This is a genomic window from Aquabacter albus (assembly GCF_040049275.1).
Classification (GTDB): domain Bacteria; phylum Pseudomonadota; class Alphaproteobacteria; order Rhizobiales; family Xanthobacteraceae; genus Aquabacter.
Genome location: NZ_JBDZDT010000008.1, coordinates 56338 through 114008 on the forward strand (window position 1 = coordinate 56338; position 57671 = coordinate 114008).

The 57671-nt window shown below is 65.3% G+C and carries 45 protein-coding genes and 1 pseudogene (2 of these 46 only partly in view); 16 read left to right on the plus strand and 30 right to left on the minus strand.

Annotation, left to right across the window (positions count from 1 at the left end):
* The 5 genes from ABLE91_RS20545 to ABLE91_RS20565 form a co-directional block, all read left to right on the plus strand.
* Positions 1 to 1630 carry the 3' portion of a UGSC family (seleno)protein gene (locus ABLE91_RS20545; protein ID WP_348933845.1) on the plus strand. It extends 47 nt beyond the left edge of the window, so only the last 1630 of its 1677 coding nucleotides appear in the window; its start codon lies off the left edge, out of view; its stop codon occupies positions 1628 to 1630.
* 12 nt (positions 1631 to 1642) lie between these two features.
* Entirely contained in the window at positions 1643 to 1897 is a 255-nt protein-coding gene (locus tag ABLE91_RS20550; protein ID WP_348933846.1) for a hypothetical protein, read from the plus strand.
* 52 nt (positions 1898 to 1949) lie between these two features.
* On the plus strand, positions 1950 to 2930 hold the full coding sequence (locus ABLE91_RS20555; RefSeq protein ID WP_348933847.1) for a Bug family tripartite tricarboxylate transporter substrate binding protein: 981 nt from the start codon (positions 1950 to 1952) through the stop codon (positions 2928 to 2930).
* Positions 2931 to 3065: 135 nt separating this feature from the next.
* Positions 3066 to 4046 carry a Bug family tripartite tricarboxylate transporter substrate binding protein gene (locus ABLE91_RS20560; protein ID WP_348933848.1) on the plus strand — a complete coding sequence of 327 codons (981 nt, stop codon included), beginning with the start codon at positions 3066 to 3068 and terminating at the stop codon, positions 4044 to 4046.
* A gap of 22 nt (positions 4047 to 4068) precedes the next feature.
* A complete protein-coding gene (locus ABLE91_RS20565; protein ID WP_348933850.1) occupies positions 4069 to 4983 on the plus strand; it encodes a DUF1932 domain-containing protein in 915 nt (304 codons plus the stop codon).
* A gap of 287 nt (positions 4984 to 5270) precedes the next feature.
* Here the strand turns inward: ABLE91_RS20565 and ABLE91_RS20570 are convergent, their stop codons facing one another.
* From ABLE91_RS20570 to tssH, 21 genes are all read right to left on the minus strand, one after another.
* A complete protein-coding gene (locus tag ABLE91_RS20570; protein ID WP_348933851.1) occupies positions 5271 to 6065 on the minus strand; it encodes a hypothetical protein in 795 nt (264 codons plus the stop codon).
* A gap of 145 nt (positions 6066 to 6210) precedes the next feature.
* Positions 6211 to 7770: a methyltransferase regulatory domain-containing protein gene (locus ABLE91_RS20575; protein ID WP_348933853.1), complete on the minus strand. Its 1560-nt coding sequence runs from the start codon at positions 7768 to 7770 to the stop codon at positions 6211 to 6213.
* Between the two features lie 35 nt (positions 7771 to 7805).
* Positions 7806 to 8867, minus strand: coding sequence for a type VI secretion system baseplate subunit TssG (tssG, locus tag ABLE91_RS20580; RefSeq protein WP_348933855.1), 1062 nt, complete (start codon positions 8865 to 8867; stop codon positions 7806 to 7808).
* Positions 8864 to 10687 (minus strand): type VI secretion system baseplate subunit TssF, encoded by a 1824-nt coding sequence (gene tssF, locus ABLE91_RS20585; protein ID WP_348933857.1) that lies wholly within the window; start codon positions 10685 to 10687, stop codon positions 8864 to 8866. Before tssF ends, tssG begins: the two co-directional genes overlap by 4 nt.
* A complete protein-coding gene (tssE, locus tag ABLE91_RS20590) occupies positions 10687 to 11133 on the minus strand; it encodes a type VI secretion system baseplate subunit TssE (RefSeq protein WP_348933859.1) in 447 nt (148 codons plus the stop codon). Before tssE ends, tssF begins: the two co-directional genes overlap by 1 nt.
* Positions 11130 to 11930: a type VI secretion system accessory protein TagJ gene (locus ABLE91_RS20595; protein WP_348933860.1), complete on the minus strand. Its 801-nt coding sequence runs from the start codon at positions 11928 to 11930 to the stop codon at positions 11130 to 11132. Before ABLE91_RS20595 ends, tssE begins: the two co-directional genes overlap by 4 nt.
* 22 nt (positions 11931 to 11952) lie before the next feature.
* Positions 11953 to 13512 carry a type VI secretion system contractile sheath large subunit gene (gene tssC, locus ABLE91_RS20600; protein WP_348933861.1) on the minus strand — a complete coding sequence of 520 codons (1560 nt, stop codon included), beginning with the start codon at positions 13510 to 13512 and terminating at the stop codon, positions 11953 to 11955.
* A gap of 36 nt (positions 13513 to 13548) precedes the next feature.
* Positions 13549 to 15039 (minus strand): type VI secretion system contractile sheath large subunit, encoded by a 1491-nt coding sequence (gene tssC / locus ABLE91_RS20605; protein WP_348933863.1) that lies wholly within the window; start codon positions 15037 to 15039, stop codon positions 13549 to 13551.
* Positions 15040 to 15042: 3 nt separating this feature from the next.
* The gene (gene tssB / locus ABLE91_RS20610; protein WP_348933864.1) at positions 15043 to 15555 is read right to left on the minus strand and encodes a type VI secretion system contractile sheath small subunit; all 513 of its coding nucleotides are present in this window, start codon (positions 15553 to 15555) and stop codon (positions 15043 to 15045) included.
* Between the two features lie 91 nt (positions 15556 to 15646).
* Positions 15647 to 16795 carry a type VI secretion system protein TssA gene (tssA, locus tag ABLE91_RS20615; RefSeq protein WP_348933866.1) on the minus strand — a complete coding sequence of 383 codons (1149 nt, stop codon included), beginning with the start codon at positions 16793 to 16795 and terminating at the stop codon, positions 15647 to 15649.
* Between the two features lie 84 nt (positions 16796 to 16879).
* A complete protein-coding gene (gene tssM / locus ABLE91_RS20620) occupies positions 16880 to 20401 on the minus strand; it encodes a type VI secretion system membrane subunit TssM (RefSeq protein WP_348933867.1) in 3522 nt (1173 codons plus the stop codon).
* A gap of 20 nt (positions 20402 to 20421) precedes the next feature.
* Positions 20422 to 21738, minus strand: coding sequence for a type IVB secretion system protein IcmH/DotU (icmH, locus tag ABLE91_RS20625; protein WP_348933869.1), 1317 nt, complete (start codon positions 21736 to 21738; stop codon positions 20422 to 20424).
* 323 nt (positions 21739 to 22061) lie between these two features.
* A complete protein-coding gene (tssK, locus tag ABLE91_RS20630; RefSeq protein ID WP_348933871.1) occupies positions 22062 to 23393 on the minus strand; it encodes a type VI secretion system baseplate subunit TssK in 1332 nt (443 codons plus the stop codon).
* On the minus strand, positions 23390 to 24364 hold the full coding sequence (locus tag ABLE91_RS20635; protein WP_348933872.1) for a type VI secretion system-associated FHA domain protein: 975 nt from the start codon (positions 24362 to 24364) through the stop codon (positions 23390 to 23392). The genes tssK and ABLE91_RS20635 overlap by 4 nt, the downstream gene beginning before the upstream one ends.
* The gene (locus ABLE91_RS20640) at positions 24361 to 24963 is read right to left on the minus strand and encodes a DUF6931 family protein (RefSeq protein ID WP_348933874.1); all 603 of its coding nucleotides are present in this window, start codon (positions 24961 to 24963) and stop codon (positions 24361 to 24363) included. The genes ABLE91_RS20635 and ABLE91_RS20640 overlap by 4 nt, the downstream gene beginning before the upstream one ends.
* Positions 24964 to 24978: 15 nt before the next feature.
* Positions 24979 to 27015 carry a type VI secretion system Vgr family protein gene (locus ABLE91_RS20645; RefSeq protein WP_348933876.1) on the minus strand — a complete coding sequence of 679 codons (2037 nt, stop codon included), beginning with the start codon at positions 27013 to 27015 and terminating at the stop codon, positions 24979 to 24981.
* Between the two features lie 149 nt (positions 27016 to 27164).
* Positions 27165 to 27641 carry an Hcp family type VI secretion system effector gene (locus ABLE91_RS20650; protein ID WP_348933878.1) on the minus strand — a complete coding sequence of 159 codons (477 nt, stop codon included), beginning with the start codon at positions 27639 to 27641 and terminating at the stop codon, positions 27165 to 27167.
* Positions 27642 to 27964: 323 nt separating this feature from the next.
* Positions 27965 to 28441 carry an Hcp family type VI secretion system effector gene (locus tag ABLE91_RS20655; RefSeq protein WP_348933879.1) on the minus strand — a complete coding sequence of 159 codons (477 nt, stop codon included), beginning with the start codon at positions 28439 to 28441 and terminating at the stop codon, positions 27965 to 27967.
* 211 nt (positions 28442 to 28652) lie between these two features.
* Positions 28653 to 29735 (minus strand): methyltransferase domain-containing protein, encoded by a 1083-nt coding sequence (locus tag ABLE91_RS20660; protein WP_348933881.1) that lies wholly within the window; start codon positions 29733 to 29735, stop codon positions 28653 to 28655.
* Positions 29736 to 29737: 2 nt separating this feature from the next.
* Positions 29738 to 30091 carry a PAAR domain-containing protein gene (locus tag ABLE91_RS20665; RefSeq protein ID WP_348933883.1) on the minus strand — a complete coding sequence of 118 codons (354 nt, stop codon included), beginning with the start codon at positions 30089 to 30091 and terminating at the stop codon, positions 29738 to 29740.
* A gap of 50 nt (positions 30092 to 30141) precedes the next feature.
* Entirely contained in the window at positions 30142 to 32781 is a 2640-nt protein-coding gene (gene tssH, locus ABLE91_RS20670; RefSeq protein WP_348933885.1) for a type VI secretion system ATPase TssH, read from the minus strand.
* Between the two features lie 279 nt (positions 32782 to 33060).
* Between tssH and tssJ the strand changes: the two genes are divergently transcribed.
* Positions 33061 to 33600 (plus strand): type VI secretion system lipoprotein TssJ, encoded by a 540-nt coding sequence (gene tssJ, locus ABLE91_RS20675; protein WP_348933887.1) that lies wholly within the window; start codon positions 33061 to 33063, stop codon positions 33598 to 33600.
* A gap of 117 nt (positions 33601 to 33717) precedes the next feature.
* On the opposite strand, the gene ABLE91_RS20680 is transcribed toward tssJ, so the two are convergent.
* Together ABLE91_RS20680 and ABLE91_RS28980 are read right to left on the minus strand one after the other, a co-directional pair.
* On the minus strand, positions 33718 to 34404 hold the full coding sequence (locus ABLE91_RS20680; protein WP_348933889.1) for a hypothetical protein: 687 nt from the start codon (positions 34402 to 34404) through the stop codon (positions 33718 to 33720).
* 329 nt (positions 34405 to 34733) lie between these two features.
* A pseudogene (locus ABLE91_RS28980) lies at positions 34734 to 34946 on the minus strand (LysR substrate-binding domain-containing protein); the annotation flags it as partial.
* Positions 34947 to 35063: 117 nt separating this feature from the next.
* Between ABLE91_RS28980 and ABLE91_RS20685 the strand changes: the two are divergent.
* A complete protein-coding gene (locus ABLE91_RS20685; RefSeq protein ID WP_348933891.1) occupies positions 35064 to 37097 on the plus strand; it encodes a YgiQ family radical SAM protein in 2034 nt (677 codons plus the stop codon).
* 33 nt (positions 37098 to 37130) lie between these two features.
* Here ABLE91_RS20685 and ABLE91_RS20690 read toward each other — a convergent pair whose 3' ends face one another.
* Both ABLE91_RS20690 and ABLE91_RS20695 read right to left on the minus strand, forming a co-directional pair.
* On the minus strand, positions 37131 to 38417 hold the full coding sequence (locus ABLE91_RS20690) for an RsmB/NOP family class I SAM-dependent RNA methyltransferase (protein ID WP_348933893.1): 1287 nt from the start codon (positions 38415 to 38417) through the stop codon (positions 37131 to 37133).
* 205 nt (positions 38418 to 38622) lie between these two features.
* On the minus strand, positions 38623 to 40431 hold the full coding sequence (locus tag ABLE91_RS20695; protein ID WP_348933894.1) for a hypothetical protein: 1809 nt from the start codon (positions 40429 to 40431) through the stop codon (positions 38623 to 38625).
* A 639-nt stretch (positions 40432 to 41070) separates the two neighbouring features.
* Here ABLE91_RS20695 and ABLE91_RS20700 point away from each other — a divergent pair.
* The 6 genes from ABLE91_RS20700 to ABLE91_RS20725 all read left to right on the plus strand — a co-directional run bounded on the left by ABLE91_RS20700 (position 41071) and on the right by ABLE91_RS20725 (position 48963).
* The gene (locus ABLE91_RS20700; protein ID WP_348933896.1) at positions 41071 to 41763 is read left to right on the plus strand and encodes a hypothetical protein; all 693 of its coding nucleotides are present in this window, start codon (positions 41071 to 41073) and stop codon (positions 41761 to 41763) included.
* Complete coding sequence (locus ABLE91_RS20705; RefSeq protein WP_348933897.1) at positions 41744 to 42451, plus strand: hypothetical protein; 708 nt, start codon at positions 41744 to 41746, stop codon at positions 42449 to 42451. The genes ABLE91_RS20700 and ABLE91_RS20705 overlap by 20 nt, the downstream gene beginning before the upstream one ends.
* Before the next feature lie 12 nt (positions 42452 to 42463).
* Entirely contained in the window at positions 42464 to 43768 is a 1305-nt protein-coding gene (locus ABLE91_RS20710) for a hypothetical protein (protein ID WP_348933898.1), read from the plus strand.
* 30 nt (positions 43769 to 43798) lie between these two features.
* Positions 43799 to 45859 carry a hypothetical protein gene (locus ABLE91_RS20715; RefSeq protein ID WP_348933899.1) on the plus strand — a complete coding sequence of 687 codons (2061 nt, stop codon included), beginning with the start codon at positions 43799 to 43801 and terminating at the stop codon, positions 45857 to 45859.
* Between the two features lie 124 nt (positions 45860 to 45983).
* A complete protein-coding gene (locus ABLE91_RS20720) occupies positions 45984 to 48089 on the plus strand; it encodes a peptidoglycan-binding protein (protein ID WP_348933900.1) in 2106 nt (701 codons plus the stop codon).
* 55 nt (positions 48090 to 48144) lie between these two features.
* Positions 48145 to 48963, plus strand: a complete 819-nt coding sequence (locus tag ABLE91_RS20725) for an amidohydrolase family protein (protein WP_348933902.1) — start codon at positions 48145 to 48147, stop codon at positions 48961 to 48963.
* Here ABLE91_RS20725 and ABLE91_RS20730 read toward each other — a convergent pair.
* The gene (locus tag ABLE91_RS20730) at positions 48907 to 50280 is read right to left on the minus strand and encodes a sigma-54-dependent transcriptional regulator (RefSeq protein WP_348933904.1); all 1374 of its coding nucleotides are present in this window, start codon (positions 50278 to 50280) and stop codon (positions 48907 to 48909) included. The genes ABLE91_RS20725 and ABLE91_RS20730 overlap by 57 nt on opposite strands.
* Positions 50281 to 50796: 516 nt before the next feature.
* Here ABLE91_RS20730 and ABLE91_RS20735 point away from each other — a divergent pair.
* Together ABLE91_RS20735 and ABLE91_RS20740 are read left to right on the plus strand one after the other, a co-directional pair.
* On the plus strand, positions 50797 to 51558 hold the full coding sequence (locus tag ABLE91_RS20735) for an SDR family NAD(P)-dependent oxidoreductase (protein WP_348933906.1): 762 nt from the start codon (positions 50797 to 50799) through the stop codon (positions 51556 to 51558).
* 307 nt (positions 51559 to 51865) lie between these two features.
* Positions 51866 to 53398: an aldehyde dehydrogenase gene (locus ABLE91_RS20740; RefSeq protein WP_348933907.1), complete on the plus strand. Its 1533-nt coding sequence runs from the start codon at positions 51866 to 51868 to the stop codon at positions 53396 to 53398.
* Positions 53399 to 53480: 82 nt separating this feature from the next.
* Here the strand turns inward: ABLE91_RS20740 and ABLE91_RS20745 are convergent, their stop codons facing one another.
* From ABLE91_RS20745 to ABLE91_RS20760, 4 genes are all read right to left on the minus strand, one after another.
* Positions 53481 to 54464 carry a Bug family tripartite tricarboxylate transporter substrate binding protein gene (locus ABLE91_RS20745; protein WP_348933908.1) on the minus strand — a complete coding sequence of 328 codons (984 nt, stop codon included), beginning with the start codon at positions 54462 to 54464 and terminating at the stop codon, positions 53481 to 53483.
* 209 nt (positions 54465 to 54673) lie between these two features.
* Complete coding sequence (locus ABLE91_RS20750; RefSeq protein ID WP_348933910.1) at positions 54674 to 55534, minus strand: amidohydrolase family protein; 861 nt, start codon at positions 55532 to 55534, stop codon at positions 54674 to 54676.
* 29 nt (positions 55535 to 55563) lie between these two features.
* Entirely contained in the window at positions 55564 to 56247 is a 684-nt protein-coding gene (locus tag ABLE91_RS20755; RefSeq protein ID WP_348933911.1) for an RraA family protein, read from the minus strand.
* Between the two features lie 131 nt (positions 56248 to 56378).
* Positions 56379 to 57296, minus strand: a complete 918-nt coding sequence (locus ABLE91_RS20760; RefSeq protein ID WP_348933913.1) for a LysR family transcriptional regulator — start codon at positions 57294 to 57296, stop codon at positions 56379 to 56381.
* Positions 57297 to 57571: 275 nt separating this feature from the next.
* Here ABLE91_RS20760 and ABLE91_RS20765 point away from each other — a divergent pair, with 275 nt between their 5' ends.
* Positions 57572 to 57671: the 5' end (the start) of an Ldh family oxidoreductase gene (locus tag ABLE91_RS20765; protein ID WP_348933914.1), read on the plus strand. Its footprint extends 980 nt past the window's final position; the window shows 100 of its 1080 coding nt (coding positions 1-100); its start codon is at positions 57572 to 57574; its stop codon lies off the right edge, out of view.

The following is a 57671-nucleotide window of genomic DNA, read 5'->3' on the forward strand; positions in this document are numbered from 1 at the left end:
GCCCATCGACCCGGCCCGGCGCGTGCCCGATCTCTCGGGCAAGCGCATTGGTTTGTACTGGAACATGAAGGCCGGCGGCGATGTCGCTCTTGACCGCGTCGCGGAATTGCTGCGCGCGCGCTTCCCGGGCACCACATTCAAGCAGTATCGCGGCTCGGTGGGTTGGGTGATGCGGCACGCGACGCCGGCGGACGTCCGCCTCATCGCCAAGGAATGCGATGCGGTCGTCGGCACCACCGCCGATTGCGGCTCATGTACCTCCTGGCTCATTCGGGACCTGATCGAGTTCGAGAAGGTGGGCGTGCCCGCTGTCGGTATCACCGCATCCCATTTCGTCGCCGACGCGCACCGCAGCGCCGATGGCTTCGGCCTCGCGAACCTCGCGCTCGCAGTCATCCCCGAGCCGCTCACCAACCAGACCCCGGACGAGGTGCGCGCCATCGTCGATGCGCATATCGAGGACATCATCGCCGGCCTTACGCAGGTGCAGGATGCGCCCCAGCTCGAGTCCGAGATCACCTTCCTGCCTGATACCTGGCTGACCTTCGACGGCGAGGACGAACTCGGCGCGCTGGAGCGGATGAACAGCGAATTCCTCCACTATGCCTGGAGCGACGGCCTGCCCCTGCTTCCTCCCACCGAGGAGCGCCTCGCCCGGATGCTGAAGGGCACCACCCGCGATCCGGAGGAAGTGGTCGCGGTGATGGAGCCCGGCTTCGGCAAGGCCACCATCGCCAAGATCGCGGCGAACGCGGTCATGGCCGGCTGCCGGCCGGAATTCCTGCCCATCGTGATAACGGCGGTCGAGTGCATGACCGAGCCGCAGATCAACCTGCGCAACAAGTCCATGTCCACCTGCCCACATGCGCCTATCGTGTGGGTGAACGGGCCGATCCGCAACCGCATCGGCCTCAACAGCGGCACCTGCGCCCTTGGTCCGGGCTCGCCCTCCTTCGCCAACTCGGTGATCGGCCGCGCCGTTCGGCTGTGCATGATGAATATCGGCCACACCTATGCCGGCGTATCCGACATGGACACCATCGGCTCGCCCACCAAATACTCCATGTGCGTCGCCGAGAACGAAGAGCGCAGCCCCTGGGCGCCCTACCACGTCGATGCCGGCTTCGGTGCCGAAGAGGACGTGGTCTCGGTGCTGTTCAATTGCGGCATCTGCGAGCTTCACGACTTCACCAACTACGACCCAGAGCGCCTCACTGACGTATTCGCCGGCGCCGCCATGAACACGGCGAACATCTCCACCGGCATGTGGCTCACCGGCCGCCGCGCCGATCCCCGCTCGGGAACGCAGGAGAAGGAGCACCACATGATGCTCATCTGCCCCGACCATGCGGACCAGTTCGCCAAGCACGGCTGGAGCAAGAAGGACATCCAGGAATCCATGTACAAGAAGGCGCGCCTCCGGTTCGACCAGATGATCATGGCCAAGGAGCCGAAGGCCTTCGAGACCAGCCACCCCGAGCTTGCCTGGCTCTACCAGAGCCCGGAGACCATGCTTCCCGTACTCGAAAGCCCGGAATGCTTCGAGATCGTGGTGCTGGGTGGCTCCGCGGGCCGAGGCGCCCTGCTCTATGGCGGCGGCCAGTCCCAGACCAAGCGCATCCAGGCATAGGGAGGCACCACCATGGCAAAGGACGTGCTGGCAAAATTCGCCCTCGACAAGGCCCAGAGCGTCGTCTCCCCGGACGGCGAGCTGGAGCTGAAGGATGTCCGCGATAACGTCGCCTACGTGCTCTATCGGGTGCACAAAGGGCAGGATCATTGCGAGACCTGCGTCGTCGGGCCCGACGACCTCCGGTTCTTCCTGGAGGACATGTTCCGCTCGAGCGCCCCGCACATTACCGGCTTCGACATCGAGGTGGAGGAAATCCCCGGCTGAGGCAAAGCCGGCGTATTGAAAACAACAAACAAAGAATACAGGGGAGGAATGAATGCTTGCACGTTTCCTGATGAGCATGGCGTTGCCTGCGCTCATCGCGGGGCTTCCCGCGGCAGCGCAGGCGCAGGCCGGCACCTATCCGGACCGCCCGGTGAAAGTCATCGTCGCCTATGCTCCCGGTGGGGGCGCCGACATCGTCGCCCGCATCATGTGCCAGAGGCTGTCCGAAAAGCTCGGGCAGCAATTCGTGGTGGTGAACCAGCCCGGCGCCAGCGGTGCCATGGGCGCAGCAACGGCGGCGCGCTCCGATCCGGATGGATACACGCTGATCGTCGGCCAGACCGCCGAGATGGCGATCCTGCCCAATGTCTCCGGCAACCTGCGCTACAAGCCGCTTGAGGACTTCGTCCCGATCTCCCAGGTCACCGCCTATCCCTATGTGATCGCGGTGAATCCCAAGGTTCCGGCGAAGACGCTCCAGGAACTCATCGCCTATGCCAAGGCCCATCCCAAGGAGCTGAACTACGGCACGCCGGGCTACGGCAGTTCCGCCCATCTTGCAGTCGAGCTGTTCATGCGCGTTGCCGACGTGCAGTTCACCCACGTGCCCTATCGCGGTTCGGGACCGGCAGCGCAAGCCACCGCCTCCGGCGAGCTGCAGCTCATCTTCGGCGATGCGGCGAGCACCACGCCGCTCGCGGAAGCCGGCCTCGTGCGGCCCCTGGCGGTGACCTCCGACAAGCGCTCTCCGAAGCTACCGAACGTCCCAACCGTGGTGGAGGCGGGCGTGAAGGACTACGTGGTCGTTGCCTGGCACGGGTTCTTCGCCCCGAAGGGCACGCCGCCGGCCATCGTCGGCAAGCTCGCCGACACCATCAAAGGGATCCTCCAGGACCCGGAACTGCGCAAGCGGTTCGAGCAGGACGCCATCGAGCCGGTAGGCAATTCGCCCAGCGAGTTCACCGCATTTGTGAAGAGCGAACTGGAGCGGTGGGGCGCCGTGGCGCGAGAAGCCAGCATCAAGCTCGACTGACCGGGCAAGAGGGGAAACGGAGGCATGGGGCGGCACGTCCGGCCCATGCCGAAGCACCCGGAACGGGCGTCCTCCGTGTAAGCGGAGAACCGCAATGAAAATAGAAAACCGAGGTTCAACCGGAGGGAAACATCCATGCGCAGGACGCTCATCACGCGCTGTGCCGGCCTTGTGGTCTGCCTCACCCTTTTTGCCACCTCCATCGGCCTCGCGGCCTCGGACACCTATCCCAGCAAGCCCATCCGGTTCGTGGTGCCGTTCACGGCGGGGAGTGCCACCGATACGCTGGCCCGGATCATCGGCCAGAACGTGTCGCAGACCTTGGGCCAGCCCGTCATTGTCGAGAACGTGCCGGGCGCGAACGGCCAGATCGGCGCTTCCATGGTCGCCCGCGCGGCGCCGGACGGCTACACCATCCTCATCGGCACCAACTCCACCCACGCCTTCAACCAGGCGCTCTACAAGAAGCTCACCTACGACCATGTGAAGGATTTCGAGCCGATCTCGAAGCTCGGGTCCATCGCCCTTGCTTTGGTCATCAACCCCCAGGTGCCGGCGAAGACGACACAGGAGCTGATCGCGTATGCCAAGGCCAATCCCGGCAAGCTGAGCTACGGGTCGGGCGCAGCTTCCGCGCGCCTCGCCATGGAGATGTTCAAGCTCTCCGCAGACGTGGACATCCTCTACGTCCCCTACAAGTCCAACCCCCAGGCGGTGGCCGACCTCCTTGGCGACCAGGTGCAGGTGATGCTGGCGGACATGTCCACCACCCTACCCTCCGCCCGCGCCGGAAAGCTGAGGGCGCTCGGCGTCTCCAGCGCCGGACGTTCGCGTCTCGCACCCGACCTGCCGACCATGCAGGAGGCGGGACTGAAGGGATACGATCTCTACGCTTGGTTCGGCGCCTTTGCGCCCGCAAAGACGCCGGAGGCCATCGTCGATGCCCTCGACAGGGCCTTCATCAAAGCCATGAATGACAAGGCCGTTCAGGAGGCGCTGCTCGGCGCGGGCATCGAGCCCTCTTCCTCTACGCCTGAGGAACTCGCGGCCTTCGTCGCCAGCGAGACCAAGAAGCTCGCCGAGAGCACCAAAGCCGCCGGCATCGAACCGGAATGAGCTGCCTGCAGGGGACCATCACATGACCATGCGACGTCAGACGAGGCTCGGCCTCATAGGACTGGGCGAGGTGGGAAACGGCCTCGCAAGAGGATTACGCGCGGAGGGGCTCGCACACATGTGCGCCTATGATCCCGGCGCCATGAATGGCCCGTTCGCGGAGCTGATCCAGAGCAACGCCCGCGCGGCGGGCATCGACCTCGTCCCATCCTTGGCGGCGCTCGCGGCACGCTCCGACACCATCATCAGCTCCACCCCTGGCCGGCAGAGCATCCCGAGCGCGGAGGCGATCGCGCCCTATCTCAATTCCGGCCACCTCTATGTGGACCTCGCCTCGGCCACCCCCAAGATCAAGACCGCAGCGCTGGAGCTGGCCGCGGCGGCGGGCGCGCGGATCGCCGACGGGGCCATCGGTGGCAGCCCCCTCATCGACGGGCACCGCATTGAGATCCTCGTGTGCGGACCGGACGGGGAGGACGTCCGCGACATCCTGGTGCCGTGGGGCATGAATATCACCCATGTAGGCCCGAAGCTCGGCACCGCCTCCGGCATCAAGATTTTCCGCTCGGTAATCGCCAAGGGGCTGGAGGCGGTGATCGTCGAGTGCATCATGGCGGCCGAACAACACGGCATCTCGGAGGAGGTGCTGGCCTCCTACACCCGCTTTTTCTCCCGGCCATTCGGGGAGATGGCGAAATACATGCTCACAACCAACGTCATCCACGCTCAACGACGGGCCGAAGAAGCCGAAATGTCCGCGGAGGCGCTGCGCGACACGGGCATCGAACCAATCATGACGGAAGCGACCGTCGCACGACTTCAATCCATTGCCGACCTGGGGCTCAAAACTGTATTCGCGGGAAAACCGCCCACGTCGTACGACGCAGCGGTCGCTGCCATTGTCACGCGCCTCTATCCGGATGCGGCTGTGCAATGAGCGCCATCTGACAGGTAATACAGCTCTGAGCCCCAGGTCGCCAACGGGATCACGGCGGGCGCTTCTTGAACCGGATCAGGCAATTGCGCGGCGTCGCCACGCGCCACGCCCGACACCGGATAACTTTCTCGCCGCCATCCCTATATGGATCAACGCGTTATGAGTCCGGAGACTTAGGGCAAAGGCGCAACGTCACCGCTTTTTAAGGTGGAAGGAATCGAACCTGCGCAATATAACTGCCCTAGACAGCAGCGGAGACGATCATCCTTCTCACCTTCAGGGAAAAACTACCAATTATCCTTGAATTTATCCCAGCCATCTTTCGCGGTAAGCGTCAAGACGGCGGCTTCCATCGTCTTCTGATCGCGATAGCCTTGGGTCCAGGAGCCCGAAAGAAGAAATATGGCCCCCATCGCGGCCAAGCATCCGTTGCGACCGGACTCGACCATCTCCCGGCAGACGCGTTCCTTCGGCCTCGTTTCACCCATGATCTTGGACTTCAGCTTCTTGCCCACCGAATGCAGGATCTTGCCGAGGCCGACGATGCCGACCGTGGCGACGGAAACCGCAACAATTCCGACATTCCGCTCTTTTTTATCGATGATGTACTGGATATTGTCGGCGCACCTGCCGCAGTCGCAAGAGTATGTCGTGGCCGAGTGCCGATGGCTGCGCGCATCATCCCGTAACGTATAGAGATCAAAGACCTTGCCGGCCTGGACCGCGACGGTCGCCATGCTGATCCAGGCCGAAAACACGGCGCCCATGGGCGCGAGCGTTGTGCCGACGCTGACGGCGTGGCCTGCGAGATTCACGGTCTCCGTAAGTCTGATGCCGCCATGGAAGGCCGCATTGCCCGCAGCGGGAATCCCCTTGGACACGGCCACCTGAACACCCTTCCTGGCCCAGGTCCCCGCCTTGTCCGAAAGGGGTTTGTTCACTTGAGGCGGGGCGCCGTCCCGTAGCCGTGCAAGTTCCCTGCGCTGATCTGCTTCGGGCCAGAAGCCGATCTTGTTCCTGACCTCTTCACCCTTGATGAGTTTGGCGAGATCTTCAAGCTGCTGTGGGGAGGGCAAACCCATAACACTCTCCTATCGCTCCGAGCCGCGCGTGGCCTGATGGCAGCTCGGGGGCTCCGGTGTCTTGGCTTGATGGCCGCAAGGTGGATACAAGCGCGAGACCTGTACCATGCGGGACCACCTTAAGCTATGGCGGTAAGCCTTGCTTCTAGAATACGTGAAGCTGATCCCAAAGAGGCAGCCGACGGGTGAAGCACCATTCGACGCTCTCGGCCACCACTGCCAGCTGGGCGTCGGGCGCATCGATCGCCTTCCCGTCCTTCTGCAAGGGAACTCCGCCCGACCGGACGCGGTCTGCGACCTTCGATATGACCGCGTCGGGCGCACGCGGCGTGCCGGTGGCGATGGCGTCGAAGACGAGGGCTTCCATGGTCTGCAGGGTGAGGCCGGACCCGGTCAGCGGCGCCGCGATGGAGGCAAAGGACGACCTTTGCTCCGCAACCTCCCGGGTCGCCGCGCGGTTCAGGGCCGCGGCGCCCGCATTCGATCCGGCTCCCATTCCCCAGGGCGCGATCTGGGCCTGGCCGGAGCCCACCAGGATGCCGGCGATTTCCACCAGTGACGGGGCGCCCGCAAGGCCGGCCAGCGCCGGCAGGCTCGCCAGTTCCTTCAGCGTGTGCGGCCGTTGTGCGAGCGCGTCGAAAATCGGCTCGTAATGATGCTTTGGCAGTTCGGCCTTGCCCGCGGGCACGTCGAGCGACAGCCGGGTTTCATCGGGCGGCACGGTCAAGGCGAGGGCGAGCTGCTGCAGCTTCGCATCCCGCATGCGATCGGAAAGCTGGCGCGCCCCGCGCACATAGACATCGCGGCGGAACGGCCGGTTCACCAGATAGTCCTTCAAGGTCTCGCGCAGCGGCCCGCGCGGCACCTGCTCCAGCGCCTGCTTCTGTTCCGGCCGGAACGACAGGTCGGGAAAGGCATCCAGAAGCCCGGAGGCCCCCACATAGTTCAACTTGGCGGGAGCGAGCTGCTTTGCCGTATCCATGTGATACTGAGGCTGCCAGCCGCCGTTGATATATTCATGCGCCAGATACACCGCCCGATGGGAGCCGGCCGCCTTGCTGCTCGTGCCATTGCGGATCTGGTCGATAAGCTCCGCGTTCCCGAGCACGCCGGAGCCGCATTTCTGAAGCTCCTCGATCCAGTCGAGGCCCTTCATGATGGCCTCGTCGCTGCGGTCGTGGCCGAGGCCCGCATGCTCATAGAGCAGGCGCTGGATGGGAAGCATCACGGCCCATCCCGGCATGGCGTTGTAGGTGATCGAGACCAGCCCTCCGGGCGTTACTTTCTGTTTCAGAAACTCGGTGATCTGCGCGCGCTCGGCAGCGCCGATCCAGGACCAGACGCCGTGCATGGTGACCATGTCGAAATCCGGCAGATCGTGCTTCTCCAGCATTTCCTCGAAGCTCAGTTCCAGGAACTCGATGTTCGTGAGATGGGCTTCGCGTGCCACCTGCCGGGCGCGGGCGATATGGGCCGGGTTGAAGTCGGCAGCCACCACGTGGGCCTTGGGATTGGCGGCTGCGATGATGCTTGCGGTGACGCCCTGGCCGCACCCCAGCTCGCAATAGGTGAAGGCACCGCCGATATCCGGCGGCTCTATTCCGTTGAGCAGGCATGCGAGGGTGAGATGCGCAGGCGTCTGCTCCACATAGAGGCCGGGCAGATACTCGATATCGGCCACGTAGCCGGACGCCCAATTGGCCATGGTGCAACTGTTCCCCTGGTGAGATTGCGCGTTGTTCAGCCGAGGCTGCCTATGGAGAAGACCGCGTCAGACCGGTCCACCGGGCTGTCCGCGCTCAAGATCCAGGCCATCTGCCCGAGCCGTGCTCCGTAAAGATCGTCCTCGTGGCGCGCGAGCCGCGCCGCCGGAACCTGCCTCGCCTTCACGATCAAATTGACGTCGAAGGTGAATTCCAGCCCGCAGAACATCTGGACGAGATCGGCTATCAGAATTGCGCGCGGCTGGCCGGGGAGCAGGGAGATGAGCTGGTCCTCGCTGACCGGCCCGATGACGAGCCGGAAATGGTCCTGCGCCATCCAGCAGCGATCACCCACCATGGCGCTGGCGTCGAGGCGGGCATGAAGGCCGCTTTCCTCGTCCGCTCCACCGAGGCGCGTCTGCTCCAGGGGCGGCACCGAAACCCACCCGCCGACGAACGGCACGACACGCACCTCCTGGCCCAGCTCACTGGTCAGCAGGGCTTCAAGGGCTGCAAGAGACCGGGTCTGGGCGCTGAAAAGGCCGGCGTGGTGGATGATGGTTTCGTCCGAAATGGCGAGGCGATCGGACATGCCAGGCGTGAATATGCCGGAGAGGGCCTTCAGCGTGACGGTGAAGGAGTTTGCCTCCTCGCCCGTCAGGGAATCCTTGTGCTTCCGCGAAAGAGCGATGCGGTATTTGGAAGAGGCGTTGCAGAACAGCGTCACCGCCCGGTGGTGGAAGATATCGATGAAGTTGCGCAGCGCCTCATCGTTATTATGCGTCGATGCGACGACATGCTTCGTATAGCTGTAAGGCAGGACCCCGAGCGGTCCGAGCAAGCCGATCAGGGAGATCGTAAGTTCGAGGCTGCCCTGCGGCGTCTCCTTCACCCGCGTGATCGCACTTCCGGGATAGCGCAATGACGTGTCGCTCACGAACCTGACGGCGTGCAGGTCCACGTGGCCGTCCTCGTCCAAGGGTGTCGCGTCCTGCGGCTCCCCCTCTGCCTTCGACTGGAACGCCTGGACCCCCTCCAGCGCCCGGACGGCCTGCACAAGATCGAAGCTGTGCGGCGCATCCAGGAGGGATTGGATCACAGGAGAGGACGATAGCCTACGCGCGCCGGCCATGTGCGAAGCGCCCCTGGTTTCCCCTTCACCGTGGCGGTCAGCCGGGTGAAGGAATTGATGGAGACATGCAGGCCGAAGAACTGGTCGAGGACCATCCCGAACAGGAACAGGCTGCTGCCGGTGAAGTTCGCCGGGTCGAACTCGACGGTGAGATCGATGCCGCGGCAGATGGCGTCGCCCCACGCCACATCGCCCGGCTGGCGCGGGGCGCGGGCGGTGCCTCGGGTGGCAGAGAGGGCCGTGATACCCTGGATCATCCGCTTGGTCTCGGGCGAACCGCGGAAATCATAAAGAAGAAGGATTTCCTGCAGGGCTTCCAGGCCGCCAGGACCCACCAGAGACAGGTGGTTCAGCAGCAGGTGGGACATGAGGCGCCAATTGCGCCCGCGCGCATCGCTGATGCGCAGCGTCGGCGTCAGCGGGGAGAGGCAATGGATGGCCTCCACCGTGGTTTTCCCCTGAACCGGCACGAAGATGGGATGCCCGCCGCCATAGGGCAGCTTGGAGGGCAGGTCGCGGTTGAGGCACAGGGTGTCGGCGGACACGACGAGATCGGTGCGCGAGAACCCCGGATCAAGATCGGAGAAGGACAGATAGGCTTCCGTGCCGTGGACACGCCCCTCTGCGCGACGGCGGGACATGGACCAATAGGCGGGGCTTTCCGTGTCGTCCGTCAGCAGGGAGCGGGAATAGAAGGGCCGGATGGGCCGCCGCTGGCCGTCCGCGTCCGAAGCCGTCACCCCGAGCAGCGAATGAACCTCCAGCGCCTCTTGCCGGCGGGCATCCGGGATGATGCGATATTCGAGCCGGTTCTGGGCCGCGATGACGGGCTCCGCCCTCTGCTGGAAAAGGTTCACGATCGGCGTGCAGCCAAGTGCGAACGCCTCTTTCGAGAGGCCGCGCTCCAGCGCCATGTCGCTTTTGCTGAAGTAGAAGAAGATATGCAGTTCGGAACCGGCCCCGCGCAGCACCTTTGCAGAGAGATCGATATCGAAATACAGGAACTTGTCCGGAAAGACGAAGAATTCGGTCAGGGTCCGATAGGCCGGCTGGGATTGCGGCGCATAGGGCAGGATGGTCTCATCCGGAGCAAATCCGACGGGCTGGACGGCGCTGGGCGGCAGGAGCAGGGGATTCGGGTCGGTCGGCGTGTCCGCGATCGCAATGGAAAGGGTGTGGTTGAAGATCATCTCGTGGAGGGTGTAAGCGTGCGACGCCTGCCCCCTCAGGAAGATGCGCAGGCGATCCGGCTGAAGATCCGAAAAGGTGGTGTCAGGCGCGGTGCAGCTCAGAGAGAGGCGAAGCGCGGAATAAGCGCCCTGCGCCCGGGGATTGGCCGGCGCGATGATGGGCCGTCCGCGCAAGGCGGCATCCGAAATGGCAATGGGCCAAAGGGTGACGGGATAGCGGGTCCTGAACCGGCAGGTCTCGCCCTCCACGGCCTCGGAATCCAGCTCCGTATCCGCGGGGATCTCCTGGGCAACCGTGACCTCGGCCTTTTGCTTGAATTGTACTGTCGCCATTGACGGGATGGGCGCCAGGTAATGGGGGTAGAGCACCTCCAGGAGCGTGTCGACCAGCTCGGGGAATTCGTCGTCCAGCTTGCGCGCGACGCGGGCGTTCAGGAAGGCGACACCCTCCACCAGCCGCGCAACGTGCGGATCATCGATAGCATCCCCGCTCAGGCGCAGATTGCCGGCGATCTTCGGATGGCGGGCCGCGAACTCCTCCGCCATCCGGCGGAGATAGAGGAGTTCCTTGTTGTAGTACGGAAGCAGCTCGTCCATCACGCCCCCGCATTGGTCAGGGAGACCAGATTGCTGATCGGATCGATGATGGTGTTGAAGAACACAGGCTCGGCTTCCGATTCGACCATTATATGCACCTCGATCCGCATCCGCAGCGAGCGGTCCGCCGGATCGGCGTTCGGAATCGCGGAGATCTTCATGTCCGCGAGGCGCGGCTCCAGGCGCCGGATGGTTTCGCCGATCTGCTCCACCACCGCCGCCCGCATCTGCTCGGTGGAGAGATTGGACGTCGACAGGTCGACGATGCCGTAATTGAGCAGCGACGCGTCCAGCTCGCCCAGCTCATCGCCCCAGCCGATGACGCGCTGGGGCGTGTTGAGCAGGTCCTCGAGATCGCGCTTCAATCCATCCCGGACGCGCTTCACCACATACCCCTCTTGCCCGTAGAGGCGGTCCAGCAGCGAAGGGCCAATGGCGGGGCTCATGCGGCGTTAAACACCAGATGGCGCAGCTCGCCGATGCTCACGCTCTCATCCCCCACCAGGAAGCAGCGCTGGCCTTCGCCGCGCACGCAATCAGGCGCGGCTTCCACCCAGTTGGTCTCACGGCCCAGGAGGATGGCATCGCGCGGCGCCGCCTCGATCAGGGGGTAGATGGCAGGGATGACGACTTCGCCCTCGGGGCCTCCGCGCACGCTGATCTGCGCCGTGCGCCACGCGGTGTCGAGGGCCCGCGCGCGCGGATTGAACTCGATCTCGTCCACCTGCTCCATCGGGACCCAATAGTATTTCCCGGTGCTCGTCATCACTTCGAGGATGCCGGCGGTGAGGTCGTCAAGGTCACGGAAGTCGCTGAAGGGGACATCGTTATGTGTCCCGGTCACCACCGGACGGGCGGCCTCGGCGCGGGCGAGGCATTCGCCGGCTTCGGCGGTGCGGCCCGCGCGCAGGTGCACGAGCGCCTCCAGCCGGATGACCACGTGTTCCGGCGGAGCGGCGAGTAGCTCCGGCGCACGGCCTTCGGCCCAGACCTGGCGGCGCGCCTGATCCGCACGCACCAGCTGGCGCAAGGTGGTCACCTGGAGTGCGGTGGTCATGTCCTGCTGGGCGATGGCCTCGAACTGCCGTTCGGCCCGGTCGAGCTCGCCGGCGACACACAACAGTTCGGCCAGCTGGCTGCGGCGCTGGATGTCCAGGGGCGCTGCCTTGACCTCGTCGTTCAGGGCCAGGATCGCATCGCGAAGCCGGCCTTCTTCAAACATGAGCGTGGCTTTTGCGGACATGAGGGAGACCCTGTCTGGAGCTTTAGGTGCGTGCGGTGACGAGCGAGACGTCGGTGACGAGCTTGAAGGTCGTGAAGATCTGGTCGAGCTGGAAATGCGGCCTCAGGTGAAGCGCGCACGAGAAGGCGCCGGGCCGGCCTGGGATTGCCCGCACCTCCACCTTGGCCTCGCGCAGCGGGTAACGCGCCTTCATCTCGGCATTGGCATTGTCGTTGCCGAGACAATAGCCGTGCAGCCATGCCTGGAGGTCGCTCTCGCAGGCGTCCGCGGTGATGTAGCTGCCGACCCGGTCACGGATGCGGACCTTGGCGAAGTGGGCGAAGCGCGAGACGCACAGAATGTAGCGCAGCATGGCGGAGATGCGCGCATTCACATTGGCGGTCGGGCTGTCATAGGTCGGCACCGACTGGATGGATACGCTGGTGTGGAACACGAGCCGGGATGTGTCCTTGCAGACGTTGAGGTTCATGATCCCCAGTTCCCAGAGGTCCTGCTCTATATCTGTGGGGATCGCCAGCTCGCTGGCGAAACGCTCCACCAAGCCGCGGGAATCGGTTTCAGCGCTGGGGGCGCTCAGGCGCGCGACGATGCCATGGTCCACCTCGTCGCGGCGCGAGCCGCAGATGTCGGCGAACCAGCCATGCAGGTGGAAGGAGCGGATCAGCACCTCGCCAAAAGCATAAACGGCACTGCCCCAGCACCATTGGTCATGGGTAAGGCCGTGCAGGTCCTCTCGGTAGCGGAAGGCGAGACCGTGGGCGAGATCGTGTGAATAGGGCGCGCGCATCAGCACGCGCGGCAGCACGAGACCGATGAAGCGCGCATCGTCCATGTTCCGCAGGCGGACATAGCGCGCATATTCCGGCGCGCGGAACAGCCCGGACATGGAGGAGACGTGGTCGAGGGAGCGGAAGCTGTCGAGGCCGAGAAGGCGCGGCGACGCGCCCAGTATGGCGGGCGCAAACGCCGCCGCGGCGACGCCGGCGAGGCCCGTGAGCGTGGCGACGTCGTCCACGGGCAGTTCCGCCGTCGGCCGGTGCCGGATTTCGTAGTCGCACAGGAGGACCCCGAACGGCACGCCGCCCGGCATGCCGAACTCGTTGCTGTAAATCTTCTGGAACAGATGGCTCTGGTCGAAGTCCGAGGCGCGCTCGAAATCGGCGGCGACCCCCTGCCACGATACGTTCAGGGCCTTCACGATCACGGCCTCTGCCGCGTTCGCGCAGGTTGCCAGATGGGACAGGCCCCGCCAGGACGCCTCCAGTTTCTGGAATTTCGGGTGATGAAGGACGGCGTTGAGTTGCTCGGACAGCATCTCATCGAGAAAGGCGATGTCCCGCTCGATGGCGGAAATGACGGCTTCGGGACCAGCTGAACCGTCGACGTCACCCACCAGCCAGTCCCGGAGCGCGGCGGCAGGATCCGCGGCGGCGAGAAAAGCGTCGAGCCTTTGGGACGGCATGCGGCCCAGCGCCATGTCGACCGCCAAACGCCGCAAGGCGCGCCCGGGCGCGCCTTGCGGGTCGTCGTTCTGCCCCCCCGGAGCGGAGCCATGCTCCGTGTTCCGGGAAGGGATGGACATCATGTCCACGGTGTCATCCCAAACAGCCGACGCGGCTCAGGACGCCGCGGGGATGCGCGCGACCATGCGCAGCGAGGTGGTCAGCTCTTCCATCTGCAGCCACGGGCGCAGCCACGCCACCGCATTGTAGGAGCCGGGCTTGCCGGGGATCTCCCGCACCTCCACCTTGGCCTCCGCCAGCGGGTACTTGGCCTTCATCTCCTGACCGGCGTCGGGGTTGCCGTTCACGTAATTGATGATCCAGCGGTTGAGCCAGGCCTCGCAGTCGCTCGCCTCCATGAAGGCACCGACCTTGTCGCGGCCCATGATCTTCAGATAGTGGGCGAACCGGGAGGTCGCCATGATGTACGGCAGGCGCGCGGAGATGGCGGCGTTGGCCGTTGCTTCCGGGCGGTCGTACTTCTTGGGCTTCTGCGTGGTCTGGGCGCCGAAGAACACCGCATAGTCCGTGCCCTTGTAATGGCACAGCGGCAGGAAGCCGAGCTTGGAAAGCTCCGCTTCCCGGCGGTCGGTGATGCCGATTTCGGTTGGGCACTGCTGGTCGGTGTCGCCGTCGTCCGAAACGAAGACGTGGCTCGGCAGGTCGCTGACCTTGCCGCCGCCTTCGGCGCCCCGGATCGCGGTGCACCAGCCATACTGCGCGAACGCGTCGGTGAGGCGCGCGCCGAGCACGTAGGAGGAGTTCATCCAGCAATAATCGTTATGACCCATGCCGCGAGGCACGCCATCGACGATCGGACTTTCCTCGTAGGCGAATTCCTCGACCGGCTTCGTGTCCGACCCGAACGGCAGGCGCGCCAGCGTGCGCGGCATGGTCAGCGTGACGAAGCGGGAATCCTCGGATTCCCGGAAGCTGCGCCACTTGGCGTACTCCACCGAATCGAAAATCTTCTCGAGATCGCGGGGCTTGGACAGTTCCGTGAAGTCGTCGAAGCCAAAGAGTTTCGGGCTCGCCGCGGTGACGAACGGGGCGAACGCCGCCGCCGCCACGCTGGACATCTGCGTCAGAAGCTCGATGTCCTCGGGATGGCTCGTGAACTCATAGTCGCCGATGAGCGTGCCGTAGGGCTCGCCGCCCGGGCTGCCGAATTCCGATTCATAGATCTTCTTGAAGATCACGCTCTGATCGAACTCGGAGGCCTTCGTCAGGCTCTTGTAGAGCTCGCGCTTGGTGCAGTTCAGGGCCCGGATCTTCAGGCTGGTGCCCGTCTCCGAACTCATGACCAGATACTTCAGGCCGCGCCACGTGCCTTCCAGCTTCTGGAAGTCGGGGTGGTGCATGACCGCGTTCAACTGCGTCGACATCTTGGCGTCGATGGCGTTGATCGCGTTGTTGATGGTCTGCGCGAAGTTCTTCGAATAGGTGATGGTGCCCGACAAAGCTTCCTTCGTCAGGGTCTGCAGCAATTCCTTGGTGCGATCGGGATCGGTCTGCTTGGTGGCAGCGATCGCCTGATCGAGGAAGGAGACTTCGGCCGTGCCGGTGGCAGCTTCGGCGGCTTGTCCCTGGGTTTCAACAGCGGCCATGGGTCAGCCCTCCGTGGTTTCTTTGTTGACCCCGAGCTGCTCGCCCAACGTCTTCAGTTGCTCTTCGTTCGACAGGATCTGCTCGAGGAGCGCCTCGAGGTTCTCCGACCGGTCGGCCTTGGAGAGGAGGTCGCGCAGCTGGTTGCGCACTTCCATGAGCTTGCGCAGGGGCTCCACGCGGGCCACGACCGCGGCCGGCTCGAAGTCGTCCATGGACTTGAAGCTCAGCTCCACGGACATCTGGCTCCCGTCGTCGGCCAGGGTGTTGTCCACCTTAAGCTTCAGGCCCGGGGTCATGCGGGCAAGGACCTGATCGAAATTGTCGCGATCGATCTGGATGAACTTGCGCTCGCCCAACGGCTTCAGCGGCTCGCTGGGGTCGCCGGAGAAATCGCCCATCACGCCGACGACGAAGGGCAATTCCTTCTGAACCACCGCGCCTTCGGTTTCGACATCATACGTGATGTGGACGCGCGGCTTGCGCACCCGATTCAGCTTCTCGTGTATACTGGCCATTGTGCAAGCCCCCCTTGGGCGACGTGGATTGTTGCCGAAATCAGATCACATCGTCATAGCGCGAAGCAGTCTTTGTGACTTCGCCGTCCCTTTAGCTTTCCTCTTCCTGCGGTTGCGCGGGCGCACGCAGGCCAGCCGAGATATAGAAATAGCGGCGCGCATCGGCGTCCACAATCAGTTCTTCGAGAAGCTCGCCCAGCGGCATCCTTCCGCGGCGCACGATTTCCTCCAACGTATAAGAAATCGGCGAATGCGGCTCGTTCTTTCGAAAGAAGGCGGCGATTTCCAATAGCTGGCGCAGCGCCTCATCGCGCGTCATGCCCTTCCTTGCCGAGCCGCTGCCCGCGCCGGCCGCATTGCCCTCGGGCGCTGCTTCGCCGTGTTCCGCATCACTTTCATCCGCGCCTTCGGACGCGCTGGAGGATGCTGCCCGCGCGGCCTGCTCCAGTTTATCGGCGGCAAAGAATTTCACCGCTTCCAGGATGCTGGTCAGCAGGGACCGGATCGCGCCGGCAGGCGGGGCATCCACGCCGACCCTCGCCGAAAAGGCGTCGGACACGGCATGGACCGCCTCCAGCGACGCCTCGATGCTTTCCACCAGGTCGACATAGAACTTCCACGGCGTCTGCTGCACCGCTCCGTTGAACGCTTCGATGCTGACGCCACCGCTGGAGAGCCGCGCCTCGCGCTTGCTGGTGTCGGAAATCTGGCTGATCTCGAGCGCCTGCTCATACTGCCAGAAGGAATAAGGATCGCCACCGGCCGTCAGCGGGACCTTGCGGATCGGCTGGATCAATGTCCCGTCCGAGCCTGCCCCGTTCAGCGCGATGAAGGGCCCGAGCCTGGGCTCGTCTCCGTCTTCGTCGGGCAGCGGGAAGATGGTGTCCCAGAACGTGTTGATCAGCCCCTCGGCGGCGAGGTATCCGGTATAAAGCCCGGCGAAACCGTCGATGCGGACCAAGGCCTCGATCATCCAGGCGCAGACTTCGAGATCCTTGGCCTGGCTGGACAGCATTTCGAGGCCAGAATTCGCGACCTCGGTCCAGTCATCGGTTGCGGGAGCCGCATCCGAATCTATGTCCAGGGCGCGCTCCTTGCGCCTCGCATTTGCCCTCGCATCCTTGATCTGCAGGAAGATCGACTGGCCGGACATGTCGGATCGCGGATCGACACCGCAAGGCGTCTCCTCGCTGATCGGCGCCAGGAGCTGGCTGGGATCGAATGTGAGTTCAACGGGCATGAATTTCCAACCGGTCAGGAAGGCACGAATGGGGGCATGGCCGGAAGGCCGCGGCCGGGCGCAGGCAGGTTGCGCGATCTCTTTTCATCGGACCAGCGAGCTCAAGCATCGGAATCCCGTCAGAGGCGACTTCTGGAAAGGATTGTTCACGCTTGCCGCATCGAGATTGAAGCTTGCGGAGCGCTCGCCGAGGTTGATGTTCAGGACGAAGCGGTTCGCACTTTCCCGCTTGAGCGACCGCGCGGCCAGAAACCGGAACAGCGCCCATGGCCCGTCATAGGTGAGCGAGGAGGGCTGGCCCTCGCTGGCGGCACCGAATTCCACCCGCACGCCGCCCACATTGCCCGGCCATTTCATCTGCACCGTATGGGGCGGGCCGTATTGATAGCTGATGCTCTGGCCGTCGATATCCAGCTTCACCCGCATAGCACCGGGGTCGAGGTCGCGCGGTGTCAGGCTGAAGGCCACTTGGGGAGCCGTGGTCCCCGGGGCGAAGAAGAAGGTGCGGATCTTTGCCGCCTGCTCGAAATAGCCGAGCGCCAGCGCGGTGATGTCGGTGCGCGCTCCGGCATTGGCGAGCGGGCGCCACGGGCTGGAAATCGTATCCACGAAAGGCTTGAGCTGACGATCGAAGAACTTGTCGAGCAATCCATCCGGACCGAACATCCGGGTGAAGTCAGCCAGCGTTACGTCGGTGTTCGAACTGGCGAAGGGATATTTCCCGTTGATGGCCACTTGGCAGAACGGCAGAACCTGGGATTGCCAGGCTGCATCCAGATCGGTGCGGACCCCGGCATCCGTGATGGACGAGGTCTGGCGCACCAGACCAAGGATGGAATCCGTCAAGGCGGGGGGCGCGCTCAGGGTGTTCAGCTTGAGCTGGCTGAGCACCTGTTGGTAGGCCGGGCCCGTGGAAAGGTCCGTGACCTGGGTGGGATTGTTTCCGCCGACGCTGGCGGCCGGGCCCAGAAGGGCGCGCAGCTGGCTCAGCGACTTCAACACCTCGTCCAGCGGGCTCGGGGAACCAGCGACGAAGCGGTGCAAGTCGGAGAAATGCCCGGTAACCGAGGCCCCCAAAGTGCGCAGGCGGGACGTGGCGGACGACAGATCAGCCAAAGCGGCGGTTGCGGCCGCCACCTTTCCATCCCCCGCCGGCTTGGTGGCGGGAGCCAGGGTGGTCTGCTGCATGACCGCCTGAAGATAGCTGGAGAGCGGAGACGGCGGCCCGAGCAGGGATTGGAGCACCGAGATTTCCGCCTGAAGGCTGTCGAAGGGTGCAATGGTCACGTCGCTGATGAGCGTCTGCCACGTGGAGATGTAGTCATTCACATACAGGTCCGTCATGTCCCGGCGGAGCTGTTCCGTGCGTGAGAGGTTGGGCGCCGCGGGGCTGTTGTTGGGCATCCGCACCCAGTCTTCTTCTGCCAGATCGACGGCGATCTTCGCGATGGCAGGAAGCACGATGTCGAAGAAGGCCTCGCTCGTGTAGAGGCCTGCGATCGGTTCCGACAGCGGTCGTCCGGAGCGCCGGACGAGCGCGTATGGCGCGAGCGGACCGGTCACGTCGGTGAGGCGCCAGGGGGCGAGTTGCTGGATGTCCGGCATCTGCTGGAGCACCGCCATGCCGCGGTTCGCCGGGCTATAGGCGTCCAACGCGGTGCGGGCCTGCACCACCAGCGCATGATCCAGTTCTATGGGCGGAACCTTCGCAGCCAGCAGATTGCTGACGTGATCCAGCAGGGCCGAGCGCAGCGGGGCTTGAGCAGGCCCGGGATAGACGCTGACGAAGTAGCGCTTCATCCAGTCCAGGACGGCCGCGTCATCCATCGGGCCGGCGCCGCCAAGCATGAGGTAGACTTTGAGAGCCGAATAAAGGCCGCTCGGAGAATTCATGCTCTCGATGATTTCCGACTGCAGCGCGGCGTGTATCCGCGGCTGGAGCAGGACCTGAAGCGTGTCGACATATTCCTGGCGGGTGATCGTGGACAGGAGATGGGTCTGCGAAAGACCGCCGGACAAGCGGAACGGAACCTCGGGGTTGGGCCCGTCAATCCACCCCGTGGGAAGCGATTCCAGCGCGTTCAGCGTCGGCAAGATGGCCGCCATGTCGGTTTCGGAGGCCGAGTGATTGCTCAGCCTGACGTCGAGTTGGGCGATGGTGTCCTTCGCACGCTGCGCGGCGTACCTGATGTCGGTGACGAGATAGCTGTTCCCGATGAAGCTCGTGACCCACCAGGAAACCAGCAGGACGGCGGTGGCGATGCCCGCGCCGGCGGCGGACCAGCGAAAGGTCCTGGCTCTGCGCTGGGAGACCGGATCGTGCTCCACCAGCCCGGATTCTTTGAAGATGACCTTGTCCAGCAGGTCATGGATGAACAGCCCGGTCCGCCGCGCGTCGGCCATCTCGTCCACCACGCTGGGGAGGGCGAGCACCTCACCCTCGTTCCGCGCCGCCGCATGGCCGGAGCTCGTGAAATAGACGCCACGCAGCAGCAGGGGGCGCTCGAAGGTGGTGGGCTTGAAGACGTCGTCTATGAGGTCCGCAATCAAGGGCTTCAGGGTGGCGAGCTGGGGGATGAACATGAAGCAGTCGAACCGCTCATCGACGCGGAAGGTCTGGTTCACCTGGCTCAGCATGCGGGGCATCTGCCACTGCAGGAAGTTGTCGTACTCGGCGGCGAAAGTGGCCGCGAGCGACTTGCCCTTGTTCGTCTGGCCCTGTTCGTCATAGAGCGGCAACGTGATGCCGAACACGCCGCGCCGTTCGTTCTGGGTGAGGTCCGCGCAGAATTCGCTGAAACCCGCCAATTGGTCCGCCTTCGCGAGGACCATATAGATCGGAACGCGTAGCTTCAGGGTGCGCTGGAAGAACTCAAGCTGCTCGCGCAGGTCGGCATTGAAGGAAAAGCGCTGCACGTCGTTGGCGCGCAGCATCTCGGCCAGATTGAGCGTCAGGATGATGCCGTTGATGGGCTGGCGCGGACGGTAGCGTTTGAGCAGGGTGGCGAAAATACCCCAGGTATTGGGCTCGGGCGCCGTTACGAGCGGCCCCCGTGTCTCCACCAGCACCGCACGGTCGGTGAAGGAAAAGTGGACGGTGCCGGCATTGATGCGGCCTTCCCGCGCTTCATTGAGCGGGAACCGCAGGTCCGAGGAGTGGATGAAGGAGCTTTTGCCCGCGCCTTCCCCACCGATGACCCCATACCAGGGCAGTGCATATTTATAGCGCTTGCCGAAGAAACCCGAGGGCCGGATGCGGTGCAGCATGGCCATGGTGAGCTGGAAGCCGCGTTCCATCGTATCCCGCTGCGCCTTGGGGATCTCGTGGGAGTCGGCGATCTGGCTTGCCAGTGCAAGGCTCTGGCGATCCTGCCTCTGATTGACTTCCTCTTCCTTGTTTCCAAGAAGCCAGATCACGCCGAGGATGCCGGCGCCCAGCAGGATCACGAAGCAAACCAGAAGGCGGGCGACGATGCTGGCGAGAGGCGCGACAGAGCCCACGGCAACGAACGGCCCGACGAACCACATCACCAGAAGGAGTGCGAGCGTCACCGCCGCCAGGATGACCCAGCGCCAGAACTTCCATGTCGTCAAAAACTTCGGCATGATGCGGTTTTGCTGCAGCTTTACTTGGGCGTTAAGACGATTTCGACGCGGCGATTTTTTTGCCGCCCCTCCGCGGTCGCATTGTCCCCGATGGGATCACTGTCACCCATGCCCTGGGACGTGACGCGGCCCGCGTCGCCCAGGGCGACGCCGAGAATGGCAGCGACCGCCTGAGCACGGGCGGCGGAGAGAGCCTGGTTGTTGGGATACGTCATGGTGTTGATCGGCACATTGTCCGAATAGCCCAGCACCACGACCGGTCCTGGATATTTGACGAGCGCGGCGGCGATTTTCTTCATGACATCGGGATAGGGCGGACGCAGCGCGGTGCTGGCGGTGGCGAACAATTCCATTGTCGTACGGATGACGACATTGCCGTCACGGCCGATCACTGCGACCAGTCCCTGCTTCTGCTCGGGTTCCAGGAAGCTCGTGATGCCCTGAAGCGGCGTCTCCTTCGGGACCGGCGGCGGGGCCGGCGCGGGCGCAGGCGCTGCTGCCTGTGGTGGAGGTGCGGGCGCCACCTCCGGATGGAGCGGGAGAACCACCTCCGGATGCGGCTTGGGGACGAGGGGGTCGGCCATCAGCTCCTTGACCTGGACGACGGCGATCACGGCCTCGCGGTGGAGGATGAGGTAAAGCCCGACGAAAAGCAGAAACAGGCAGAAAATGAGCCCGGCGGCGCCTAAAGCGTAGAGCCGCAGGTCGCGCGGGCCGCGCCCCTCGGCCGACAGTCCGCGCCAAGTGGGGGACATCTCCGGCTTGATGCTGCCCTTCACGCTGCGGAGGAATTGATAGATGTCGCTCTTGATGCGCGTAAGTTCGCTCGAGCCAATCGCGGCGAGGCGATATTTGCCCTCGAATCCGAACTCCATGCAGAAATAATAGAACTCGATCTCGCGCGTGACCGCGTGTGGCGCGGCCATCATCTGGCTCAGCAAAGTGTAGAAGCGCTCACCGCCCCAGGTCTCCTGGAAGAGTGCGGAGATAAGGGTTTTCGACGACCAGTTGCTTTCCTTGCCCCATGCGGTGTGCAGGATGCAATCGTCGGCCGTGGCCGCCAGCGCGTAGAGGATCAGGCGCGTATGGTTATGGGAAAGGCCGCACGCGATCGCCTGCGCTTCAAACGAGCGCAGTTCCTCCAGCACCATCGGGTGGAGCGAATCCGCATCGGCGGACGTTTCCAGTTGGGCGCGCACGAGCAGGTCGAAGATCGGGACCGCGAGCGCCAACCCGGGATTGTCCCGATAGACCTCGCGCGTCGCGCGCACGGCCGCTTCCAGATGCCCGGTGCCGTAGTGCGGCGGTGGATGCAGGAGCGCCGCCGCCGGGCTCACCTCTGCGGCCTTCTCCAGCCCGGACGCAGGCCGCTCTACCTGCCGCCCCCCCGGCCGTGCTGCATTGGCGGCGCCGGGCGCGCGCGGGTACGGGAGAGAGACCGGCTTCGCTCCACCTCCGGATGGCGCGGAAACGCTTGCCCCCGCACCAGACCTTTGCGAACCCGCCGCCGAGAGCCCGGCAGCGGATGCAATGATCGTGGTCTCCAGGTCATCCTCTGCCTTCGGAGGAGGGCTCATATATTTGCTTTCGCCGATCGATTCCTAGCTTTGCAGCGCATCGTGTCGCGCTCGGAGCCCGTCTGTGACACTCGCGCGCAAGATTAGTTGCGTATCGCCCAAAGTTCCATGGAAACCTCGGGAAAATCGCCAGCAAGGTGAATCGCGATGCCCCCCGATGATTTCAAGGGGGCCCAAAGGGCATTGTCGCTCTCCAACTGGAAGTAGACGGACTCCGCGTGATAGGGAATTTGCCGCGGAGCCACCGCCAGGGGTTGAACCCTGATGCCGGGAAGTTGCACGTTCACCAATTCTCGAATTTGTTCGACGGGACCGATCTTGATCAGCGCCGGGAGCGTGCGGCGGATGTTTTCGCTCGCCATGCTCGCTTTTACGACCAGAACGAAGATCGAGTCCGTCAACAACTTCCGGTCGGCTATGGTGCCAACGCGTATGCCGTACCTGCGATCCTGCAATGGGATCAGCACCGCCGCCTGCTCCAGCACCGCGCTCAGCGCAGCGCGCAGTTCCGACATGAGATGGCCATAGGTCATTTCCAGATCGTGGTGGCGATAGGTCGGAAGCTCGCGGGGGCGCTTTTCCGCGCTCGTGAATGTGGAGAATTCCCCGGCCAATTCCAGAAACGTGGAATAGAGGCGTTCAGGGTGCAGGTTCGGCAGGCTGGCGAGATGCGAAAGCAGGGGCTCCGAGCGGTTGATGAGCTGGAGCATCAGGAAATCGGCGATCTCGGCCACGCCATGGCTTGATGAGCCCGTCACCCGCGGCGCCAATGCGTGGCCGCGGTGGTGAAGCATGGCCGTCACTTCGCTGATGAAGCCCGTGAGCGCCGGCGAAACCGAGGTGGTCAGGCACGGCGGAATGTAGCTCGCGTCAAGCTGAACGCGCCGATCGGCGGTGACCTCGGCGACGCGGGCGACGCCGATGCACTGGAAGCCGGACCTGTCCTCATGCTCAAGCATGAGCGAGAGGCGCAGATGCGCGGTGCGGATCCGCGCCACGCCCTGGGCACCGCTGATGGCATCCACCACCTCCTGTTCCTCGGCGAGGAATCTTGCGGCCGAATTGAACTGGCTTTCCACGTCCACTTCGGGCGCGCCGCGCATGGCGATGGGGAGGCAGAGATAAATGACGCTGTTGGCGGTGCCGACAGACAGATCGAGTGGGGCCGGGTGCTGGTCATCCGCGGGTATCGAGAACGGCGTGCCGTCCTCGAAGACGCCATCGCAGCTGTTGATGGCGAACTTGCCGAGGCCGAGCAAGTTGCGATCCACGGAAAGTGAGCGCAGCCCCCACGCATAGGCGTTCAGCCCCTCCACCCGCTGCCGCAGCAATCGTTCCACATAACGATCCTGCTGCTGAAAATGCTGGGCGCGGAGAAACATGCCCTCCGACCACACGACCTTGCTGTTGCTCATGCCTTGTTCCCTTCCCGCCCGACCGCAACGGCGGAAGGATTCCAGTCATCGGACATCGGCTCGCCCCCGACATTCTCGGCGCCGGAAGGGGTTTCTCCCAACCGGGCCACCGTCCGCAGCGCCAGGCCCTCCAACGCCAGGGCGGTCCATTCCAAATCGCCGTCCTCGAGCCGCGCCAGAGCCTCCTCGACGCTTCCCGACAATAAGCGCTCTTCGCCGGGGTTGAGCACCGCCCGCTCGATACGGGCGAGCGCCTCGACGAGCGCCAGGGTAATCTTCTTTGGTCCGACCGTCGGCTGCTCCTCGGATGGCAGCACTGGCAAGGCCCGCTTGGAAGGGGGGGGCGAAGGATCAATGTCCTCGTTCCAGTCGTCCGGAATCTCCACGCCGACAACCCGCATCGGCTGCAGGGCCTGCTGCTCGATCGGCACGTGCTCCCAGTCCGGTTCCGCCTTCGCGGAACGAAACGGATGCAAGGATGGGGGCGGCCTGCCCGACGCTCCCTGCGAAGGCACGTTCATCGACGGCGCGGCGGCGGGCGGCAGGCCGAAATCGTCAAGATCGTCCTGCCGCGTGAAACCGGCGTCGGCATCATTGCGCAAAGGGGGAAGGATGGCGCGGAACGGGTCGGCCACCTCTCCGAAGGTCTCTGCCACCGAGACCGCGATCCCGATATGCCCGATCCGCAGCACGTCTCCCTCGCTCAGGATGGAGGAATTGCCGCGGCCCAGAGGTTGCTGCGCGTCGTTGACGAACACACCGTTGGCCGAGCTGTCGATGACAACGAAGACACCTCCCGTCGAGGTGATCGTGCAATGGTGGCGGGAAATCAGCCGCGAGTCGTCGTCGAGAACCCAGTCATTGCTTTCGTCGCGGCCGATCTTCAGGGCCCCGGATGTCAGCATGCGCCCCCGCTGGTCCGGGGGATCGTCGGAGGGTCCCATCAGGCTCAGGCGAAGCACCGGGCTCATGCGGGCGCAAGCTCCTTGGCAGATTGGCCGGAGCCTCCATTGGCGATGTCCGCGCCCATGGACAAGGCGGCCTTGTGACGCTCACCGATGGACTTCGCCGCCCCCGGCACGCAACACATGATGACCGAGGCCGCAACCATGCTGCCGGTCAATGCATCTCCCGGCGGAATGACCAAGTTGGTCTCCGGCGGCGCGAGGCTGCCGCCGGACCAGAAAACCCCCAATGCCGCATAGGCACCCGCGGTCTGGAACTTAAGCGCTTCTGCGAGCGGATAGGCGGCGCGCCGGTTTGCCTCGGTCGGCTCGTAAACCCAGGCCTCCACCGCCTGCCATGCGGCAGCTTCAGGCTCCGGCAGCGTGGGGGGCAGAAAGCGCCGCCATACGGCGCAGGCCCACCAGATCGCCTCCCGCCGCGGCAGGCCGACGGCGAGATAGCGGATGGCATCGGTGGTCTGGCCAGTCGCGTCGAGCGCGGAGATGAAGGCGGCCGCGCTCATGCCCTGCGTGATCAGGCTTTGCGCGTCTTCGCTCGGCTCAAGGAGCAGGCGCAGATGCTCCGCGTGGGAGAAGCGCAGCTTGGGAAGGATACCGAGCGTCATGGGTGACCGATTGCACTAGTTGATGGAGACCATACCGCCCTGGACCTGGACGGTGCCGTCGCCGTTGATCTTGACCATGGGACCGCTCACCTGGACCTTCGCGTCCCCCGTGACGGTGACCTGCGTGGCCTTCAAGGTGATCCCGCTCTGGTTGATGGTGATCGAGTTGCCGCCCACCTTCAATGTGATCGCCTGGGCGGCCTGCAGCGTGATGCTGCCGCCGTCGCATTGAAGGGTGGCATTGCCGGAGCCGAGCTCAACCGTGTGGTTGCCGCTCGAGACCGTGGTCGTGACATTGCCCTTCGAGACGGTGGTCGTCTGGTTGCCCTGGGACACCGTCACGCTCTGGTTGCCCTGAGAAACGGTCAGCGCCTCGTTGCCCTCGGTCACCGTCACGCTTCGATTGCCCTTAGAGACGGTGACGCTCTCGTTGCCCTCCTGCACGGTCTCCGTGCGGTCGTTCTTGATGGTGACGATCTGGTCGTGCTTGACGTTGAGGGTGTCGTCATTCTCCACGTCCCGCGTGAAATCCTTCTGAGCGTGCATGTAGAGGAGTTCGCTGTCCTTCTTGTCCTCGAACCTGAGTTCGTTGAACGTCGAGGACGTCCCCTGGCTGCTCGACCGGGTTTTTATGCCGCTCTGGGTCTTGTTGTCCGGCAACGCATAGGGCGGCATGTTCTGCCCGTTATAGACGCTGCCGATCACCAGGGGCCGATCGGGATCGCCTTCCAGGAAGGAGACGATCACCTCCATGCCGACCCGCGGCGTGAACTGGGAGCCCCAGGTCGACCCGGCCACGATCTGCCCGACGCGCACCCAGCAGGAGCTGGTTTCGTCCTTCTTGCCCAGCCGGTCCCAATAGAATTGCAGGCGGATGCGACCATATTTGTCGCAATAGATCTCCTCGCCCGAGGGGCCGACGACCAAAGCGGTCTGGGGACCCGGGATCAGCGGACGGCGCGTGATCGGCGGCGGGTGGTAGGCGCGCGCGGCAGGCAGGGCTGTGAATGTGTTGTGATAGGTGGTCACCGCATTTTCGTTGCCGAGATGGCTTTCATCACGGGCAGCGTGCTCCACCTGCTGCAGCACATATTGCTTGCCCTGCTCGCTGGAAACCTCGTGCTTGGACATGGTGAATTTCGCGCCGGGCACAAAGGTCGGATACGTGGATTTGCCACTTGCCACCGCATAGTCCGCCTCGATCGCCTCCATCCGCGTGCGGGACAGCGAGGTGCCGTCGCTTTTCTTGGTGTAGTCCCCGGGATAGTCGAACATCTCCCAGCTCTTGAAGCTGGAATTGCTCAGCACGGTGGTGGTGCTGGCGGTGAGATCGGAGGTCGGCTGCTCGAAATCATAATCCGAGAGCGTGACCTTGCCGGACTGGAAGGAAGATCCGGTCGCCCATTGATTGACCGCGAGGAAAATCCCGGCATCGGCCGGAGTATGCTCCACCGACTTGTCGGCGCAGTCCGTGTAGCCCGCCGTGCTGTCGCTGAGCACCAGGGTGTGCTTGCCCTCTTCGTGCTGGAAATAGAAATAGATGCCCTCCTCGGCGAGGATGCGCAGGAGGAAATCATAATCGGTCTCGCGATACTGGACACAGTAATCACGCGGCGGATGGGATCCCGAGATGCCCTGCTTCTTATAGTCCGTCACCCCGCCTTCGGACAGAAGGGTCTCGGCGATCTGCACGACCGTCTGATTCTGGAAAATCCGGCTGTCGCTGGTGCGGGTCAAAAGCCAGAGCTTGGGCACGATGACGGCCTCGTAGCGCCTCATGCCGCTCACCGTCCGGTCGGCGGCGGAAAAGGCGGTAACGATACCGTTGATGCAGCGTGGACCGCCTTCGGGGCGCGCGATCTTCACCGTGAGCGGCTTGCCGAGAAACTGGTCGGCGGTAATGGCCGCGTTGGTGGAAGACATGGAAAGCGTGAAGCGAAAAAGGGACGAAAGGCTTTCGCTTCCTGAGAAGGTGGTCGCAATCAGAACGTCGCCGCCAAGTGGCGTCGTCAATGTCAGCAGTCGACCCTTTTGGACCGGAGCGATGTTCATCGGGCCAATTCCTTGCCACCGGCGAGCGAGGCGATCATCGGCACCCTCTTCGTGTCACTTCTACCGTGCTCCCGGAATGAAACCTCACGGTGCGAGAGGTCGAAAGACTTCGCGCACCGTGATGATGACAAAGCGGGTGCGGGGCGCGATCAGGCGCTTTTCGTCGTTGCGAGATCGTAGGAGACCGTGACGGGAGTGCCGGCTTTGTTCTTGTCGTCGTAGGGCGTGAACTTGAATTCCAGCTTGGTGAAAGAGATGGAAACGCTCTCTGTCGGCCTGTCCCCGCCGGAAGAGACCGAATAGGACGAGATCAGAGCATTGCTGAGCGTGTAGGTGCAGTAGGTCACGCCGGGGCTGCCGGTAGTGACCAGATCGATCTTCACCGTCTTGCCCGTGTTGCCGGTGCATGCCTCGGTAAACAGCTTCGGAGAGGCAGAGTCGAACATCTTGACGATGGAGACTTCGCTGATCGAAGGCTCTGATGCTTCACGATTATTGACAGAGCCCGCCGGAGTGGAGATGCCGCGGCCCACCCCCCAGGAGAGCGATATCACGTCGATCCACTTCTTGTGGTTCTCCTGTGTTGCCTCACCCTGGATGCCATCGTAATTCACGTAAATCGCCATGCTGCCCCTCCTGATTGTGCTTTATTCATACACTGAGAGATGTGTACCGAGGAATATCGCCGACCGCATGAATTCATACTTCAAGCGCTTCCGGCAAGGCCGGTTTTTTCCCCGACCGCGAACTATTAGAGACTGGAAGTTCTGCGAACCCCGTTGCCGATGGGGCTCGATTTCGCGAACGGAATGAAACCTGGAGATCCGATACGTATTTCTGGAAGAAATTGCGACCAGCCTCGAAGCTTCCATATGAGGCAAAGTTGGAGACGATCTCCACCCTCAAGACGATGTGCGCGGATTCTGCACCAAGAACTCGCTGTGACTTTCTATGAGCTCTTGGTGGTGGCGATATCGTAGGAGACGGTGACCGGAGTACCGGGCTTGTTCTTGTCGTCGTACGGCGTGAACTTGAATTCCAGCTTGGTGAAGGAGATGGAGAGAGACTCCGTCGGCCTGTCACCCCCGGAGGAGACCGAGTAGGACGAGATCAGCGCGTTTGTGAGCGTGTACGTGCAGAAGGTCACGCCCGGGCTGCCGGTGGTCACCAGGTCGATCTTCACCGTCTTGCCGGTGCTGCCGGTGCACGATTCGGTGAACAGCTTCGGGGAGGAAGCGTCGAACAGCTTGACGATCGAGACTTCGCTCAAGGACGGCTCGGAGGCCTCGCGGTTATTGGTGGAACCCGCCGGGGTGGAGATGCCGCGGCCCACCCCCCAGGAGAGCGAGAGCACGTCGATCCACTTCTTGTGGCTCTCCTGCGTCGCCTCACCTTGGATACCGTCATAGTTCAGGTAGATGGCCATGCTTGAGCTCCCCCCTCCAGCGCCCGAGAAGCTGTCTCCGCGGGCCTTAGCTTAACATTTCAAATCGACGCCCTAACCCCGCCAGCTTCCCATCCCGCTTTCAAAACCGCACCTTGGCGAAGGCCGATTTCGCGAGACGAAGCGTGGCCGCACCATGTCACACTATGAAGAGGCTTCCTACGCCCGCTTCAGTCGTGAGAAATCAATTTTTTCAGGTTTCTTGAGCTATCTCCCCGGGATCGACGCTGCATCGAAAGGTGAGAAGCTGGCTTGTGTAATGGACCGCGGCACGATCGTGGAGACGCACATGCCAAGGCTGCTCGGCCGGCGGCGCGATGGAGACCAGCCGACGTCCGCCCTCCCCGGCCAACGCGTCCTTGATACCGGCCAGCATGCTTTCCAGCGCGACGGGGCTTTCCAGCCAACCCGACGGATTGGTGGCATGCGAAGCCCAATCGAAGGGAGTCGCCAAAGCAAGCTCCCCCTCCCCCGAAAGGGCCCGGCTCATTTCGCAGACCAGTCCCGCAGGGTCGGCCACGCAGTCGAGCACGTTCATGGCGAAGGCTTGGCGAAAGGTGCCACTGCGGAACGGAAGCGCGAGGGCATCTGCGATCCAGAAGTCGGCGTGGTTGGCGCCGGGAAACGACGCACGCACGGACCTGCGCTCGAAGCGATTGCCGACCCGGCGCAAGGGGTAGCTTACAACGCCTTGGTCGATGGCCCTCCTGGCGATTTTTAGCAACTGCCAGTTCAGGTCTATTCCCAGCACCGGCGCCGAGGCGCCGGCGGCGAGATCAAGCGTCGTGCGCCCCACCGCGCAGCCAATGTCCAGCACGGGGCCGTCCGCCGGCTTCAGAAGCGCGCGCACCGCCGCGAGCAGGCGGCGGATGCTTCCCGCTGCTTCCGCATCGGAACCGACTGGCACCGGCTCGAACAGATCGCCGTAATGGTCGTGGCCGTAAGTGGATTGCTGCTGCCGTGCCACGTTGAAAGCTGCGTCCGGCCCCACCGCGGCGCCGATTACGGCTTCCGCGTCGGTGCCCTCCACCTCGCTCTCCAGCACGAGATGCAAGTTGGCCGACAGCCAGGATGGCAGGTCCGGCACAAGGATCGGGGTGCCGGCAATGATGGGATAGGCCTGGGCACAATCCTGCGCGGTGCAGCGCAGCACCCCCGTCCACGCCGCGTCGTCCTGCATCATGGCGCCGGGCGCGAGCTCGAGCGGCGCTTCGCGGCGCCGCAGGCGGCACGCCGGGCAGACCGGCTTCAGGGTCTCGAAATGCAGCCGGCGCACGCCTAGCCGCCGATCATCACAGTGGGGCAACCCGGCGGAAGGATCGTCCCGCTCGGGCTCGGCAGAGGGGCAACGCACGCCGAATGAAGCGTGCTGTCGCCCACGCGCGCCGCCGGCATGCTGCCGATGAGCACCGTCGCGGACCCCTTCAGGATCATGCCCGGCCCTCCCGGCACGCAGCCGGCGAGCATGCACGGCGCCGTGGTATCCGTCATGCGCGCCGCCGGCATGTTGCCGATCAGGACCGTGGGGCATCCCTTCATGATGGCAAGCGGCATGGCCGGATGGGGCATCGGCGTGGGCACCGGCGCCGCGGGATGCATGGGCGCATGGCAATGCGGCGCTGTCTGAAGCACATTATCTCCCATTCGGGCGGCCGGCGGCATGGTGGGATCCTTCGGAGATATCAGCCCACACGATAGGTGAACTGGCCGTCCGCACCGAGGCCGACGGCGGTGCGGGTGATGATGGTGCCCTCCGCCAGCGCTTCCAGCACGTGGACGGAGAGCTCCGGCAGCAGGGTGCGGGAGAGGATATTCTCGATGTTGCGCGCGCCGGACGCGCTTTCGGTGCACCGGGCCGCGATCATCTCCACAAGCTGCGGGTCGTATTCGAAGCTGGCCTCGTAGGCATCCGCCACACGCCGCCGGATGCGCTCCAGCTGCAGCACGACGATCTTGCGGATCATCTCGTCCGAGAGCGGCAGGTAGGGCACGAGGGTCACGCGGCCGAGGAAGGCCGCCTTGTAATATTTCTGCAGCTCCGGCCGCAGGGCCTCGGCGAGCACGCCCGGGTCCGGGGCCGTCTCGGGATCGGCGCACAGCTTGGAGATGAGATCCGAGGCTGCGTTCGAGGTCATGATGATGACCGTGTTCTTGAAATCGATGTCCCGGCCTTCGCCGTCCTTCATCTGGCCCTTGTCGAAGACCTGGAAGAACACGTCCTGCACGCCCTGGTGGGCTTTTTCCATCTCGTCCAGGAGGATCACGGAATAGGGCTTGCGGCGCACCGCCTCGGTGAGGATGCCGCCTTCGCCATAACCCACATAGCCGGGAGGGCTGCCCATGAGCAGGCTGACCTTATGCTCTTCCTTGAATTCGGACATGTTGATGGTGGTGAGGTTGTGCTCGCCGCCATAGAGCAGATCGGCCAGGGTCAGAGCCGTCTCTGTTTTTCCGACGCCCGAGGGGCCCACCATCAGGAACACACCAAGTGGCTTGCGCGGATCAGTCAGACGGGCGCGTGAGGTCCGCATCGCCTGAGCGACCGCCGCGATCGCGTGGGACTGGCCGATGATCCGCTGCTCCATGGTGGCCTGGAGAGTGAGGATGCTGCGGATCTCATCCGTGCGCATGCGGCCTGTAGGGATGCCGGTCCAGTTCTGCACCACCTGCGCCACGGCCTGAGCAGCGACCAGCGGGAACACCAGGGGCGTCTCGCCCTGGAGCGCCACGAGGCTGGCGCTGATGTCGCGGAATTCCTGGGCGAGCGCTTCACCGTCGGGCAGCGGCTCCTTGCCTTCGAGCTGGTCGCGCAGGACGCCGAGCCGCTCCACGAAGCCCTTTTCTTCCTCCCAGCGGCTGTTCAGCGCGTCACGCTCCTCGCGCAGCTCGGTGCATTCCTGCTCCAGGGACTGGATCCGCGCGGCATGATCGGAGCCCACCGCCGTCTCGCGGCGGAGAAGGTCCAGTTCCGCCTCGAGGATGACCAGACGCCGGTCGCGGTCATCGATGGCAGCGGGAATGGTGGTCTGGCTGACCGCGACGCGCGAGCAGGCAGTGTCGAGAAGCGAGACGGCCTTGTCGGGAAGCTGGCGGGCCGGGATGAAGCGTGCCGAGAGCCGCACGGCCTCGCTCACCGCCTCGTCGAGGATGCGCACCTTGTGGTACTTCTCCAGGACCGGGACGAGGCTGCGCAGCATGGCGATGGCCACCGGCTCGGAGGGCTCCTCCACCTTGACCACCTGGAAGCGGCGAGTGAGGGCGGCATCCTTCTCGAAGTACTTCTTGTATTCCGCCCAGGTGGTGGCTGCGATCGTGCGCAACTCGCCGCGCGCGAGGGCGGGCTTCAGCAGGTTCGCCGAATCCCCGCCCGCCCCGCCTCCGCCGGCACCGACCAGCGTATGCGCCTCGTCGATGAACAGGATCACGGGGATGGGCGAGGCCTTCACCGCGTCGATCACCGCGCGCAGGCGCCCTTCAAACTCGCCCTTCATGCTGGCGCCGGCCTGGAGCAGGCCGAGGTCGAGGGAGCGAAGCTGCACGTTGCGCAGGGCTGGAGGCACGTCGCCCGCGACGATGCGGAGCGCGAACCCTTCCACCACCGCGGTCTTGCCCACTCCCGCCTCACCAGTGAGGATCGGATTGTTCTGCCGGCGCCGGATCAGGATATCCACGATCTGGCGGATCTCCTCATCGCGACCGAGCACGGGGTCTATCTTGCCGGCCTTGGCTTGCGCTGTGAGATCCACCGTGAAGCGGGCAAGAGCATCCTGCCCCTGGGTCTGGCCGGGGGCACCCGGCACGCCGCTCGCGGCGCTCCCGGCATCGGGCAAGGCAGCCGCCTTCTGCTCGGACGAATTGGCGGTGATGGCGGCAAAATCCTTGCGCAGCGCATCGACCGAGAGGCCGCGGAACTCGGCCGAGATGTCGTTGAGCCGCAGGCGGAGGGAATCGTCCGCCAGCATGGCCCAGAGCACATGCCCGGAGCGCACCTGGCTCAGGCCGGTTTCGATGGAGCACAGCAGCCAAGCTTCCTTGACGGTCTCGATGATATCGGGGGAGAGGCCCGGCGGGCGGCTGTTCCCGGCGCGCAGGCGATCGAGGCTCTTGTTGATGTCGAGCTGCACCCGGCCGATTTCGAGGCCGTAATGGCCGAGGATAAGCGTCACGTCGGTCGTGCTGTCGCCGACGAGCTTGGCGAGCCAGTGCTCCAGCTCGACGTTGTAATGGGTTCGCATGAGGGCGAAGCCGGCAGCCCCCTCCAGGCTGCCGCGGCAAACCTCGTTGAGCCGCGACATGAGGGATTTAAGGTCCAGCGACGCCATGTGTTCCGCCCCCCAATTGCCCGCAAAACGGGAGGAAATGGACACCGCCTCCCCTGCGGACCTCAGCCCCGTTTCAAAAAGGGGTCATGCTGCTTCTTCAAAGCCGTTAACTGCTACCACCGCAAGCGGTTTTAAGCATCTTTGCAAGAGGATGCGTCGCGCTGCCCGCAATCTGATATGCGTTCCCATCGCGGATGGTCTGTCGGGATGCGCCCGGAGGTGGTGCCAGCGCGGTGAGGGTGACCTTCGGAGGTGAAGGTAGCGGGGATGCCAATTCGCATGGATACAGCCCGGACCTTCGTCTCGCGGCGAGATTTCCTGCGGCGGGGAAGCAAGGGCCTGATGCTCGGCGGCGCCATGGCGCTTTCGGGCTGTTCGAACTTCAGCGCGCTGAAGGTCACGATCGCCGGCGTGCGGATCCTCTCCGATACGACCATCAATCCATCGCCCACCGGGCAGGCCTCGCCCGTGATGGTGCGCATCTATGCGCTGCGCAACGACCAGATGTGGCAGCAGGCCGATTTCCAGTCCCTGTTCAACGACGACGCCACTGCCCTGGGCACCAGCCTGATCACCAAGCGGGAGATGATCGTCCCGCCCGGCGCGAACATCCCGGTCAGGATAGACCTGCCGCTGGATGCGGCCTTCCTCGCGACCGTGGCGTTCTTCCGCGCCATAGACACCGCCCAGTGGCGAGCCATCCTGCCCCTGGAATCGGCCATGGTGAACAATGTGCAGATCAACCTGTCCGCGGTGCAGGTCACGCTCATTCAGGTTCTCGTCGGCGACAAGCCGTTCGATCCCAAGCCCCTGCTCTGAGCCTCCGCCCCCCAGCGCTTGGAAAACGGAGGCGGGGCGAATCAGACCATCGCGTCTGCAGAGGGCTTCGCCCTGGAGAGCGTCGTTTGCTCTCCAGGCATAACGGGCCACGCAGCCTCAATTAATCTTGACCAGCTCCATCAGATTCCGAAGGTCGTTACCGTCAGATTGCTGCTTCTGGTAGTAAAACTCCCAGGTGGCCCGATTGCGCAGGCCAATGATGACAGCGGTCCTTTCCGTTCCGTCACGCGGTCCGGTACGGTCTCTATAGGCTGCGGGTTGAACAGTGTGCGCATCGGCTCGAGCGAGCGACAGCATGCGATCCTGTTCTTCTCTTTGAGGCGTGAAATTCGGCTTCCATTGGGAGCCGGTGGCCTTCAGCTGGGCATTTGCATGCGCGACCCGCACACCACCGTCCCGGTTTGGCATCCCAACTCCGAAAGTACAACCGTCCATTTCACCCGTGAACATGATCTCGGCGGCCTGCCCCAACATCATGCTATGTATAGCGTTGTCGCTGTAGGGACAGATGTAGGCTGGAAATGCTTTTCGGTTGCCGGGGGTTGCCGGACACACCTTATAGATCGACGAAGGCGTTTCCCAAAACGACTTCCTGCTCTTTGGCACAATAAGACGCGCCAGCGCATTCCTCTGCTTCTGGCGCTTGACAGTCACATGGTCTTTCGTGACATCAACCAACTCTACAAGAACTGTATTATCGGCGCGGCGCAATTGTGGAGCGGGATTATTTAAGTCAGGATGGATTATCAGTAAGTTCTTGCGATAAAACTCGATCTCGGCCATGGTTTTCGCCCCAAATTTCTTGGCCACTCACATCGTCGTAACCGACGCCTTCGCGGCTCTCTGGACGAGGATAGCCACTCGGAGATCGCGGTCCAGCGGCAACTTACACCGCTTTTCGGCACATCCTTGTAGAGGAGAGCTGCGCACAGAACGCGGTTCAGCGGCGACGACGGCGTCAAAAATCTGCTGGATCTCGGTGGAATAAGTTGACCGCGAGGCAGCACAATTTGAGCCAACGCTTCGCTGCCATCGAGCCAAATTATGGCCCGAACTGGCCAGCCTTTAGGCGCCACCACAAACGACCACGCGCCTACTCTCGAACACTTGAATTAAACATTTAAAAGCACTCGACCTGCCTGTACCTTGGGAACACCGTGGCGCTTCAGATAGGCGGGCGAGGCCACGGTCACGAATTGCATGTGGCCGAGCTTGCGGGCGGCCGGCCCGCTGTCCACCAGCTCGCCGAGCCGGAAGGCAAGGTCGATCCCCTCCTCCGTCAGGTTGACGACGCGGTCACAGAGGTCGACGTCGATGGTCAGCTCCGGATGGCGCCGGCTCCTCTAGGCAAGGCTGGGCCTGCGCGGCACGAGTGCGCAAAGCTGAGGGCCTGAACCCGGGTTAGTTGAATTCGCTGCGGTGGCGCCTTATGCGTGGACGCCATGGAAACCCTAGCCAGCGCCCAAAGAACCGTGATGTCGTTGTCCTGCCACCGGCCGCAGTCCGGAAAGGCGGCGCCGTTCCTGCCGATGAGCCGTGCCGAGATGGCGGCGCTCGGTTGGGATGCCTGTGACATCGTGCTGGTGACCGGCGACGCTTATGTGGATCATCCGAGCTTCGGCATGGCGATCATCGGCAGGCTGCTCGAAGCCCAGGGCTTCAGGGTCGGCATCATTTCGCAGCCCGACTGGCAATCGGCGGAACCGTTCAAGGCGCTGGGCAAGCCGACTTTGTTCTTCGGCGTCACCGGCGGCAACCTGGACTCCATGGTCAACCGCTACACGTCGGACCGCCGGCTGCGCCACGACGACGCCTACACGGCGGGCGGCGAAGGCGGCAAGCGGCCGGACCGCTGCACCATCGTCTACACGCAGCGCTGTCGCGAGGCCTACAAGGACGTGCCGATCGTGCTCGGCGGCATCGAAGCATCGCTGCGCCGCATCGCCCACTACGACTACTGGTCCGACAAGGTGCGCCGCTCGATCCTGGCGGACGCCAAGGCGGATCTGCTCATCTACGGCAACGCCGAGCGCGCCGTCGTCGAGGTGGCGAACCGGCTCGCCGCCGGCGAGGCGCCACGCGATCTCGATTCCATCCGGGGCGTCGCGCTGTTCCGCCGGGTGCCTGAGCATTACACGGAACTGCACGCCGACGATCTCGACTCTGCCGATGAGGGCGCGACCCGCCACACCGGCGATACGGTGATCCGGCTGCCGGCCTACGAGCAGGTGGAGCAGGACCGCGAGGCCTATGCCCGCGCCTCGCGAGTGCTGCACCGGGAGGCCAATCCCGGGAATGCGCGCCCGCTCGTCCAGCGCCACGGCGACCGCGACCTGTGGCTGAACCCGCCGCCCATCCCGCTGACCTCAGACGAGATGGACGCGGTCTACGACCTGCCCTATGCCCGCGCGCCGCATCCCTCCTACGGCGATGCGAAGATCCCGGCCTGGGACATGATCAAGTTCTCGGTGACCGTCATGCGCGGCTGCTTCGGCGGCTGCACCTTCTGCTCGATCACCGAGCACGAGGGCCGCATCATCCAGAACCGCTCGGAAGGCTCGATCCTGCGCGAGATCGAGCTGATCCGCGACAAGACGCCGGGCTTCACGGGCGTGATCTCGGACATTGGCGGGCCGACCGCCAACATGTACCGGATGGCCTGCAAGGACCCCAAGATCGAGGCGGCGTGTCGGCTGCCGTCCTGCGTCTTCCCCGACATCTGCCCGAACCTGAACACCTCGCACGACGACCTGATCCGCCTCTATCGCAAGGTCCGCGAGGTGAAGGGCGTCAAGAAAGTGATGGTCGCCTCCGGCGTGCGCTATGATCTGGCGGTCAAAAGCCCCGAATATGTGAAGGAGCTGGTGACCCATCACGTCGGCGGCTATCTGAAGATCGCCCCCGAACACACCGAGCGCGGCCCGCTCGACAAGATGATGAAGCCGGGGATCGGCACCTACGACCGTTTCAAGGAGATGTTCGAAGAAGCGGCGCAGCAGGCCGGCAAGAAATACTATCTGATCCCCTATTTCATCGCGGCGCATCCGGGCACGACCGACGAGGACATGATGAACCTCGCCCTCTGGCTCAAGAAGAACCGCTACCGCGCCGATCAGGTGCAGACCTTCCTGCCGTCTCCCATGGCCACGGCGACCGCCATGTACCACACCGGCGTCAACACGCTGCGCGGCGTGCGGCGCGGGGCGAGCGACACCGTCGAGACGATCCGGGGCGGACGGCAGCGCCGGCTGCACAAGGCGTTCCTGCGCTATCACGACCCCGACAACTGGCCGTTGCTGCGCGAGGCGCTGAAGGAGATGGGCCGCGCCGACCTGATCGGCCAGCGTCCCGACCAGCTCGTGCCCTCTTACCAGCCGCCGGGAACCGGCAAGGCCGCCGGCACGAAACGCCCCGTGCGGCCCACCAGCAGGGGGCAGCGCTTCACCACGAAGGGCGTACCATTGCCAAGGAAGTGAACGGCGCGCGCGGTCAGATAGCGTTCCCGGAAATTATTCGGGCGACGGCTGCTCGGGCGACGGCGTGGGCTCGCGCTGCATGACGGCAGCAAAGAAGCCATCGGTATCGTGGCGCGCGGGTGTCAGCGACAGATGGTCCGGATGCGCTGAATCAGTGAACTGCGGCGCGGCCTCGCGCAGCGGAACGGCCCGAAAGGCGGGATGCGCCGCCAGGAAGGCTGCCACCTGCGCCTCATTTTCTTGCGGCAGCATGGAGCATGTGGCGTAGACGAGCCGTCCGCCCGGCTTCACGAGCCGCGCGGCGCTCGCCAGAATCCCGGCCTGCAGCGGCAGGAGATTATCGAGCCCGGGTCCCAGCGTGCGCCAGCGCGCATCGGGATTGCGCCGCCACGTGCCGGTGCCGCTGCAAGGGGCATCGACCAGCACGCGATCGAAAGAGCCCTTGTGGCGCTTCACCCAGCGATCCCTTTCGCTGGCCAGGGGCCTGGTCTCGATATTGTGCAATCCCGCACGCCGGAAACGCTCGGCGCTGCGCTTCAGGCGGCTGTCCGAGACGTCACAGGCGATGACATGGCCCTTGTTGGCCATCTGCGCGGCGATGGCCAGCGTCTTGCCGCCAGCCCCGGCGCAGAAGTCGACCACGCGTTCGCCCGGTCGCGCGTCAACCAGCATGGCAACAAGCTGCGAGCCCTCATCCTGAATTTCGACCTCGCCATTCCTCAACATCGGCAGGCTGGCCAATGAGGGACGCTCTTTCACGCGGATGCCGAAAGGCGCCATGCGGGATGCTTCGGCCCGCAAACCAAGATCCCGCAGCGCGCGCAGCGCGGCCTCGCGCGTGGACTTGAGCGGATTGACGCGCAGATCGAGCGGGGCTGTTGCCAGAAGCGCAGCCATCTCGCGCCCGAACGAGTCCTGGAAACGACGCCGCAAGGGATCGAGGGCCCAGGATGGACATTCAAGACGCACCTCGTCCGGCATGGCCGGATGGTCGATTGTACAGCCTTGCAATTTCACCAGCAGCGCGCGCTCGTGATCCATCAAGACGGCAGGCGCGAATTTCCCGCCGTTGAACAGGCCATGGACCTGATCCCGCGTCTTGCCGCCATCGAGCACAAGCCATGCCAGCAGCCGGTTGCGCGGCACATCCTGGCGCCCGTGCTTCGCCAGCCACCAGCCCAGTCGTGCGTGGTGGCGCAACAGCGCATAGAGCAAATCGGAAATATGGCCGCGATCCCTATCGCCGATATAGCGCCGAGCCCGAAACCACGCCGACACGACAGCATCGGCGGGACGCGCGATGCTATCGATCTCATGCATCAGTTCGAGCGTTGCTTGCAGACGGGCGGCGGGAGTCACGGCGAGAGGATCAGGCTGAAAAAAGCGCGGCACCATAAGCGAAAGCGCCGCTGCTGACCATTGGTTCGCGTGTCTCGGCTGAACCTGAGCCCAGGCGGCAGCTAGCGATTGGAAGGCCGCGGGCAATGATTGAGCCATCACCGGACTTTGCAGTGCCGGTCTTGCGTTAGTAGCCGAACAGGAAGTCTCCGGCATCGAGATCGGTAATCGCGATGTTGACGAGAAGGATGCTGGACTCTCCCCGGTCGATGACCACCCCCTCGCTGGTTTCATGGGCGGCCGCGAGCACCTGCTCGAAAGACCTGGTGATGCCGTCGAGAAAGCGAAGATGGTCGATTCCATCCTCGAAATCTTCGATCCGGTCGACGCCGGTTTCGCCGCCCACATAATTGAAGGTATCCGCTCCTTCTCCGCCCCATAACAAGTCCGACCCATTGCCCCCATAGAAATGGTCGTTGCCAGATTCGCCATGGAGGCGATCATTCCCCTCATCCCCATCCAGCCGGTCGCCGCCGGCGCCCCCAAAAGCGAGATCGTCGCCGGCGCCCAGCATGAAATAGTCGCCGGTCAGGGTGACGCCCGGCAGATAACCGAGGCCGGAATCCCCATCGAAGCCATGGACGGTGTCGTTGCCCGCGCCTGAGATTACGGTGATCTGCTCGAATCCTCGCACCGTCGCGCCGCCGGGGAGGATGCCCGAGCCGGCATCGATGGTGAGGTCCTCCGTCTCGGCAGCGTAACTGACCTGGAGCCTGTCGAAGCCCGCGCCGCCATCAAGCTCATCCGCACCACCGCCGCTGATGATCGTATCGTTGCCTTCATGGCCATGAAGGACATCGGCATTTGGCGTGCCCACAAGCCGGTCGCTGCCGGTGGAGCCCTCGATGCTCAATTGCTCGAAGCCGGCCGCTTCGCCCACGATGCCGGTCGTCATTTTCGCCAGGGAGATTTCGCCGGTGCGTGGGTTGAAGCTCACGTCGAAGCCGAGCTCCTCCGTTCCGCCGCCCGGTGCGGGACCCGTGACAGTCTCCGCCGCGCGAAAGTCGAGTATGAGGTGGTCAAATCCCTCACCACCTTCCGCACGGCCGACGCCATTCAGCACGACCTCATCGTCGCCCGCGCCGGCATTGATCCGGTCGTAGCCTTCGCCGCCCCCGCCCATGATGATGTCGTTTCCGGCTGCGCCCGACAGGCGGTTCACACCGGAATCGCCGATGATGTGGTCGTCGTGCGCGCTGCCATACAGGTTCTCCATGGAGACCAGAATGTCGCCCTGCGCGTAGCCCCCGATCTGCGGCGCCATGCGTGTCAGGTCCACATCGATGCCCGTGGGCGAGCCGGTATATTCCGCCGTGTCCGCGCCGCCGCGGCCGTCGATCAGGTCGGCGCCGGTGCCGCCATTGATGACGTTGTCGTGCGCGTCGCCGGCGAGCCGGTCATCATGGCCCGACCCGGTGAGGTCTTCCATATTGGCGAGCACATCTCCCTGCGCATCGCCGCCCGCCTGCGCCCCGGAGCGGGCCAGATCCACATCCACGGAAGCCGGGGAGAAGGCATAGCTTGCGCGGTCACGCAGCCCGTCACCGCCGTCGAGCATATCGGCGCCGCCGCCGCCACGTAGGGTATTGTCGTCCTCATTGCCGATGAGGATGTCATCATGGGCCGAGCCCGTCACATTCTCGATGCTGACGAGCCGGTCGCCCGCCGCCTCACCTCCGCTCTCCTGAGGCCCCGCGAGCCGGAGATCCACCGTCACGCCCGCCTTGGAGGCGAGATAGACGGCCATGTCCCTGCCTTGTCCGCCGTCGAGACTGTCAGCGCCAACCCCGCCCCAGAGCTGATCATCGCCTCCGCCGCCGATCAGACGGTCGTCGCCGGCATAGCCGACAAGCGCATCGTTGCCTGACAGCCCTTCGAGAACATCTGAGGAGGGCGTTCCATAGATGATGCCGTCATCATTGGTCGGTGCGGGCATAAGGAACTTCCATCTGCTCTCTTTGGATGGAGAAGTTTCATGGTTGAAATCGACTATAGTATGACCACATACATCTCCAATATGCTTTGAAATTGTATATAGCATTGAATTACTTTATTATGTAACTGACTTATTTCCGAATGGAAATGATTTCGGGAACAGTGCCGTGAGGCCCTCTTTCTGAGGCGGATTTGCATTGATTTAAGAGTTAGTGGGTCTGCGTCGACTGGACCGCGTCTGCTTGAACGTGCTCATTTGGTTGTGGTGCGTCAGCCTCTCAAAGGAGAGCCCACCCACCATCGACCTTGCTTTCGGCGACAGCCGCTCGCCGGCTCCGGAGGTGTTTCTCAGAGGGAGCGACAAGCTTATCTCGGCCGGGCCAGCTGGAGACCGGTTTCGGGCGCAGGCCGACGCTGCAAAGCCGATCTCAACGCGACACCCCCGGGGCTCGAGGCCCAGCCGATTTCGGCGAAGGACGCTTCGGGGAGGGCCTCATCCGGCGAAGCACGCTTCGTCCAGAGCGACGACGATGCCAGTAAAACGGCAATAAAATCAATCTCCTGAGACTTGGCATGTCGCTTGCGGAAGTCCTTCTGCCCGCCGCGTGAGATCCGCAGCGGAGGGTCGGGAGAATGGCCTATGGCAAGCCGCCTTCTAGCCTACGATCCGGAGCTCGAGACCTTCGAGGGCGAGACCGCGGTCCCGTCGCGGCCTGGCAGCGACACCTTACGCGAGATGGCGCGGGCAACGATGCTCCTGGAGCTGCGCGCGCCCCCCGCCCTGCGCACTTTTCTGCGCGGGGCGGCCCTTGCAGCGGCGCGGGAGGTTGGAGCGCGGGGCGTGCCCGCGGCGCTCACCGCCACGGTCCAGCGGCTTGAAGCCGCCATCGTCGCCGCGCTGAGGGAGACGCCGCCGCGCCGACTTCCCGGACCATTCGGCGCCACCCTCGGCAGCCGCCTCGTCGCCATTGCAGGTTCCCGCCTCGGCCTGGAGCTGGAGGGCCTGAGCCATGAGGACCAGGAATTCCAGGTCGCCCGGCGCCTCGTGCGCTTCGTCGAGGCGGCCCTGCGCGGCGCGGCCCGCGCCGCCGACCCCGATCCGGAGGCGGCCGCACGCCGGGCGCTGGCCGCCGCCGCGGCACGCCTCGCCCCGGGCCTGATCCATCCCCCGCCGCGGCTTCCGGGCAGTGCCCCGACGCCCGCGCGGCAGAGCACCGTCCCGCCCGGTTCCGGGATCCGTCCGCCCGCAGGGGCCGGGCGCGCTCCCTTTCCCCCGCCCGCCGCCGGCGAGGCGATCAACGCAGGAGGCAGACATGCACAACATCGACCGTAACATGCTCGAGTCCAACTATGAGGGCGAGACCTTCGAATCCGAGCAGTTCGAATGGCCCCAGGGCGAAGCCGTCTTCGGCGAGGGCGAAGCATTGTTCGGCGAGTACCAAGGCGAATACCAAAGCGAGGAGGAAGGTGAAGGGGAGTGGGGCTACGAGGTCTTCTCCGAGCAGGAGATGATGGAGCTCGCAGGCGAACTGCTCGAGGTCCAGAGCGAGGAGGAACTCGACCAGTTCCTCGGAAAGCTCATCCGCAGGGCCGGCCGGGCGGTCGGCAGCGCCATCCGCTCCCCCGTCGGCCGCGCCATCGGCGGCGTGCTCAAGGGCGTGGCGAAGAAAGCCCTGCCGCTCGCCGGCGCCGCCCTTGGCACAGCGGTGGGCGGCCCGCTTGGCGGCATGGTCGGGCGCGGGCTCGCCACCGCGGCGGGGTCGGCCCTCGGCCTCGAGCAGGAGATGATGGCGCAGGAGGACCGGGAGTTCGCCGGCGCGACGCAATTCGTCAAGCTCGCCGGCCAGACCGTGCAGCAGGCCGTGGGCGGCGGCGGCGATCCGCGCCAGGCCGCGCAGGCCGCGGCGGTGTCGGCGGCGCGGACCCTCGCGCCGGGCCTCCTCGCGGCGCGGCGCAGCAGCGGGAGCCAGTCCGGCCGCTGGGTCCGGCGCGGCACCCGTATCGTCCTGCTCGGCGTGTAGGCGGGCACCGCCATGGCCCTCTCACCCCTCGCCCGCTCGATGCTGCGGCAGGAGGCTCGCGCTCTGCGCGGGCGCCTGGCGCGGATCAAGCCCTTCGCGCTCCAGGAGACGATGCTGCCGGCTGCGGCCCTGCTGCCGCGCGCGCAGAGCGCCGTCGAGCGGTTCCTCGTCTCGGGGCGGCGCGAGCTGCGCGGCCTGATCGAGGGCTATCTCGCCTGGCTCGACGGGCCGGCGGGGGGCGCGGCCACGCCGGAGGAGGCGCATCGCCGCTTCGTGCTGCTGCGGCTGCGCTTCAACGTCGTGCTGACCCAGTTCGACCTGTTCGCGGACGTCATCACCCAGCGCAGCGAGGCGGAGACGGGGGTGTGGCTCGGCGGCCTCGACGTGCTGGCGGGCGACGCCCTCGCATTGCCCGATGTCTATGAGGCGCCGCCGATCGTCTGCTATCTCGACCGCGACTTCGGCGCCGCCATCCGGCGCGCGCGCACCCGCCTGCCAGGTGGTGGCGACAACCCGGTGGCGATCGTGCGCATGCCGCGCGAGCGCATGGTGGGCAGCGGCATCGCCTCGTCGCTGGTGCACGAGGTGGGGCACCAGGCGGCCTCGCTCCTCGATCTCGTGCCCTCGCTACGCACGTCGCTGCAGCAACGGCAGGGGGGCGGCCAGGCGGAGCGCCTCGCCTGGGGCCTGTGGGAGCGCTGGATCTCCGAGATCGTCGCCGACCTCTGGTCGGTGGCGCGGGTGGGGGTCGTCTCCACCATCGGCCTGATGGCGGTGGTGGCCCTGCCGCGCCCCTTCGTCTTCCGGCTCAACCTCGACGATCCCCATCCCATGCCGTGGCTGCGCGTCAAGCTCAGCGCGGCGATGGGCGAGGCGCTCTATCCCCATCCGCAATGGCGGCACCTCGCCGCCCTGTGGGAAAGCTACTATCCGCGGGCAGGCGTCCCGCCCCAGGTGGCCGCAGTGATCGACGCCGTCGAGGGCGCAATGCCCGCCTTCGTCGCGCTGCTCGTCGACCACCGCCCGCTCCGCCTGCGCGGCGCCTCGCTCCGCGAGGCGTTGGAACTCGGGCCGCGCCAGCCCACGCAGCTCACCGCGCTCTGGCGGGCCTGGAACGCCGCGCCGGCGGGCCTCTACCGCGCCCGCCCGGCGCTTGTCCTCGCCGTGCTCGGCCAGGCGCGCGCCGATGGCCAGCTCGACCCCGACGACGAGGTGGCGCTCATCGCCAAGCTACTGACCTTCTGGACGGTGCGGGCGACCGTGAACACCACGGCCCTCTGCGCCGAGGCCGGCGCGCCGCCCGCCCTGGCCGCCTGATCCTGAAACCGCATGCGATAGGAGAAGACGATGGCCAACACATCTTCCAAATATTTCCGCGTCCTCTTTCGCGACGAGGAGGCGCCGAACCAGCTCGTCGCGCCAGGCGACACGCTGCCGATCCAGGTGGAGTTCACCGCGCCGCGCGGCACGAAGCCCGAGGAGTGGGAATTGACGCTCGACACGCCGAGCCTTCCCGATGGCATTTCCGTCGTCTCGCACCCGACCCAGATCGACGAGACGACCCGCGTGATCAGGCGCACCGCGTCCTGGACGTTTCCAAAGAACAGCGCCCCCGTCCAGCTCGAGGTGAAGGCACGCGCGGAGCACCCGCGAACCGGTGAGGTGACAAACGAGGTTCCGGTCTTCCTGGTGCAGAACCTCTACGAGAAACTCCAGGTGACGTACGTGGACGAAAAGGCGAGCGACCGCCTTGAACTCCCGCTTGGCTCCTATGTCCGGATCCGCCATCCCGGGTTCGCCGGCGGGTTCGAAGCCCACACTTTCACGCCCGTCTGGAAAGGCTTCGAGTCCTCCGAGCCCGTGCCCTCGGATGCAGAGCCCGACGCCTTCTTCTTCCCCATGCCCGCGCAACCCATGCTGCTCACACTCTTACTCTATCTGGGAGAAGCCAGTCCGCTCTACTTCAGGGGCGACGACACGTTCAGCGCCCAGGCGGACATCGAGCCTCCCGCCAAGCAGAAACCACCCGGCGAGGTGGTGCGGGTGGCATTGCAGCGGACCGGCGCCGTGATGACCCGGGACGCGATCGTCAACAGCGCGATCCGCGCCTCCGCCCAGGCGATGTCGGGCAGCCGGTACTTCCAGTTCATCGACCGCGTGTTCTGCAGCGATGATGCCATCGGCTCCCCGGCGGCGGCCGGCTTCATGGAACTGCGTCAGCAGTCCCGCCGGACCGACGCCTTCATCGGCGGGGTCAACGCCTACGACATGTTGAAGGTCGCCACGCAGGTCTTCCTCCTGATGAATTGCGGCGTTGCCCTCGATCCCAAGGCGTTCGAAGACACGGCTGACGAGGACGGGACCCGGCTCGGCGAATATGTCAGCCCCCAGGACCTCTCGGCACGGATCTCGGACTATCTCGGCCTGACGGGTGGCCGCCTGCCCTACATCCAGCGAATCATCGACACGGCCTTCTCGGATCGCGACGGGAAGAGCGGTGGCCTCCTGTGCCACGGCCTCATCGCCTCGCGCATCGATGCGCCCTGCCTCGTCGAGCTCATCTGGTCGTACTGGCACGAGGAGGGCATGCTGGTGCAGACCCTCAACGCCATCAGCCGGCGCTTTCAGAACGTGCGGGCGCCAAATGGGCGCGACCCGCTCGCGCATCTGGAGATCGACCCGCTGCGGCCGCTCAACGGCGTGCTGTGGGGCTATATCCAGGACGAGCAGAACCGCCTCTCGGTCCAGCGCCGGGCCTATGAGTATGATCATCAGTACGGGCTGCCGATCTATGGCCGCGCCGTGCCGAGCCTGCGCCCCGCCGACAGCCGCTCCAAGTTCCTGGAGGCGTTCCACAACCTCCTGCACCGCACCTACATCTTCTACAAGGAGGACAACGACACGACGGTGATCGCCGACGGCTATCCCCTGCTCAACTCGCTGAAGGAGGTGCACCTCATCCTCGCGCAGGGCGCCCACAACCAGTTCGGCGACCTGCCCTGGACCGCCCGGGTCGAGATGCTGATGCAGCAATGGATCCTGGCGCGCCCAGAGATGCGCGACTTCCTCCAGAGCCGGCCCATGGTGCCCTATGCCGAGCGCTGGATGCCCGCCGTGGATACGATGAAGACCCTCCAGGGCTGGTCCGACGTCACGGTGACGCATTTCCGAGACCTCGGCGTCTATGGCGAGCAGATCCTGACATCCGTGCGCTGGGGCGACTGGATCGGCATCAACGACGAGAACGCGGCCAAGAGCTGGGCCCGCTACTGGCGCCCGGAGATCCAGGGCTACATCCATGCCTACCGCGCCGCGACCGGCGCTGATCTCAGCAATCCCGACGGGGTCGACTTCACCCCCCCCGCCGTGCACCTGCGCAAGCGCCTGGCGCTTCAGCGCGCCCGCTGACCCGCCCCGCGGGCCGCCCGCACCACCGGGCGGCCCAAGCTCCCGGCGGGCATTGCCCGCCGCTTATTCCTCCTGACCCGGCTCGCCCGCAGGGGCTCGCAGCCGTACCGGATGAGGTTGCGCCATGGCCAACATCGATCAGTTCGAGATGATCCCCTTCCTCGGCGAGACCGAAGGCGAGGGCGAATGGGCCTCCGAATTCCAAGAGGAAAGCGAGGTCCGCCGCGGCCCTTCCCGGCCAGCGTTCCGGACGGGGAGCGGCCCGCGCCGGGCCTATCGCCCGAGCGCCCTGCCCAATCGGCGCCCGGCACCAAAGGCGCCGCCCGCGTCCCGGATGCGGGCTCCGCGTCCCCTACCGGGGATCAAACCGCCGGCCCCGAGCGCCCGGACCAAACCGCGCCTGCCCAAGCCGCGCCCCCCGGTAGGCCTGCCGCCGATCAGGCCGCCCGGCTCGGACGTTCAGCCCCCGCGCCCGCCGCTTCCCGTCCGGCGACCCTATCCGGGGCCGACGCGCACCTGGATCGGAGGCGCCGCGCCTGCCGTCGACGGGGTCGAAGGGCCGAGCGAGCTGGCGCGCTGGACGCAGAGTTGCATCAACCGCACGCTCGGCCTGTCCCTGCCGATCACGGGACTGTTCGACCCCGAGACCCGTGACGCGGTGCGCCGCTTCCAGGCACGGGAGAAGCTGCCGGTCGACGGCATCATGGGGCCGCCGACCCAGGCGGCGCTTGGCACCGCGTGCGCTCGCGGGACCGGCGGCGCGCCTGCCGAAGGCGGGAACGGCGGGGCCGAGCCGCCGGCGGATGGCGGGACCGACACGCCGCCCCCGGGTGATGCCTCGCCGGAGCAAGGCGAGTTGTCTCACAGAGGTGGCGGCTGCGGCTGTGCCAAATGCCGCCAGCGGGCGACCCAGGGCGAATTCGCCTTCGTCGGCGAAGGCGAAACCTTCGAGGCGATGCCCCTCGGCACGGCATTCGAGGGCGAGCTCTTCGAGGGAGAACTTTTCGAAGGGGAGCTCTTCGAAGGCGAGGCCTGGCAGGGCGAGACATCCCGCGCCGCCCCGTCCCGCTTTGGGGCGTCGAAGCCCTGCGCCATGATCCCCGTCGATTGCCCGCCGCCCGGGCGGCCCGCTTTGCTGCTCGACCGCTTCCGCTTCGACAACAGCGCCCTCGACCCCGTCCGGCACGGGCGGCCGATCAAGGAACTCGCCGCACGCATCCTCGCCTCGCAGCGCTCGGGGCGGCCGATCCGGTCGGTGACTATCGCCGGCCATACGGACGCAGCCGGCGACGACAACTACAATTTCGCTTTGGCGCGCCGCCGCGCGCAGGCGGTGGCCCAGGCCCTGTGCGCCGCGCTCGAGGCGGGGCGGGGTGGCGCGACGCGCGGCTTCACGGTGCGCCTGACCTCCTGCGGCGAGCGCCAGACCAAGGGCACCCCCGAACTGAGCCGGCGCGTCGAGATCTTCCTGCCGGCGCCCGGGGCCGTGCCGGGGCGGCGCAACCCGCCCGACACGACGACTTGCGGTGTGCCGCGCGGCGGCTTCCGGAGCGAGCTAGCGGAAGAAAACGAGTGGTTCGGCGAGGTGCGCACCCCGCCGCGCCGGCCAGGCACCGCCCAGGCCGTGAAGCCGGCCCTTTGCTTCTTCCAGAACGCATCCGAGACCTCGCACCGCAACCATTTCAACCATCAGGCCACGCGCTGGGCCGGCCACATCCGGGCGCAGGCCGCGCCCACGGCATCGAACTGCGTCAAGCGGGTCGGCGGCACGGCCTATAGCACCGGCGCCGACATCATCGGCACGATCCAGGCGGCGCGGGCCTGCCAGAAGAAGCGCATCGAGGCGATCCACATCTTCAGCCATAGCGGTTCGTACGGCGTGTTCGGCGCCCGCTCGGGCGCGGCGGTGGGCCTCTATCGCGACGGCGTCGATGCCGCTTCGCGGGCACAGGGCGCGAGGGTCGTGACCGATATCCCGACGGGCGCGCTCGCCGAGAACGTTGTCGTGGTCCTCCACGGCTGCAACGCCGCGGCAGGCCCGGACAGCGTCGCAAAGGCGCTCTTCCGGCACCTGGCGGCACATCTGCGCAATCCCCGGGTCTTCGGCCATCCCAACAGCGGCTGCGCCGGACGGGACAATAGCTGGCGCGAATTCTCCCGCGCCGCCCCTGGCGGGCGGGCCGTGCGCTCCATCGCACCTGTCTACCAGGGCAAGGGCGGCTGTAGCTGACGGAACCCCGTGGGCGGCGTCCGACGCCGCCCACCCGTCTCTCGGGAGAGGGCCAATGATCATCGACTGCCATTGCCATGCGGGCACGGGCGACGGCCTGACCGGGCCCTGGGACACGGCGGCCCCGATCACCCGCCACCTCCAGCGCGCGACGGAGGCCGGCATCGACCGCACCGTGATCTTCGCCGCCTTTCATTCCGACTACGGCCGGGCCAACGCCGAGGTGGCGCGCATCGTCGCGAGCCGGCCCGACCGGCTCCTCGGCTTCGCCTTCGTGCATGCAGCGCGCGACAGCGGGCGCATCCTCGACCTCGTGCACGTCGCCGTGGAGCGCTACGGTTTCGTCGGCATCAAGGCCCACCGTTACGACGCGCGCCTGTCGCGCGAGATCTGCGAGGTGGCCCGCCGCTTCCGCATTCCGGTCCTGTACGATCCCATCGGCGAGATCTCCATGGCCGAGCTGGTGGCGCAGGAATATCCCGACGTCGACTTCATCCTGCCCCATCTCGGCAGCTTCTCCGACGATTGGCGCGCCCAGCACGGGCTCATCGACCATCTGGTGCGCCACCCCAACATCTATGCCGACACCTCGGGCGTGCGCCGCTTCGATATCCTGGAGGAGGCGGTGGCACGGGCGGGGGCACGCAAGATCCTGTTCGGGTCCGACGGGCCCTGGCTGCATCCGGGGCTGGAGCTCGCCAAGGTGCGGGCGCTCAAGCTCGCCCCTGCGGACGAGGCCGCCGTGCTCGGCGGCAACCTGATGCGGCTCCTTGCCAAGCGCACGCGCCGGCGCGGCGCGCCGCCCGTGCGCCACGTGTCACCCCCGCCCCCCGCCCGGCGCGATCCTTGGCTCCTCGCAGGGGTCGAGGGCTGAGACGTGGCCCGGCGCTCCCGCCCGCCAGGCCGCCCGGCGCATCTGCAGGGCACGATCGGTCACATGAAGCATGCGCGCCGCAGCCTGCAGGTTCCCGTTCCCCCGACGGATGGCGATGCGCATGGCGGTGTCGGCCGCGAGCTGGCTGATCTCCTTGAGCCCAACCCCAAGCGACACGGCCTGCTCGATCGCGCCCTCGAAACCCGCCTCGCGCCAGACGGCGGCGGACCCCGCCCCGCTCTCGCGCTCATCCGGCGGCAGCGACCCCACCGTGATCGGTCCCGGGCCCACATGGCGGCTGCTGATGCGCGCCATGAGCTGGCGCAGGTCGCGCACGTTGCCGGGATAGGTGCGGGTGAGGAGGTGCTCGGTCACGGCCGGATCAAAGCACGCCCCGGCGAGCGCCGGCTGGAGCTGGGCGAGGAAGTGCCGGGCGAGCGGCAGGATGTCGTCCCGGCGCTCGCGCAGGGGCGGTACCCGGAACACCCAGCCGGCGATGCGGAAATAGAGGTCCTGGCGGAACTGGCCCACATCGATGCGCGCCGAGAGGTCGCGGTGGGTCGCCGAGACCAGACGGAAGCGGCTGTGGCGCCAGGTGTCGCTGCCCACGCGCTTGTAGGTGCCCTCCTGCACGACGCGCAGGAGCTGGGCCTGAAGAGCAAGGGGCAGATCGCCCACTTCGTCGAGGAAGAGTGTGCCCTCGTGCGCGATCGCAAAGGCACCGTCGCGGCACGCATGCGCGCCGGTGAAGGCCCCGCGCTCGTGGCCGAACAGCTCACTGCCCGCGAGCTCCGGCACGATGGTGGTGCAGTCGACGACGGCAAGGGCGCCGCGTTCGGCACTCTCGTTGAGTTCGTGAACGAGGCGTCCAACCAGCTCCTTCCCGGTTCCGCTCTCACCGAGCAGCAGCACGGGTGCCTGGGTGAAATGCGCCACCTCGACGACCCCGCGCAGCAACATCCGCCAGGCGGGGCTTCCGCCGATCGCGGCCCGGCGCACGGCGGGAGAGCCCATCAAGGCGTCGACGGTGGCCCACCGCTCCAGCCGGGCTCGGACGCGAACCGCGAGGTCCGCCGCCGGCCCCGCAAGCACGTCTGCCGCACCGGCCGCCAGGAGGCGCCAATGCGCGCCGCTGTCGAGCGGACGGGTGCCGCACGACAAGGCGATAACCCGCCGCTCGCTGCCCTCGGTCATCCGGTGCACAGCGTCGAGCAGGTTGTCGTCGATTGCGGTGAAGCCCACGAGGGTGTCCGCATCGCGCTCGTGGATACCGGGCGTGGCCGCGACGCTGTGCGCCGTGAGTGCTTCGAGCAGCACGGCCTGTTCCGATCTTGGCACAGGCCCGATGAACGTGACCGAAGGACAGCATTCCATGATGTGCCCCCAAACCTATTGGTTCGGCGCAATCAATGCTCCATCGTCGAATGGCCCGGAGCGGGTCCAAATTCTCCAGGACACGACGCGTGGGGGCCGCGCGGAGCCATCCTGGGCTGGCGCGACGCGAATAGGACGTCCACGAAGGGCAGGAAAGCCCCCTCCGCTAGGTCCCGTCTACGCAGAACATTTTTAAGGAGGATACCTTGACCCCTTGGTGTTTTGTCCTCCACCGAAAGGTGGATCTCCAAACTAGAGTGGGGTCTGGATTCCGATCAGCATCGCAAGTGCTTAAACTAAAGCGTTAGACGGAATCACACTTCGACACCGATCCACACGTCAGCCCTGGCCGCGCATTGCCGAGCCGCAGGACCCCCCTTGTTCTGGGCCCTTAAACGGAGCGTTACCTCTTCTCGCGCATCGATGTGCAAGCGGACAAAAAAGACGGGTGGAAACGCGATGCGTCACGAAGGCAAGGTTGCGCTGGTCACGGGCGGTTCTCAGGGAATAGGCGAGGCGATCTGCCGGCGCCTTGCGGCGGAAGGAGCCACCGTCTACGTCATTGCAAGCTCGGATATCGCCAAGGCGCAGGCCGTCTGCGACAGCATCCGGTCTTCGGGCGCGAAGGCGCAGGCGGCCACCGCCGATGTCTCCAAGGCAGAGGAGCTGGCGGCGCTTGCGCAGCGCGTGGCCCATAAGTTTGGAACTCTGGACATCCTGGTCAATTCGGCCGGCGTCTTCTACCCGACGCCCGTGGGAACGCCCGCATCCGAGGTCGACCGCATGATCGACATCAATCTGAAGGGCACCATCTTCGCCATCACCGCCTTCTCCCCCCTGCTCTCCCAGGGCGGCGGCAAGATCGTGAACCTTTCGTCCTGCGCCGGCATGATGGGCCTGCGAACCTATTCGGTCTATTGCGCGACCAAGGCCGCAATCGCGATGCTGACCCGCTCCCTTGCCCTGGAGCTGGCGCCGCTGGGGATCAACGTGAACGCCATTGCACCGGGAAACACCGCAACGCCCATCAATGAGGATATCCGCACGCGACCGGACCTTGCGCCTTTCCTGAACGCCATGGCGGAGAAGACCCCGAGTGGCCGAACCTATTCCGACCCGCAGGACATTGCGGCGCTGGCATCTTTCCTCTCGAGCGATGAAGCAAAGGCGATGCATGGCTCGACCATCCTGATCGACGAGGGATTCACCGCCGGGATGTGACCACTTGACTGAGCGAGGTGCAGGACTGCAACCACGCGATGAGTGCTCGTGTTCGTTACGGCACGGATGCTATGGATCGCGTCTTTCCCCAGATCCGTCTGGCGTCGTGTGCCTCGCCGGAGATGTCCGCCGCCATGGCTCAAATTTCGGCGAACTTCGCAAGGCGCGATTGGGCCTGACGCTGCCACACGATGCATCGGACTTGGATCATAGCTGTTATGGCTCTCCGGCCCGTTACGCGCGGCTCAGGAGAACGCTAGCGTCCGCTTCTTCAGAATTGCAGGCTGGCCACGCGCGGAGTGGAAGAATGAACGTGAGACCTGAGGAGCAACTCGCCGGCTCCAACGAGCGCCGATCGAAGCACAAGCACAGAACCTACGCGCATTACATCAATGGGCGCAGCGTTCCGCCGGCTTCCGGGGAGTATTTCACAAGCTATGATCCGTTCAATGGCGAAGCCTGGGCTGAGGTCGCGCGTGGAACGGCGGTGGATGTGGACATTGCGGTGGAAGCCGCCCGCAAGGCCTTTCCCGCCTGGCGCGCCATGACCCCGACCGCGCGCGGCCGCTTGCTGCTTCGCCTCGCCGATCTCATCGAGGAGAAGGCGGAATTCCTCGCCGAGATCGAGGTGCGGGACAACGGCAAGCTGTTCGCCGAAATGTCCGCCCAGACCCGCTACATGGCGGGCTGGTACCGTTATTTCGGTGGCCTTGCCGACAAGATCGAGGGCTCGGTGGTGGCGTCCGACAAGGTTGGGCATTTCAACTTCACCCGCCACGAGCCGCTCGGCGTCATCGCCATGATCACGCCCTGGAATTCGCCCCTGCTTCTGCTCGCTTGGAAGCTGCCTGCGGCGCTGGCGGCGGGGAATACGGCGGTGATCAAGCCTTCCGAATTCACTTCCGCCTCCACCATCGAGTTCATGTCCCTGTTCAAGGAAGCGGGCTTTCCGGACGGCGTGGTGAATGCGCTCACCGGGTTCGGCGCCGAGGTGGGGGCACCGCTGGTGGCCCATAAGAGCATCGCCAAGATCGCCTTCACCGGCTCCGACGAATCCGGCCAGCGCATCTATGAGCAGGCGGCGCGAAACCTGAAGCCGGTCTCGCTGGAACTGGGCGGAAAGTCGCCCAACATCGTGTTCGAGGATTCCAAGCTCGATTCGGCGGTGATGGGCGTTGTCTCCGGCATCTTCGCCGCCACCGGGCAGACGTGCATCGCCGGCTCGCGCCTCCTGGTGCAGCGCTCCATCCATGATGTGTTCATGGATAAGCTCCTGGCGGTCGCGAAGGGCGCGCGCATCGGCGACCCCATGGACCTCGCGACCAATGTCGGGCCGGTCACCACCCCGCCTCAATTCGAAAAGGTCCGCACTTATATCGAGATCGCGCGCGCTGAAGGCGCCCGGTGCGTGCATGGCGGCGGCCCCGTCGACGTGCCGGGAGGGACGGGCAACCAGTTCATCGCCCCCACCATCTTCACCGGGGTGGACAATTCCATGCGCATCGCCCGCGAGGAGGTGTTCGGCCCCATCCTCTCCGTGATCCCCTTCGACGACGAGGAGGATGCGTTGCGCATCGCCAATGACAGCGAGTTCGGTCTCGCCGCCGGCGTTTGGACCAGCGACATGGGCCGCATGCTTCGTATGTCCGAGGCGCTGGAAGCGGGAACGGTGTGGGTGAACACCTATCGCGCCGTGTCCTTCACCTCGCCTTTCGGCGGCTACAAGCGCAGCGGGCTCGGCCGTGAAAGCGGCATGGAATCCATCCGGGAATTCCTGCAGACTAAGTCGGTCTGGGTGGCGACCCAGATGGACGTGCAGAACCCCTTCATCATCCGGTAGCCCGAACCCGATCCACCGGACCGGCGCCCCCAAGGCTCCGGTCCGGGAAAACTGGCTCCGCTCCGGCCGGAACGCGGCCCGCTCAGAGCTTGAGGTTGGCGTCGGCGACGATGGTGCCGAACTTCTTCGCCTCGCTCTTCACGAAGCCCCGGAACGCGGCCACGCTCAGGGGGCGCGGCAGGATGCCCTGGACCATCAGCTTGTCCACCAGCTCCTGGTTTCCGAGCGCCGCGACCACGACGGCGTTGAGCTTCTCGACGATGGGATCGGGGGTGCCGGCCGGCGCGAACATGCCGAACCAGTTCAGCACCTCATAGCCGGACAGCTCCGGCCCCGCCTCGGCGAGCGGCAGGACATCCGGGAGCTGTGGCATGCGCTCCAGGGACGTCACCGCCACCGCCTTCACCTTGCCAGCCTTGATGTAGGGCAAGGCGGCGCCGATGCTGCTGAAGCTCATGGTCACGATGCCGGTGGCCACGTCCGCGACCGCGGGGTTCGAGCCGCGATAGGGAACCTGGAGGATGTCGGTGCCGGCCATCTTGTTCAGCAGCTCGCCTGCGAGGTGCTGCGGATTGCCCAGACCGCCGTGCGAGAAGGAGAGTTTGCCCTTGTTGGCGCGGGCATAGGCCACGAACTGCGCCGGAGTGTTTACGGGGCTGTCGGCGGCCATCACGACGATGCAGGGGACGATGCCGACCAGCGCGACGGGAGCCAGTTCCCTCAGCGGGTCGTAGGTCATCTGGTCCTTGTAGAGGGACTGATTGACCGCGACCTCGCCTGAGGCGGCCATGAGCAGCGTGTATCCGTCCGGCACCGCCTTCGCCACCGCGCGCGCCGCGATCATGCCGGCCGCGCCGGGCCGGTTGTCGACGATCACCGGCTGGCCGAGGGCGGTTTTCAGCGCGTCGGCGACGAAGCGGCCCACGATGTCCACGCCGCCGCCGGCCGCGTAGCCCACCATCATGGTGATCGCCTGAGAGGGATAGGGCGCCTGGGCGAAGGCCGCCTTCGGGCCGGCCAGCATCGCCCCGCCCGTCATGGCGAGCAGGTTTCGGCGTGTGATCATCCTGAGTTCCTCCCGGCAGCCTTGGTTTTTATGCCAATGTAGAGGAAGCTCCCGCCGGGGGCAGTTTACGGCGCATATAACAGCTATGACGTCGCGATCTTTGCGCTGGAACAGAACTCAGATGATCTTGCGGTGAAGCAATTCTCCCGGAGCCTCGATATTTGTGATTGGATGCCGTCGCGCGCGGCATCTGAGGCAGGCGCTTACTTTCAGAAGGCGTAGAGGCGCGCGGGATTTTCCGCGAGGATGAGCCTCCATTCCTCCTCGCTCCCGCACCAGCCCCGCAGCAGGTCGAGCTGCGCCACGTCGTCGATCTTCTCGTACGGCGCGATCTCGGTGCGTGAGCCATCCGCTCTGCGGGTGGTGTGGGGCCAGTCGGTGCCCCAAACCATGCGGTCCCGGCCGGCCGCGATCAGCGCCCGCGCCAGCGGCGCGACGTCGGATCGGTCCTCGCGGGAGGAGACGTGGCGTGCGCCGGAGAGCTTCACATAGACGTTGCCGCCGCGCACCAGATCGAGCAGTTCGGGAAGGCCCGGCTGGTCCAGGCCGGCCGCGGCGCTGGCCCGGCCAAAATGGTCGATCACCACCTTCACCGGAAGCTTCGCGAGCTGCGGCGCAAGGGCGGCGATGACCGAGAGGCCGGCATAGACTTGGATGTGCCAGCCGAGCCGCGCGAGCCTTTCGGAAAGCGGCCCGATCAGATCCGCCGCAACCTTGGGGTCGCGGTTGCGGCTGGTCTCCAGATTGACCCGCACGCCCCGGACGCCGAGGCCGTGGAGCCGGTCGAGCTCAGCATCGGGCACATCCGGCTTCAGCACCGCGACGCCGCGTCCGCTATCCCCGAGGCGGACGAGGCCGTCCAGCATGCAGGTATTGTCGGTGCCGTAGAAGCTGGCCTGGATCAGCACGGTGCGGCTGATGCCCAGCAGCCGGCGATGGGCAAGGAGGTCGTCCACCGAGGCGATGCCCGCGGTGTAGACCCGGTCCGGGTCCATGGGATAGTCGGCCTGGGCGCCCACCACGTGGTTGTGGCAATCGCAGGCACCGCTGGGCATGGCAAAGGCGGTCATCGGGGTATCCGGGCTGGTCGATGCGGGAATCAGGGGCGCGTGGAAAAGTCCGGCACCGCGTGGCCGGAACTGATCTGCTGGCTCGTCTTGGTCTCGGCGGATGCGATGCGCAGGGCGACTTTCAGCACCTCCTCGGCCTGCGCCGCGGGGATGAAGCAGACCCCCACCGCATCCGCGAGCACGAGATCACCCGGCGCCACCTTGATGCCGAGGATCTCCACCGGCTCGTTGATATGCGCGGTACGCAGCCGCCACTTGCCGGTGACGGGCGTCACGCCCCGCGACCAGATGGGATAGCCGATGCCCTTGGAATGCTCGATGTCGCGGGTCGAGCCGTCGGTCACCATGCCGATCTCGCCCTGGCGCTGGCCGAGGCTCGCCTGAAGACTGCCCATGCTGGAGACGCCCAGCACGCCTTGGATGACCAAGACGTCACCCGGTGTCGCCATGGCATGCACCTTGTTGAGGGCGATCTGCGTCTTGCCTCCGAGCGCCGCCGCCTTGACGTCGATGCCCGTGATTTCCTCGTTCCGGACCGTCAGAGCCGGGCCGGCGATGCGCGCGTGGGGCAGGCTCGGCTGGAGGATGGCGGAGGGCACGGCGCCCACGACGCCCACCTCGTCCATAGCGTCGGAGGCGGTGCCGGTGAGGTCCGGCAGGCTCAGGAAGCCGGAGATGACGGCGTCGAGATTCGGGAGACGATGGGACGACATGCGCTTCCTCCGATCCTGAGGCCTCACGGTGTGAAGCCTCGCATTCTTGGGGTCAGAAGTGGCGCCATCGGGAATCCGGCGGAACCTTGGATGGAGTCATATCAGCTATGCCGTGACCCGATCCGGCCCGCTCAGTTCGCCTCCACCAAAGGCGGGGAGGTCATGGTCTTCTGCATGACGCTCTTGAGCAGCCGCACCAATTCGTTCAGCGAGGATGCGGACAGCCGCGCCGGGCATGTGGCGAGCACGAGGCGCCGCTTCACCTCGGGCTCGACAAGCTGCGCGACCTGGAGCACGCCGCGCTCCAGCTCCGCCTGAACCGCCGCATAAGGCAATACGCTGTAGCCGTGGCCGGCCTCCATCAGAAGGCGGATGGAATTGAAGGCATCCGCCTCGATCCTCACGTTGAGACGTATCCCTGCCTGGGCGGCCACCACCTCGACAAGCAAACGCAGCCCCTCGAGGGGGCCGGGCAAAATAAGGGGCAAACGCTCAAGTTCAGAGACGGGAACAGTCGGCGGAAGGCGCGGCGCCTTCGCCGACGCCACGAGATACATGGTTTCCTCGCAGAGCTGCTCGGTGGACAGCAGGGGCATCATGACCGTGTCGTAGAATATGGCGACATCGAGCCTGCGCGCCATGAGCCATTCCACGATCGGTGCGCTTGTGCCTTCAAGAAGGTGCAAGTGAATGTGGCCGTACTGCTCATAGATGGCACTGGTCAGGGGACCGAGCATCGTGCGGCCGAGCGTCGTCGGCATCGCGATGGTGGCGCTCGTGAGGCTGGCAGGCCCATAGCTGCGCGCTTCGCTCTCGGCCTGCGCCAGCTCGTCAAGAATGCGCCGCGCCCGGGGCAGCAGCCGACGGCCGCTTTCTGTGAGAACCACCCCGCGGCCGGTGCGGTGGAACAGCGGCGAGCCGAGCCCATTTTCCAAATCGCGGATTTCCCGGCTCAATATGGGCTGGGCGCGGTGCAGGGCGATGGCGGCCCGCGAGAGGCTGCCGGCCTCCGCAATGGCGACGAAGAGTTCAAGCTGCTTCGAATTCAAGCCGTTTCCCCTTCGTGATGCCGGCGCCTGCAAGGGCGCGATCCGCGAAGCATTGGGCACGGATCATGTCCGTTCGCCCTGTCGGATCACAGAATGGGAATAGGAAACAGCCTGTCGGCGTCTGAATAGCTGATATTCGAATCCGCCACATGCCCGCTCGATCGGCGAAACATTTAGCATCTCACACGCTGGCCGGGGTTTTTCGCCCGGTCCCTCTTCTTCAATCAACGAGGCTTCCACACGCAGCCCGGAAGCCCATATGAGAGGAAACGATGATGCGTTTCAAGCCGAAGACCCTCCAGGACATCCTTGAAGCGATCTTCAAGGGTGCCGGCAGCAACGCGGCCGAGGCGGAGATCATCGCCGGCCATCTCG

Excerpts from the sequence above, each read along its gene's own strand:
- ABLE91_RS20750 (WP_348933910.1), bottom strand. The coding sequence starts at position 55,534 with ATGACCGCCTTTGCCATGCCCAGCGGTGCCTGCGATTGCCACAACCAC.
- ABLE91_RS20720 (WP_348933900.1), top strand. The coding sequence starts at position 45,984 with ATGGCCAACATCGATCAGTTCGAGATGATCCCCTTCCTCGGCGAGACC.
- tssC (WP_348933861.1), bottom strand. The coding sequence starts at position 13,512 with ATGTCCATCCCTTCCCGGAACACGGAGCATGGCTCCGCTCCGGGGGGG.
- ABLE91_RS20705 (WP_348933897.1), top strand. The coding sequence starts at position 41,744 with ATGCACAACATCGACCGTAACATGCTCGAGTCCAACTATGAGGGCGAG.
- ABLE91_RS20725 (WP_348933902.1), top strand. The coding sequence starts at position 48,145 with ATGATCATCGACTGCCATTGCCATGCGGGCACGGGCGACGGCCTGACC.
- ABLE91_RS20735 (WP_348933906.1), top strand. The coding sequence starts at position 50,797 with ATGCGTCACGAAGGCAAGGTTGCGCTGGTCACGGGCGGTTCTCAGGGA.
- tssC (WP_348933863.1), bottom strand. The coding sequence starts at position 15,039 with ATGGCCGCTGTTGAAACCCAGGGACAAGCCGCCGAAGCTGCCACCGGC.
- tssE (WP_348933859.1), bottom strand. The coding sequence starts at position 11,133 with ATGAGCCCCGCCATTGGCCCTTCGCTGCTGGACCGCCTCTACGGGCAA.
- ABLE91_RS20695 (WP_348933894.1), bottom strand. The coding sequence starts at position 40,431 with ATGCCCGCACCGACCAATGATGACGGCATCATCTATGGAACGCCCTCC.
- ABLE91_RS20755 (WP_348933911.1), bottom strand. The coding sequence starts at position 56,247 with ATGTCGTCCCATCGTCTCCCGAATCTCGACGCCGTCATCTCCGGCTTC.
- tssJ (WP_348933887.1), top strand. The coding sequence starts at position 33,061 with ATGGATACAGCCCGGACCTTCGTCTCGCGGCGAGATTTCCTGCGGCGG.
- ABLE91_RS20555 (WP_348933847.1), top strand. The coding sequence starts at position 1,950 with ATGCTTGCACGTTTCCTGATGAGCATGGCGTTGCCTGCGCTCATCGCG.
- ABLE91_RS20690 (WP_348933893.1), bottom strand. The coding sequence starts at position 38,417 with ATGCATGAGATCGATAGCATCGCGCGTCCCGCCGATGCTGTCGTGTCG.
- ABLE91_RS20575 (WP_348933853.1), bottom strand. The coding sequence starts at position 7,770 with ATGGCCAATTGGGCGTCCGGCTACGTGGCCGATATCGAGTATCTGCCC.
- ABLE91_RS20685 (WP_348933891.1), top strand. The coding sequence starts at position 35,064 with ATGGAAACCCTAGCCAGCGCCCAAAGAACCGTGATGTCGTTGTCCTGC.
- tssB (WP_348933864.1), bottom strand. The coding sequence starts at position 15,555 with ATGGCCAGTATACACGAGAAGCTGAATCGGGTGCGCAAGCCGCGCGTC.
- ABLE91_RS20560 (WP_348933848.1), top strand. The coding sequence starts at position 3,066 with ATGCGCAGGACGCTCATCACGCGCTGTGCCGGCCTTGTGGTCTGCCTC.
- ABLE91_RS20655 (WP_348933879.1), bottom strand. The coding sequence starts at position 28,441 with ATGGCCATCTACCTGAACTATGACGGTATCCAAGGTGAGGCGACGCAG.
- tssK (WP_348933871.1), bottom strand. The coding sequence starts at position 23,393 with ATGAGCAACAGCAAGGTCGTGTGGTCGGAGGGCATGTTTCTCCGCGCC.
- ABLE91_RS20700 (WP_348933896.1), top strand. The coding sequence starts at position 41,071 with ATGGCAAGCCGCCTTCTAGCCTACGATCCGGAGCTCGAGACCTTCGAG.
- ABLE91_RS20715 (WP_348933899.1), top strand. The coding sequence starts at position 43,799 with ATGGCCAACACATCTTCCAAATATTTCCGCGTCCTCTTTCGCGACGAG.
- ABLE91_RS20645 (WP_348933876.1), bottom strand. The coding sequence starts at position 27,015 with ATGAACATCGCTCCGGTCCAAAAGGGTCGACTGCTGACATTGACGACG.
- ABLE91_RS20570 (WP_348933851.1), bottom strand. The coding sequence starts at position 6,065 with ATGGGTTTGCCCTCCCCACAGCAGCTTGAAGATCTCGCCAAACTCATC.
- ABLE91_RS20710 (WP_348933898.1), top strand. The coding sequence starts at position 42,464 with ATGGCCCTCTCACCCCTCGCCCGCTCGATGCTGCGGCAGGAGGCTCGC.
- ABLE91_RS20550 (WP_348933846.1), top strand. The coding sequence starts at position 1,643 with ATGGCAAAGGACGTGCTGGCAAAATTCGCCCTCGACAAGGCCCAGAGC.
- ABLE91_RS20680 (WP_348933889.1), bottom strand. The coding sequence starts at position 34,404 with ATGGCCGAGATCGAGTTTTATCGCAAGAACTTACTGATAATCCATCCT.
- tssA (WP_348933866.1), bottom strand. The coding sequence starts at position 16,795 with ATGCCCGTTGAACTCACATTCGATCCCAGCCAGCTCCTGGCGCCGATC.
- ABLE91_RS20745 (WP_348933908.1), bottom strand. The coding sequence starts at position 54,464 with ATGATCACACGCCGAAACCTGCTCGCCATGACGGGCGGGGCGATGCTG.
- ABLE91_RS20650 (WP_348933878.1), bottom strand. The coding sequence starts at position 27,641 with ATGGCGATTTACGTGAATTACGATGGCATCCAGGGTGAGGCAACACAG.
- ABLE91_RS20640 (WP_348933874.1), bottom strand. The coding sequence starts at position 24,963 with ATGACGCTCGGTATCCTTCCCAAGCTGCGCTTCTCCCACGCGGAGCAT.
- ABLE91_RS20635 (WP_348933872.1), bottom strand. The coding sequence starts at position 24,364 with ATGAGCCCGGTGCTTCGCCTGAGCCTGATGGGACCCTCCGACGATCCC.
- ABLE91_RS20565 (WP_348933850.1), top strand. The coding sequence starts at position 4,069 with ATGACCATGCGACGTCAGACGAGGCTCGGCCTCATAGGACTGGGCGAG.
- ABLE91_RS20740 (WP_348933907.1), top strand. The coding sequence starts at position 51,866 with ATGAACGTGAGACCTGAGGAGCAACTCGCCGGCTCCAACGAGCGCCGA.
- tssM (WP_348933867.1), bottom strand. The coding sequence starts at position 20,401 with ATGCCGAAGTTTTTGACGACATGGAAGTTCTGGCGCTGGGTCATCCTG.
- tssH (WP_348933885.1), bottom strand. The coding sequence starts at position 32,781 with ATGGCGTCGCTGGACCTTAAATCCCTCATGTCGCGGCTCAACGAGGTT.
- ABLE91_RS20595 (WP_348933860.1), bottom strand. The coding sequence starts at position 11,930 with ATGTCCGCAAAAGCCACGCTCATGTTTGAAGAAGGCCGGCTTCGCGAT.
- tssF (WP_348933857.1), bottom strand. The coding sequence starts at position 10,687 with ATGGACGAGCTGCTTCCGTACTACAACAAGGAACTCCTCTATCTCCGC.